Source organism: Wolbachia endosymbiont (group A) of Andrena hattorfiana, assembly GCF_947179565.1.
Taxonomy (GTDB): domain Bacteria; phylum Pseudomonadota; class Alphaproteobacteria; order Rickettsiales; family Anaplasmataceae; genus Wolbachia.
In genome coordinates this window covers 576,714-619,208 of sequence record NZ_CAMXBT010000002.1, presented here as the reverse complement: position 1 = coordinate 619,208, position 42,495 = coordinate 576,714, and the positions used below count along the sequence as shown (strand labels likewise).

The window sequence follows — 42,495 nt, the reverse complement described above, 5'->3', positions numbered from 1 at the left end:
AGAAGGTAAAAGAGTAAATGTAGATTACGGTCTGTTTGCAGAAGAATTATTCTCTGAGTTAGAGAAAACAATTTTACCACCTGGTCCTGTAGGTGATGGCCCTAGGTATGATTTACGGACGCAATCTCAAGCTCATGGTAGTAAGAAAACATCTTTGCCACTTGATGGTTCTGGTGATGGTCCGCAGTCCAAGTTTGAAGCTCCTAGTATGAGTGGTGTCTCTAGCCGTAGAAAATAGAAGGGTATCTTATATGAATAATGGTGATGGACTTATTAGGAGTTTAGTGGATGGAGATCTTGAAGGCTTCAGACAAAGGTTTGAATCTTTTTTAGATCAATGTCCATCTTTCTTGTATCATGTAAGTGCAGGTTGTTTCCTTCCTGTATTCTTTTTAGTATGTTTGCTACTGCGCATGATGAAGGTATTTTAGATCCAAGTGAAAAAGTCTATTTTCGTTTTGATAACCATGGTGTTAATCCACGTAATGGTGAAAATCGAGATACGGGAAACCTAAAAGTTGCTGTTTATCGTGACGGACAGCAAGTTGTCAGATGCTACAGTATTTCTGATCGTCCTAATAGTGATGGGTTAAGGTTCAGTACAAGGGAAAGAAATGCTCTAGTGCGAGAGATTAGAGGGCAAAATCCAAATTTAAGGGAAGAAGACCTAAATTTTGAGCAATACAAAGTATGCATGCATGGAAAGGGCAAGAGTCAGGGAGAAGCAATTGCAACAGTATTCGAGGTGATTCGTGAAAAAGATCTTAGAGGTAGAGATAAATTTGGCAAATATTCAGCATCTGAAATTAATCTTATTAGACAGCTCTTAGAAGATCACAGATTAACAATTAAGTAAATAGAAAGGAGACAACTCAATCGAAATCAGTGTGAACAGCTTGATAGGTTGATCAATTTTGCACGAGTCGAACCTAGTCAACAAAGAATTGGCGATTTTATAGAAATGCTAGCAAGCAACCAAAGACAAGATGTAAGAGATTCTCTCCGAGAAGATATTTTAGAATATATAACTGATACCTATAATAATTATAGAGCGCAGATAGAAAATAATATTGAAAATCGCAGTCAAAAGTTTGAGAGTCACGGGTTTTTATTAGGTTTCTTAGCAAATTTTAGTCATCACTACGCAATAGGCATTGACCTTGACTTATCTCCTAGAAACTCACATGTTGCATTTCTTGTACGTCATCAAGCAGAAAGAGAAAATATTCCTATTGTTATTAATCTTGCTATATTTGATACACCGTCAGATGTTGCATTAAACTGTGCCATAGGCTACGCTGGAAGGTTACACACTTCTTCATTTATACCTATTCATACTGAATCAAGAAATACTGTCTGTGTTGGATTAAATTTTAATTTAAATCTAGATCCCTTTAGTGTTGATATAGTAGAACTTCAACAGGATAGATTTCCTTTAGTACAAAGATTATTTGAGTGTTTGGAGAATGAAGGAATTAGAGAAAATATTAGAGATTTCTTGCTTCAACACCTTCCTAATGAAATACCAAGGAATGCAGAGAATTATAACAGAATATTTGATTGTATAACTGGTTTTGCTTTTGGGAGTAGTGCTTTTGATATACATCATTTACAACTAGAAGGTGAAGAAGAAGTAGAGGTACCTATAGCAAAGTATATACTTAGATATGATGATGGGGATCATGCTTTAACCATGGTCTTTCATGCTCAAGGTTCTGATATAGTTATATTTAATATCAGAATTAATGATGATGTACAACAAGAAGCTATCAATTTACAAACTCTCAATATTGATGGGAATGATGTTCATGTATGGAAAGTTTCATTCACACTTAATGACCAATTTGAGCTAGATATTGATCAACCAAATGACCTTGGTTTGTATCACGATTACCAAAATAATAATGCAAATAATTTTCTTGCTGGTGATCTTGTACAAGTGCCTAATGCTGAAAATGTACATAACACTTTGAATCAAGTTATGAATGATGGCTGGCAAAATGTAGGTCAGCATAGAGAACTATTTCAAGAGATCTCTGGAGCATTGATGCCACTTATGGATGCAATAAATGTTAATAGTGAGGATAAATTTCGTTCTATACTACATGGTACATTTTATGCTAGTGATAATCCTTATAAAGTGATTACTATGTATAAAATTGGTCAAACATATAGTTTGAAAAGGGGTCAGGAAGAAGAAGGAGAAAGGGTAATACTCACAAGAATTACAGAACAGAGATTAGACCTTTTATTATTAAGACAACCTACAGAGAATGATCTAGATACTCATCCAATTGGATATATATTAAGATTTGCTGGTAATGCAGAAGAAGTAGCACAAAAGGAGAATAACGCAAAAGATCGAATAAAAGAACTTATGAACAAGCAAAGAGGATATTTGCTTATTACTTCTGGAAATGAGGTGGTTTTGTCTTATGCTCTATTTAATAGAGATGCACGAAGAGAGGAAGAACTTATAACTATTCCACAAGAACTGTATGTACATATAATTGATCGTCATAGTCGTGTTTTAGGGGCAGAACAGACTGGAAGACCTGAAATAGTGGAGGGAATAGGGAATCTAGATGAAAGATTTAGAAATTTTCAGGAAAATGTTAATGAAGGTGAAAGACAGCCATCAACTTTCTTATATAGTCGAGGTAATGATGAATGGGTTGAGGTACATGTTATACGTCACTTCAAGGGTACAAGAGAAGAGGTTTTAAGGAGAATAGGGTCAGGTACAGATAATATTGCACATAATGGATCACAAGGAACTACAACTACTCATTTATCACAAGAACAAATATTACGACAAATAAACAATCTTCTTGGAGATGGTAATCAAATACAAAATGTCAACGATCTGCTTACACTAGAATTTGCGACGAGAAATGGACATTATGATTACTGGCTTCAACAAATTGATATAGCTCACGCTGGAAGATTGCGATATCAGCTTCGTACTGAAGGTAATCACACTTTTGAAGTAGCTAATTTGGCAAGGAATGACGGTAACGAGCACATTGTTAGAGTATTAAATCAATTTAGGGAAAATGAAGAACAACAGCGTTTAACTTTAATAATTACTTTAAATAATACTCATTGGGTTACACTAGTGATTGAACGTCAAAATGGGAACTATGTTGGGTACTATGCTGATTCAACTGCTACTGCTGTTCCAGGTGGTATTACCGATATCATTCAAAATAACTTAGGAAATAATATCAGGATTAATAATGTTTCTGTTCGTCAGCAAACAGATGGTTGGAATTGTGGTTTATGGACATTAGAAAATGCTAGTGATATTAATCGAGTTCTAAACGAAAATCATATTGGGCAAGTGCAGAATATCATAAATATAATACGCGATTTTCTTGGAAGAGGCCTCCCAAACAGAGATAGAAATTACTTTCAGAACATAAGAGTGGGCATTTCACAATTATTCAGGAATGATCCGGGATTTCAAGATGTGCAATTGCAAGCATACATTCAAAATAGAGAACAAATTGATCCATTACTGCGTACTTATCTAGAATTAGGATATCACAGAGTAGGAGGAGGGTATGGATTAGTAGAAGCACCTATATCGCTTGGTGTTAGTGATTCCAGTAATTTTGGTGACCTGCCACAGTCGAGCTTAGAAAGTCCTGAAGCTAGTCGTGTTTCTGACCTTAGCAAAGGTAAAGGCGGTAGGTAGAGGTAATCGGTAGATGAAAGGAGTGTAACAAAAACCTTATGCATCAAGTAGAGATTGTGAGCAAATTTAAAGAAGTTAAGGTGGGTAACCTGTTTTTTTCTACTTGCAGCAATGTTTCAAAAAGTATATGTGTCGAGTTGGGTAAAGTTGAAGGAGGTTCTTAAATGAGCAACTATTAATTTGGTAGTATATAACATTAATAAATTTAAACGATGCAACCATTTCCAGCAACAAAAACCAGCTAGCGTGAGAAGATTTTTTCTTGGAATCTCGTGGTCTACCAAGCTTTCATCTGTTAATAATTGAACAATCATAGCAAATTATTCAACAATAGACCACTGTATTTATTCACAACTTGCTGCTGCAGTATATCCATTGACTGCAACTTTATCGATGCTAATCTTTTCAAGTGAACTTGAAAGTTTATTACAATAACATACAATTGCAGCAGCAACCAGACAACAAGCTCCAACACCTGATATTACTCCTGTTACCAGCAAACTAGCACTGAAAGTAAAATATGCAACTGATGCAGCAATTCCTGCAAGCACTCCAGCTATCGCTAATTTCCATGTAGCTGTGGTAGGCCACTTATTTTTTTGTACGCTTTGTGTTACAAGAATACTTCCATTGCTTGAATTATTAGGCTGCATGCCATTGGTTTGAGAACTATTCACTTGTCCAGAGCTTTCGTTAGCTACCGAAGACATTTCTTGTTGAACAGAAACAAGTTTTTGACTTCCGCTTTTATCAGATGGAGTTTCCAGCATAACAGGAACTTTTACTATATTTTTTACATTCGTTGAAGTTACCGTTTCAGCAGGTGTAGCAGAAGCTTGTACATGTGTGTTATTTCCTTCAAATTCTGTCAACCGAGTAGAATTAAGTTCACTTTCTGCACTATTTTCAGGTACTGTAGTTTCAATTTTATTCCGCCCTGATATGTTCTGCAACTGCTCTAGATTTCTGACAGACTTCGGTTCTTCCTTTTCCTTAAACTGTTGTTTAAGCTGCTCAATCTGCTGATTGCTTTTACTGACCTGATCATTAAACCTACCAATTTCACTTTCCTTTCGTGCTAACTCATTTTGTATCTTTGTAATCTGATCTTTTAGGGTGTTTCTTTCTGCCTCGATTGAGAAAACTTTTTCATTAAGCTCCTTAACTTTATCACTCTTTTTCTTCAACTTTTCCACTTTATTAATCAACTCTATAGCAGCATTGCTACTTCCCTCCAATTCTCGCTCTAGCTGATCTCGTTTATCTGAAATCTCTTCAATTTTATTATTCAATCTCATAGCAGGATTTCTACTTCCTTGCAGCAGTTTTTTTTCAGCATTTGCATTGATTCTAGCAACACTAATTGCTGCTGATTCACTATTTTCCTTACCTATTCTGTTTAAATCTAGATTATGTATACCATTTCTTTTGGGTGAAAGATTTTTAATTCGAGTTTTAGTCTTCCTTGCGTAAGGATAACTTCTTGCAGCAATTTTTTTTTCAACACTTGCACCGATTCTAGCAACACTAATTGCTGCTGATTCACTATTTTCCTTACCTATTTTTTTTAGATTACGTATACTATTTTCTTTGAGTGAAAGATTTTTAACATTTTGACATGTTAAAGGATCTTCACCAATACCCCCTGAATTAAATTCCATTATAAGCCCTCCTACATTGTCATATCGCTTAAGCCAGTGAAACACCACTGTATATATAACTACTTGAATATTTCCACAAAGCAACATTTTTTTATAAAAAACCAATCATAAAAATTGCCTTAACTTTTTTGCGAAATCACTATTAATTTACCAGTAATTTTCAATAAAAACTTAATTGATACAACCATTTCTAGCAACAAAAAGCAGCTAGCGCGAGAAGATTTTTTCTTGGAATCGCGTGGTCTGGTAAAGTCACTATGAAAAAATCCTGAGAATATTTCTGATCTTATTATAAGCTTCTTCAAGCTCAAAAGTGCTTATTGAATAAGGCGGTAGTAAGTAAACTGAATTACCAAGTGGCCTTATTAAAAGTCCTTGCTCTAAAAATTTTATCTTTAGTGTTTGTGCATCATGAACATCAAAAGCTGCTATTGTACCAGTCACACGTGCACGCTCGACGTTCTTACAAGCTTCAGACAAATTTGCTAATTCCTTTTTATGTATACTATGAATCCTCTTAATTGACTCCATGGTATCGTGTTTAACTAACAAGTCTAAAGAAGCAATTGCGGCTGCACAACCCAGGGGATTGGCAGTGTAGGAGTGACCATGAGCGAACGCTTTAGTAAAATGTTCACTTAAAAATGCTGAGTAAACTTCTTCGGTAGTAATTGTGAGAGCAAGTGGAAGAAAACCTCCTGTTAATCCTTTAGAAATACATAAAAAATCTGGTATAATTTGAGTTTGTTCAAGAGCAAAATAAGTACCAGTACGGCCAAAGCCGGTCATAACTTCATCACAAATTATCAAAATTCCATGCTGGCGTACTAAATTGACAACTTTTCTAACAAACTCTGGACAGCACATCCTCATGCCACTTGCTCCTTGCACCAAAGGCTCTAGAATTAATGCAGCAATTTTACGAGAACCAGCACGTAAGTGACCCTCTAGTACTTTAAGAGAATGTTCCTCTTTATTTTCTATTTTTTCATCTTCGTCCCAGGTTTCTGGAAAAGGTACTGTTAAGACAGAAAATAACAGATTTGAAAATGCGTCATGGAAGCCGGACTTAACGCCTACACTCATCGCGCCAAATGTATCTCCATGATACCCTCCTTCAAAACTCAGAAAAGTAGTTCTTTCACGGTTACCCTGATTCCACCAGTACTGATAGGCCATTTTTAGTGCTACCTCAACAGTAGTTGAACCATTGTCTGAAAAGAAAAATCTGGATAATTTATCTGGTAGTAGAGTTTTTAACTTTTCACAAAGCGTTACTGCAGGCTCATGAGTAAATCCTGCAAAAATTACATGTTCTAAAGTCATGCTTTGCTCATATATAGCCTGAGCAATCTTGGGATGAGCGTGACCGTGCAGATTTACCCACCAACTGGAAATCAGATCGAGGTATGGTTTATTATTCTCATCATAAAGATATGACCCATGAGCTTTCTTAATTGCAATTGGAAATTTGGCTACTTTCTCTTGCGTAAAAGGATGCCATATGATTTTTCTGTCACGTTCGCTTAAATTCATTGTTCCAAGATAGCTTTTAATCGATTTGAGAGTGGTATTTGCATCAGATGTTCTCTATCAACTTGTTGCAGTTTGGGTACTGATGCTAACACCTGTGCTCTACCATAAAATTCTATTGCTTCAAGATTATCTTGATTGGGTAGTCCATTTAAGATTATCCCCAAAATAGGAATATTTCTAGCACGTAGCGCTTCTAAGCTGAGCAATGTGTGATTAATTGTGCTAAGTGTAGACCTTGCAACTAGAATTGTTGGAATGGCGAGTTTTTTGATTAAATCGACCATTAGTGTGGTTTTATTGATTGGAACTAAAACTCCTCCAGCACCCTCTACGATTAAGTTATGTGTTTTGGGCAAGCTAATCCTATCGATATTAATGCTATCATTCTCCAGCGAAGCTGCCAAGTGGGGAGATAGGGGTCTTTTATAAACAAAATTTTCTTTATAAACGTTGGCGTTAGTCAAATTGCTCATTTGATGACTATCTGTACCTAGAGTACTTCCAGTCTGGATGGGTTTGAAATACGAATACCCAGTGTGTAGGCAGAGCCAACTGCTTATAGTAGTCTTACCAACGTCGGTATCTGTTCCTGTTACAAAGATCTGCATCTACTTAAAATTCCAAAAAATACTTTATAGGTAACATTAATCTTGCCAGTATAGGTTTTTACGATCTTCCTTAGATCAGGAAAAAAAATTGCTTGGCTACTTTGATTTGCTCCTAGATTCCTAAGGTATCTAATAAATTCACTTGCGCTTGGAAAACACAATGTGAATTCTTGTGAGTCGAAAAAATATTTTTTTGGTTTCAGGTGAAGTAAATAGCTTTCTAATTCTTGTTTAGATGGATACTGATGAGTTGGTGCAGGTAATAAGGATTTTGTAAAGACTCTAGACCATTCATTAAATGTACCATCCAGTAAACACGAAAAAACAAAGACATTTGAACTATTGTATGATTTCTTTATCATCTTTTTTAAATTGCGCACCCATTGAAGTGCTAGGTTTGAAATGGTAAGATCGTGAAAGCCAAAGTCTAGTGTTTCCATATCGCCTAAGATGAATGCAACTTCCTTATATACTGCTAATTTTTCTTTTGTTTTTGCCAACATACTAGGTGATATGTCATTTAAAGTGAACTTGCTTTGCAGAAAGAAACTAAACAAAATTTCTGGAATGTAGCCTGTACCTGTACCCAAATCTAAAATAGATCGTGGATGAAATTCAGGAAAACAACTTTTTAACAAATTGATTAGCTTTGCAGCACATTCTTTTTGAACAAAAGCTACATTATCATAAGACGAGCTTGCTCTGCTAAAATTGTCCTGTATGTATCTCTTTTGTAATTCCATTACAAAAACTTATAATTTGCTCGTACACAAAATGATATTCGCATAACCCTAGACTATGGTAACCTCTGCTATGCATAACAACTTTAACATCTTTATTGAAGTTATCATAGATAAGTTCCTGGGGTACGATTGTATCATTTGTTGCACCTAATATTAATAGTGATGTGCGTGGTAGCTGATGTACTGTGGTGAGTAGCTCTAAATCCTGCATTAGTTTTGCTTTATTTAACCGATTAAAAGAGTTGTAGTTTAAGCCGCATTTTTTATGGAAGGACATCAGGGTATCTACTGGATCCATTCGAAAGTGCTGTATCATCGTTTTCAACTCTAACTTGCGTTTTTTGTGTAATCGTAAATCAAATCCTAAAAAATTGATAAAAGCTTGTACACCGATAAGTCCATTAAACTTTACATTTAAGGAAGCTAGTTTTATTAGTCCAAGAGAATGTCCAATACCAATAAGTGCACCATCTTCTGGTAAGTTTAGGTTTTCTTCTCCAAAATAACCAAGATCTAAACAATAGTAAGGAATTTTAGAAAAATATTTATTTATAAGAGGTTGAAAGAACTTATAATCAAATCCCCAACCGTGACAAAATACAAAGTAATAGTTCATATTTGCTGAAGAACATGCACTAAATAGTCTAGGTTGCTTTCAGTATGATTCACATTGAGTGCAATACGTAATCTTGATGTTCCAGAAGGAACAGTAGGTGGACGTATAGCAGAAACAACCAACCCTTGTTTCAAAAGCTTTTCTTTTGCACTCATTACAGTATCCTCATCACCTAGAACTATTGGTATAATGTGTGTAACTGAATTACCTGTGTTAAATCCAAGATTTTGCAGGTTGTTTCTCAAATTTGCAGCCTTAAAGGATAAAGTCTGGCGTTGATTAGTAAAATGTTTTACTAAATCCCAACTTTTGGCTGCTGCACCAATTATCATTGGAGAAAGAGAGGTTGAATAAATAAACCCTGGACATTTATTGATTAGGTAATTCTTTATAACATTAGAACAAGCAACATACGCACCAAAGCACCCTAAAGCTTTACTAAAAGTACCCAAGACTAGATGTGGAACTTTCTGAAGGTTAATGTAGGTAGATAAGCCATATCCATTACGACCAATAATGCCTGTTGCATGTGCTTCATCTAAATACAGAAAAGCTTCATATTCCTTACTAAGAGCAAAGATTTCCTCTATTGATACAATATCTCCATCCATACCGAAAATTGTTTCAGTAACAATGAACTTCGATCTTAAGTCATTTTTAAATTTTATAAGTAAATTACTCAAGTGATTCATATCGTTATGTTGATACCGTACAAACTCAGCATCACTTAAAAATACAGCTTGATATAAACTTGCATGATTTAATTTATCAAAAAAGACAATAGGCTTGTTACCCAACACTGATTGATCTAACAAGCTTGCAAGAACCGTTATATTGGCCTGAAAACCTGAATTAAAGATAAGAGCTGACTCAGTTCCTTTGTCTTGGGCAATCCTCTTCTCAAGGTCTTCAAATATTTTTTTATTACCTGAAAGCAACCGAGAACCAGTGGATCCTACTCCAAACTGTACTCCAGAGAGCTTTGCTGCATCAAATAGTACTTCTGACTGACTTAGGCCAAGGTAATCGTTGGTAGAAAAGTTGATAAAACTCTCCAGGATAGCTTTTGGCAATTGGCGATATTTTCCTTTACTCTTTAGTATATTATGATATTTTTCATATGGTTTATACATAACCTATCTATTAAGAGGTGTTAAATTATGACAGAAGAATGGGCTTTTGCCAAGGCAGAACAAATCTTTAATCTTCCATTTCCTGAGCTAATTTATACAGCACAAACAGAACATAGGAAGCAATTTAATCCTAGTGGAGTGCAAATTAGTACACTTTTAAGTATTAAAACAGGTAGCTGCCCAGAAAATTGTTCTTACTGTCCCCAATCAGCACACTATAACACCGAGTTACAAAAAGAGCCTTTGTTAGAAATTGCTGAGGTAATTGAAGCAGCAAAATGTGCAAAAGAGGCTGGAAGTAGTCGTTTCTGTATGGGAGCAGCTTGGCGTGGTCCACGTGATCAAGATTTAAAAATTGTTTGCGAAATGGTCAAAGAGGTGAAAAAATTGGGCCTTGAAACGTGTGTGACTCTTGGGTTGTTAAAAGATTACCAAGCAAATATGCTAAAGGAAGCTGGCTTAGATTTTTACAACCATAATATTGATACATCTGAAGAATATTATCATAAAGTCATAACTACACGTATTCTCCAAGATCGCTTAAAAACGTTAGAACACGTACGCGCATCTGGGATTAAGGTCTGTTGTGGTGGTATTCTTGGTATGGGTGAGACTAATGAGGATCGAATAAAAATGCTAGTTCTCATTGCTAATTTGGATAATCCTCCAGAATCAGTACCAATTAATATGCTGATAAAAATTCCTGGAACTCCACTTGAGAATGTGGCCGACGTTGATCCGTTTGATTTTGTTCGTACTATCGCAATAGCCAGAATTATGATGCCAAAATCTTATGTACGTTTATCAGCTGGGCGAGAAAAAATGTCAGATGAATTGCAAGCATTGTGTTTCCTTGCAGGTGCTAATTCAATTTTTTACGGTGAAAAGCTACTTACAGCTCAAAATCCACTACCTGAGCAAGACAATCACCTATTTCAAAGATTGGGGTTACGAAAACTTCATATAGGAAATTAAAGGAATTTCTGCATTGACAGAAAAAAAGATCTATTTCTTATTATAATTTTGCCTAAAATTTTTTTCATTCTTGGGTATATTACCATTAATTTAGCATTATATATTATTAAAATCTCAAGCAAATCAACCATTTCCAGTGGTCAAAACCAAGAGCGGTGAGAGCTTTTTGTTTTGGGATGGATTGGACTACCAAGTGTACCGTTCGAACTTTTCTTTATAATAATTCTACTATACCACAAAACTAGCTATATTAGCCTATTTTTGCCGCATTTAGATATGAATTAATTTACTTAGTTTTGTTACAACAATTTCAAGCTTTTATTTTCACAACGCTGCTTTTATTTAAATCGCTCTCACGAAGGTAGGTACTTTTTTGTGGTTTTTGTAAAAAGTAAATAACTAAATTTGTCATGGCACTAATAGGCTGATGTTTTTATAAAATCTTTTCTATATTAGTTCAAGCCTTTCAAAAATTTTAAATCTCTCATATCTGCCAAGAAGGACCTGCAACTGGTTCATTAGTTACGTTGTTAAATGCAGGGCTTGCTGTTTGTGCTAAATCTGACATTTGTAATTGCATCATTATCTTCTCGGCTACTTTCTGTTCCTCTTTTAATATTTTTCTTTCCTCCTCAGCAGCAGCTCTTGCCTGTTTTATTTCTGCAATTACATGAGACCTCAATTCGTTGATAGCCACATCATCAAATTTTAAGTCATCTTTTGCAGATTCATTTTCTTTTTGTTCACGCTTAATAAAGTTTTTGTTTAATCTATTAAATTCATCATTTAACTTCGACAACTTATCAAATTCTTCCTTACCAATAGATTGCTTACTCTTTAACTCTTCTTTGAGGCTTCTGTATTCATTGCAAATACCCTTAATTTTTTCTTTATAGTCTGTATTTAAAACTAGAAAAGTATATTGTTGCTCTAAAGATTCTTCCGCAGCCTGATTACATCTGATCTTCCTAGATATATTGAATAAATCTTCTGCTTCATCATACAATAAACTAATAGCTTTTACTCTTGCCTGCACTTCCTCTCCAGCTTGTATCGCTTTTTCAAGGCGTATTTTGGCTTCTTTTACCTCTCTCTTAAAAAAAATACTCCATTTTTGTTTTGCGGCAGGTCTTTCATTCATCCTGAAATTAGTACATACAATTTCGCAGCAGGTCTTTTTTCATCACGCTTCCGATAATTTTTATTTTGTCCTACTTTACTCTGATTAGATTTAAGTAAATGATACAAGAAGTACCACTTACCTAAAACTTTTGAGACTTGCAGCATCTTTCGTTTGCAGGACTAGCAGAAGGCTCTACTTACATGATATTGCATCCGGTTTTATTGCACTTACAACTGTAGGAGCGCCGAAAAACACAGCAGTAAACGTACCCAATGCAAAAAGCGCAGGCCACGGCATTCTGCCGAATATTGCAAGCAAAGCCGCACCTATTATCACTATCGTGATCATCGGTCCACCTAGTTTGCGAGCGTACTCCATTATTTTACATATTACGTCTGCTGTTGTGTCCAGTCTAGCTCCAGTTCCATCTACAGCTACAGCTTCAAACGCAAAAGAGAGAACTAATACATACGCTCAACTTGTCCATTTGTCCAAGGATGGCTAACTTTTGTTAGACGATGCTCAATATTATTTTCTTCACAAACACTATCGAATATGTGTTGAAAAGCGTTCTTAAGGTGCTTCTGATTGGTAAACTGTATACCGTTATCTGTCAAAATAGTGTGGATTTTATATGGTAAAATTTTAATCAAATTACGTAAAAACTCAGTAGCTATGAGTTTTGTAGCACTTTTATGCAGCTCAACATAGGTGAATTTGGATGTTCTATCTATTGCAACAAACAAATATAACTTTCCTTCTTCTGTTCTTAGAACCTGTTTAAAATCTCCTCAATAGAAGAGAGATGAAGGAAAGAACAACCATTTGTAGGCTAGTGTTAAGTTTTCGCTCGCAATTTTTCCATAACCGTCTACATTTTTCTAACCAAGCAAAAGATCTCTCAACAACCCATCTTTTTGGTAATACAGCAAAAGAGTGTAATTCACTTCGCTTTATTACTTCAACAGTTGCACCAATAATGGCTTTTATTTGTCTTGCAAAATTTTCTCCTGTATAGCCTGCATCAACTAGTATATTTTGAACTTCAGAGAGGTTTTCTCTTGCATTCTCAACCATTCTCACAGCACTGCTACGATCGGTTGTTTCTGCCGTTGTCACATAAATTGCATGTGGTAACCCTTGAATATCAACTGCTATATGACGTTTTATGCCTGAAATCTTTTTGCCTGCATCATAGCCCTTTTTTTCAGCAGTATCTGTGTTTTTTACACTTTGAGCATCAATTATGCAGAAACTGGTTTTCTCTTTCCGACCACTGTTTTGTCGGACCTCTCCAACTAATTTTTTTTAAGACCAATTCCAGCAAACTTGGTTCTTCTCCATTTTTTTTATTCCACATTTGAAAATAGTAATATATGTTTTCCCACCTTGGAAACTCTTTTGGTAACATTCTCCACTGACAACCACTTTTTAGCACGTCCACAAAATACTTCGTATATATCAATTAATCTTGGTCTCGTTTTCTTTTTCCTACTTTCTAAAATTGGTTTGATTTTTTCAAATTGCTCTCGACTTATGTCGCTTGGATACCTTTGACTCATTTATATACCTCATTATTTACCTGTTCCTACTTTAGCTCATCTCTTTGGGATTTTAAACAGGTTCTTACAGAAGGCAGCGATGTAATATTAACTTTCTATACTAGTTTGGGAGAATTAAAAGTTAGATTATGCCCTCATGAAGAAAATAAAAATTCGATAAAAGTAGAAGTGAGTAAAGAAGGTGCACTTCTACTGAAGGAAATAGAAAGTTACAATAAAGGAATAGAAGATTGTGAAGAAATAGGACAAAATTGCTTATTGTGAGGTTTATCGTTTATTGAAGCTATAGACCGAGGAGTTTTTCCTAGATCTGGTGGATTAATGCGTCCTGAAGTAATAAGCGAATCCAATAAGCAGAAGGGTTCATGGGTAAAACGTAAGATGAAGATTCAAGAAGAGTTTCTGATTCTAGGAGAGGAATTGCTAGGTAAATTATGCAGCTAACCACTTTTGCATCTGGAGTGATTTTGCTTTAGTATATAATCAAGTGTCAGTTTCTGTAACACTGTTCTCATCCCAACTGTGAATTAGATTTTAGGTAAATTATTGAAAATCATTGCTTTTTTAATTAAGTTTGATCAAATTTAAAAGTAGCGTATGCATCATGCGGCTAATATCAACATTCGTTATTGGGAACACAAATGATAAATTTGTTTAACTTCTCAATTATAGGCAAAAACAGCTCTTTTTCATGTGTTTTATAACTAACGGAAATTGGTATTAGAAAAATTATACTTGCATTAGCTTTCATTTGTGCTAATTGTTGTAGATAATGTATTCATAGGTTAAGGGAGTATGGTGTTAGAATGTATTTCAAAGAATGAGCAGGTTTATGCAAATGGTGGGTTAGCTAATGAAGAACAGCATACGGAACGTTTTGGTCGGCAAACCATTGAAGGCAATGCATCATTGTTAAGTCAAGAACAAAGTGATGATGACTGGAATGAGTCCGTTATTGAAGACAAAAATACTGTTGTTGAAAGTTCTTTTGTTCCAGAGAACTCAATTTTAATGAATTTAACAAATCTGTTGACTGAGAGCGAAAAAGTTTTGATTAATGAGTTTCGTGAAAAGATGGAAAATATAATGAAAAAGTTTCATGAAAATAGATACGAAAATTCTGCAGAGGTCACTCTAGAAAAGATAGAACATTTAATAGATGAGTATTTGAAAAGGAAAATAAGACTAAATTTATGCTGTGATCAATATGAATGCACTGTGTCAAATTTTGTATTCAGCAAAATAATTGATATTGCTAATAGTGTTATTCGTATAACTCCTACTACTAGATCACGGTATAAAGAAAACGGGGAAGAGGCAATAGATGAGTGGGAGGAGAGTGAAAAACCTTTATTCAGTATTGTCAGTAAGCTATTATTAGCAGGTGCGAAAATAAACTCTGATTTTTACGATCATAGAATGATAGATGAAATTATGTACGGAAATGATGAGCCTATTTTTGCAGAATGCGAAAAAATTAAGAAAGAACTAAAAAGTATAGCATATGAAGGTTTAGTAAACAAGAATGAACAAGCTCAAGATGATGATCTAACAGTAGAAGTGGATAACAATCTTGCTTTTTTTAGGTGGCCACAAAACAGTATTGTTGAAGTTGTGAAGGTTATAAATAGTAAGGTGAATGAAAATTTCAATATAGAAAGTGGCATTTTGCAGATTGGAGAAAGTATAGTAAGAGTTGAAAGTGTAGGAGGAAAAAGGAACTACACAGATGTCTTAGAAGGTAGCATCGAGATGTCTTTTTCTACTGAGGTAGGAAAGATTAGTATTTATCTAGGTCCTAGGGATGAAGGTAGTAATAGAATAAAGGTAGAGCTTGATGAAAAGAGCAAGGAGAAGTTTGACAAGTTAAAAGATCAATCAAGTCTAGGGGAAAGCTGTCTTTTAGGGGGAAAAAGTGTTTTACAAGCTGTAAAAGGTGGAGATTTTGAAAGAAACTGCGGAATACTTATAGAGTTAGCTGAAACTATTAAACAATCAGATTTTGTAGTGAAAGAATCAGGTGTTCCTTCTACTCTTATGAGGTCAATTGATAGTTTAGACCAACTGCAAAAGATGGAAGCTTCGAAAGGAATATTAGTATGTTCATAAGGTAGCTAAAATTATTAAATAAAAGAATAGTAGGTAAATAAGTATTGAGTTAATAATTTAGAGATTGTTCTAGAAAAGTTTACCATTTACCTGAAGCTTTGAGCATAACATTTTGTCCTCGGTTTGAAGGAGATTGTGTAATAACATACAGGTCTATGTCTTCCACTTTCTCGAGCTTGGTTATACAGCGCAAAACCCATACACGTCATTCCCACATCTGCTGCCACTGCAAAATGAATGGAAATGTTCAAAACATAAAGTGCAACACAGCTTACCAATAACGCTGATACCAGTTACAATTGGTTGATTTGATGTTTTTCGTATATAGGATTTCCTTTACTATAAAAACATGGTTCTATTTCAGCAGAAAAGGGGTTGTTATGTGAGTTTGACTCTTGCTCAATAGTTTGCTCTGGTTTCATATATAAATTAAAAATCTTTACTATTCATACTAATATCCTCATATAATTTAATGTCAGTTTTTGTAACACTGGTTCACGTCAAGACTATTCATTTCCTTTTGTTAAACGGTGCAATTAAAACCATAAAATCTCTTCATTTGTTCACTCCACAGTACCGGCATTTCCCTCAAATCAGCTAGCTTTAAACTTCTTGGCTGTCTTCCATTTACTATGTCTTCTTTAATTTTTGGTGCTAAATAATTCAACCTCAAAATTTGCTGTATACGTCTTGTACCTATATTAATTTTAACGCTCAGCTCTTTCAGACTTGCATATTTTCCTTCCTCTAGCTGACGTTTCCACAGATGGGCTCTCACCACTGCTTTGAGTAACGCATTATTTGTTTTTCCTTCTGGTTCTACTACTGTGCATTTATTTCCTTTCTTCTTTATTGGTATAAATTTTTCCTCTGATTCAGAATGCACTTCTATTCCATCTTCTTTCACCAATACTGTTTTTATTAACTTTTTCACTACTTCCTTCTGTTTTCCAAAACTTAAATTTTCCCATTTTTCTTTTCTTGCTCCTTTTTCCCAATTTTCATATAAACCTTCTGTTCTCTTCATTATTTCCTTTTCTACTTCTCCGGCTACTATTGTTCGATTTACTGATTCACAATTCTTTCCTCTTAAATGGTTATTACATATATAATATCGGTACCTTTTATTTTCTTTTTTTGAGTATGTCAGCGTCATATTTACACTGCAGCTCTTGCACTTAATTATTCCCCTAAGCAATGCTTCCTCATATTTTACTTTTCTATATGGTTGATTCTTTATCAATTCCTGCGCTTTTTGCCATTTTTCTTCTTCTATTATCGCCTCATGCTTTCCTTTATACTGTTTCTCATAATGTCTTATCTTTCCCATGTATATTGGATTTGTTATTATTCTCCTTACCGTTGCCTTTTTAAAGATATCTGATTTTGCTTTCGTTCGATATCCTTCTCTGTTTAACTCTCTTGCCAATGCTGCCATTGACTTCAGCTCTACATACCTTGCAAATATATGCTTCACCGTCTTTGCTTCTTTTTCATTTATTATTAATTCCTTATCTTTTACATCATACCCTAGCGGCAAAGTTCCTCCCATCCATAAACCTTGTTCTTTTGATGTTGCTATTTTATTTTTTACTCTCTCTACTATCATTTCTCTTTCTAGTTGCGCTGCTCCTGATAACACTGTTTGTACAAACTTTCCCATTGGCGTATTATTGTCAAATATTTGTGTTACTGCTATAAAATTTACTCTATGCCTTCTAAAAAATGACGTTACTTCTATGCTGTCTTTTGTTTCCCTTGATAACCTGTCCAGCGTATATACTACTACACAATCTACTTCTCCTGCCTTTACATCTTCAAACAATTCCTTTATCGCTGGTCTATTTAAATTACTCCCTGAAAAGCCTCCATTGTCATACTTTCTTGCCAATGCTACCCAGCCCTCTTTGCTCTTTATATATTTTTCACATGCTACTCGCTGCGCGTCAAGACTATTAAACTTTTGTTCTAGACCGTCTTCATTCGATTTTCTTGTATAAATTGCGCACCTTACTTCTTTTAGCATCTTTTCTCCTTGTCTCTCATTCCAAATAGGAGAGGCCGATTATAGCTCATTCCCGTTATTCTGCCTGCTACTGCTGATAATGACGTATAAAATTCTTCTCGGTAGATTAAACCCTTATCTGTTACCATCACTGCATGCGTCTCTTCACCCCTTTCTAATATCAGCTCCGTTCCTGCTACTGGCAATTTGTCACTACTTATTCTTTTTCCCTTCTCTAGCCGATCTGCTAGATACTCTAGTCTTTTTGCTACTTTTCTTGACATTTCTCCATACGCTTCCTCCTGCATTCTATAAGCTAATCTTGGTATCAGATATTTCTTTGAGTATCTAGGCGTTTCTTCCCCAAATATCAACTATGTTTTTTTAAAAATTTTTTATTTGTAATTTTGCAACTTCATATGGGCAATAAAAACCCATTTGTTATAGAAACAGAATTTTGTATCAAACAGCCACCACAGCAATAACTGAAATTGGTTAATGAATATGCGCGTCCACACACATTAAAAGCGCATATTCATTAACCAATTTCAGTTATTGCTATGTAAATTTTTAAATATGCAAATTAACTGCTTCTTTAAGCCTTGCATTAGCAATCACTATTATTTTACGCATTAGAGCTGTTATAGCCACCATCTTCTTCTTACCACTTTCAATAAGCTTAGAATAAAAGGCACTAAGTGCAGATTTGGACCTTGTAGCAGCCATGGCAGCTGTAAAAAGCTTTGAACGAACGTTACTTCTTCCACCTATAATCCTTCGGTAGCCAATAGCTTTACCACTTTCCTTAGGATGAGGCGCAACACCTGCAAGGCTTGCAATTTGCCTTTTATTTAAAGAACCAAGTTCCGGTATGAGACACAATAAACATTGAGAGGTTTTTCTACCTATTCCAGGGACTGTTTCAAGAATTTTTTGGCATCGTTGCAATTCAGGATTTTCATTGACTATTTTTTGTATAGCTTGATCAAGCTTTTCTACCTGGTTGTTGAGGAATTCAATAGCTTGTTGACAACTTTCCTTAATGTAATCATTTCCAGGAGTTTTTAGCCTATTCTTCTCTTGAACAAGCATTTTCGTAATATCGTCACGACGCTGACAAAGTGCAAACAAGGTGGTTTGTTCTTTTGAGATAGGTGTAAATAGCTGCAAATGTCCACAACGCTCAGAACCATATTGGGCAAGCGCTTTTGCATCAAGACTGTCGGTCTTTGCCAAAGTTCCATGAGATAGAATGAAGTTTTTAACTTGACGAGTATTAGCACGATGCACAGCAATGTTTCTATCAATAAGAAAATACAATAAGCCAAGCTCATAACCTCCTGTAGCTTCTAAAATTACCATGGAGTTGGGCAAGATATTTGAAAATTTTTGGTAGAGTTGTTTCCAACCAACACAACTATTGTCAAATTTGATGACACCTTTTTGTTCATTAACTGCAGTAAAAAATTCAAGTTTTCCGATATCAATGCCAATAAAATTTTGATAAGATGTAACCATAAAGAACCTCGAGAGTTTAAGTTAAAATTTAAGATTGTAAACGGGTGCATATATATGTCCCAAACAACTATTCAAACGTCTCGAAGGATAGGCTTGAGTACCTTGATATCTACGTATGTTATAATACTACCGTCTTACGGTTGCTCAAGCCTGGCGATAACCACATTTTTATAGAGTTATCTTTCTTCTTGCTTCTTTTTATATCACATTTCCAACTTACAACAACCTCAGATAGCTTGTTTAGTCTATCTATTATTAGGCCTTCATCCTTTATCAATGAGCGATCTGCTCCATATTTTATCAAAAGTTTTGCTAATTCTTCATTGTCATTTGCAACAGCATAATATAAGGGAGTATGCCCAGCGCTATCTTGTGCATTAACATTTGCTCTATTATCTATTAGATACTTTGCAATCTCTACACAAACATATGCAGCAGCATAATGTAAAGGGGTCAGTCCATCTTTATCCTGTACATCAACTTTTGCTCCATATTCTACCAAAAGTTTCACTGATTCTTCATTATTGTTTGCAGCAGCACGATGTAAAGGGGTCATGCTATCTTTATCTTGTGCATTAACATCTGCTCCCTTATCTATTAGAGACTTTGCAGTCTTTATATCACCATTTGCAGCAGCATGGTGTAAAGGAGTCATTCCATTTTCATCTCGTGTATTGTGTTTTTCTAACTCTTTACCGATGTCTTCTGTGGAAGTATTTATTCCACTGTTGTTACTACTTTCATCAGTAGTCAAATCTAAAGAGGTCTGTTCCCCATTATATGTAGCACCGTATTGTTCCGAATGTTGATTATGACCGGTTTGTTCTATGCGCTTCTGATTATTGACAAGTCCTTGTTCTATCTCTTGCAACTTTTGCGCCACAGCATCTCTTTTAGCCTGTTCTCTTCCTAATGTATCACCTACTTTGTCTGTATTGTTTTCATTAATGATTGAGTTTGAAGAAGTCTGTTCATTCTCATTTTGTACATAGATTTTTCTGTTGTTTGGTGTAGTTCCATTGTTCTCTCCCTGACCTTTTGCATTCCATGCTTGCACTGCAGCAGTTATTTTATTTCCGCCCACAGCTAAATTTCCTGGAGTTTTATTATTAGGCTGCGGTAAAGTGCCTTGTCCATAAGTTAGTCTTTTCTTTCTTGCCTCAGCATAACGTTGTTCTCCTTCCTCTAACATTTTTATTATAGCATTTTTACCTTTTACATCGCCGACAATATCCCTTGGAGTTCGGCCTTGACTATCTTTTAGTGAAGGATTTGCGTTAGCATCTAATAAAAGCTGAACTATCTCTTGATGACCATGCAAAGCAGCAATGTGCAAAGCAGTGAATTTAGAATTAACATCACCCGATATTTGTTCATCAACTTTTACTTTCTTTTCTAGTAGGAGTTTTACTATTGGTACACTGTTACATTCCACAGCAAGATGTAACAATGTGTAACTTGCAATTTTATCTAAATCTTGTACCATGAATAGCTTATCTATCTTCAAATTGTTATAAGTGCTATATGCTTCTGGGTTTACACCTTTTAGCTCACTCCCTATTCTTTCAAGCAAATTATCCTTATTCAAACCTTCACTCTCACTCACATTGCGTATTATTTCAAAAAACTTTTCCTTTTCTATTACCATAACCTTTCCTTTCAATTTATTTATTATTGCTGAACAGTCTCACAAAAAAGTTAAGTTTATCGAAATTCCGTGTTTGATCTAAAAATTAGTCATAAACATTTTCTTGTCTGTCATCCAAGTAGCTGACACTGGTTTGCTCTATAGTGGTATCATCCCAGTACCTTCTCCTGTCATCCCAGTGTCTGGGCACTGGAATGACACCATTTCCATGAATATTGCTCTTAATTTGTAACTAACCTAAGCCATGAATATTAAGAAATTTACTAAACGAAAAAAAGACAAAAGAAGCCCCATGGTTGGCTAGTTATTTATATGTACTTCAAAATATTGGCGTTTTTTATTCTAAACGCTGCAATTTAGCTGCTTTTAAATGCGACTAACCTAAATTATAAACGTTAAGAAATTTACTGAGCGGAAAAAAAGGCAAAGAAACCCCAGGGTAGCTAGTATTCAAATTCTCCCTTGTCTATTTGACGTCTTTTACTGTCTTAAACGCTTTATAAGCGCGTTTCGTCTTGTATAGGTAGAAACCTAAAAGTTTTATAAAGACATGAGGTGCACATAGTGCAAAAAATTAAGCATGATTTACGCCAAATACATTAAGTTTTTTTGTCATTAATCCACTGCAGAGATTGCGAAGATAAATAATCAGCTTCAGTACCATGATAAGGGGGCTGGCAAAATGTGTCAAGTAAGTTTTTCGTTTCTATGTTATCCGCTACTTGGATGACAGGAGGCAATATAACCTCATTAAAAACTTAATTTCAGTCCAGTCAAGAGCACATAACCAGAGTTGCTATTTTCTACTTCAGGCTCTTTGGTACTAAATTTTACAATATCGAAATAGTATGAAGTGCCCGTAAAAAATGGATATTCAAGGCTTAAAGCATATGATGTTAACTCGTTTGCTGCAATATCCCTACCACTATTGAAATATGTTAAGCTCAATTTACGAGAATCAGAATGGTAAGCAATACCTGCATTCATATAATACGTATTATTTATTTCAGGATTACGCTTCTCACCAGATTTACCGCCATTACCATACGAAAAAATGCAATCAAGATCGAACAATTTTAGCTCCAAACCAAAATTCCAGTGCAGTAATTGATTACGACATTCATAATTTTTAGAAGTTCCATCTGAGCAATCAGTTAAATTTTCTCTTGCAAATTCACCAGTTAAGGCAGTAGTAAAATTTATATCATCTGATAGGCCATTTTTACAGGAAAGGCCAGCAGCAATTAAATTGCTGTACTGTAAGTTATTTTTTCCTGGGACATAACTGAACCCGAGTTGAAAGTTATAGATTTCAGGGGAGATGTAGTTAATTGATGATTGTTTTAACCCTAGTTCGAGTCCATTATAATTACTGTAAATGTTGGGTTTTACCCAAAATACCTTGTCTTTATCATATCCAGGGCCATTATCTCTGTTTTCGTTACCACGCAAATTTGCATAGTTTGTCCAATGACCATTTACTCCTCCAGCAGCTGTATAAATTTTTGAAGTGTTAATTAACATGCCCTGACTAACTAAACTTCTTTTACCATATTCAATTGATCCAAGCACCTGATTTTTAATGATGAAATACCATTCCTCCATGTCTAACTTTTCTATGTCTAACGCTTTTAGGTTTGCAATACCAGAAACTCCTGCCTTAACATTAAACCCCATTTGAGTATTTGGATAAACTTGCTGTAAATAAAGAAAGCGCAAGTATGAATAACTTGAAGTTTTAGCCTTAGCATTGAAAGAACCTCTGTTGAAGGCGTAGCCGAATCTCAAATCTATTTTTCCGTCTAGTTCTACATAAAATATTTCCTTATCCAAAATTGCTCTAGAGCTAGCACTACTCTGCAAAAATAATGATGAAAGCAGTGCTACCAGGTAGTACCTTAACTTCATAAATAAACTTAAATTTTTATAAAAATTTAAGTTTAAACTCAATATAAATAAAAAACAACTTTTCAGAAGGCGCCGCTGGTAGATTTTGCTGCCCGTTTTTGAGCTATATTCCCATAAATTATTGATACACTTGGTAATTTTCGCTTTAATAACTGCTTATTAATGGCAGAATGTATACGATTAATTATTTTAGACGTACTTTTTACATCGCAGTTAATCAAAACAAAAAGCACTTTATTCTCATCAATATACCCTAGAAAATCATCACTACGGCAATTTTTACAAAAATGTTCTATGATAACTTTCAGTGCATCATTTGTCTCACTACAGCTACTATTTAAGCCAATCACTCCTATAGCTGCATTAATTTGATGTTGAAAGGCAAAATTTAATATAACATATAACTCTAGAATAGTAGACTCATTGTTTGGTATATCGAATAAGTCATGGTTTTTATATTTTTTACCCATTAGATATTCATCTCTAAAGATTCCTAATTTATGAGACAAGCTGATATCACGTATCAATAGCTCATAATTTATTTTATTACTAGCAAATTGTGCAGTGCGGAAAACTTTTACTTTTGTCTTTATATCTTCTCCTTTAGCATCAGTTAAGAAAAAACCTATCACTTTAGGTAATACATCAAGTAAATCGTGTCCATTTTCGGTGTACTCTAAATAATTCTTCATGTCGTCAGCTGCTCTTGCACTTAAAATATTGATTAACGGCTTATTAAGTAAATTCCCTTCCTCGTATTTTAACAAATTCCTTGCGGCTTGATTGAGCCCTAAAATTAATACGTTTTTTTTCTTATTATCCTGACAAACAGATACCACAGCATCATCTTTCCTTCTTGCAGTTATGAAATCATCCATACTTTCATTCTATACAGCATATTTATAAGTATAATAAGATTATATTAAAATTTACTTACTTATTAATATGCTTGATTAGATATAGATAAAATGTCATACGGGATGGCTTTGTTAGCTATTTTAGGTGGTAATAAATGGATAGTCAAGCAAAATTACATTTGTAACTTTGCTTGACTTATCCGTTTTTTTTATATCTTTATTACAATCATAACCTCTAGCTCTGAGTTATACCCCTTTGTTACATTGTATTAGATGGAAGTAGAACAAGTCACGTTTAATTGTTCTGAAAGATCTACTATAGCTAACTGAAAAAAGATTACCCCAAAGGGATAAAAAGGTATAAAATGGCTTTAGATAAGGTAGAATGATGCCAAAGTGAGAATCTGAGGGGACGTGTTTTGAAAGTAGGTAGCTTGTGCTATTTACCCAGTCTTACCAGTGTGGGGTTTAGCTATCCTTGGCGTTAATTCTCTCGTATATTTTGCTGGTGGTTTAGCTTTTCATATGAAGCATGAAAAAGAATCAGACAATATTGAGGAGGCTGAAGAAGCAGTTAGGAATTATGGACCACCTCCTCCTTACTCTCCTCCTTATAGTGAATTTAATAATTCTAATGCGGAACAGCAGTTTGGGAATTGTGAGGGGTTCTAAACCCACAACTGTACAAACATTGCAATTTTAGATCCAGTGCCTTGACTACAAATGTTCGTATAGTTGTGAGCTTGACCATAAAATGATTCTTAAGAAAACAAATGCAATTTTTTGCAGGTTTCACGTATGATAAAAATTAACAGTTTTATTTTTAGCCAAATTAATTGAATCAAGCTACAAAACCTGCTAAAGTTAACTTTATGAAAGCACCCTTAGCTCAGTTGGATTAGAGCATTTGACTACGGATCAAAAGGTCGGGCGTTCAAGTCGCTCAGGGTGCACCACATTTTATAGGAAATAGAAGTCACACTTGAAATTAATATATGCAATACCTACCTTTAAACGTTAAACACTAAACTATTATATATGAGCAAAAAAGACTACTATGATCTGCTGGAAACAGGAAGAAATGCCAGTATTGATGAGATAAAAAAAGCGTATAAAAAATTAGCGTTAAAATATCATCCTGATAGAAATCCTGGCAATCAAGAAGCAGAGGAAAAATTTAAAGAAGTAACAGCTGCATATGAAGTTCTATCTGACTCTGAGAAAAGGGCAAGCTATGACCGTTATGGCCACGAAGGTGCTTCTGGTGGGTTTCAAGGCTTTAGCTCTGCAGGAGATTTTAGCAACATATTCAATGACTTCTTTGGTGGAGGATTCGGTGGTGGTGCAAGTAGATCAAGAGCAAAGAGGAGCACAACAGGAGTGTCTGGAGCAGACCTACGTTATGATCTTGAAATTACCTTAGAAGATGCATTTAAAGGAATACAAGCGCCTATACATTATGTGACAAATGTAAAATGTGACACATGCCAAGGCACAGGTAGCGAAGGAGCAATTAAACCAGTTCAGTGCCCCACATGCCAGGGAAGCGGTAGGATTAGAACTCAACAAGGCTTTTTTACCATCGAAAGAACATGTACTACATGCTATGGGGAAGGAGAAATAATACAAAATAAATGTAAGAAATGTGGTGGAAGTGGACGTAGAAGAGATGAAGTAAATATATCCGTTTCAATTCCAAAAGGCATAGAAGAAGGAGCTAAGGTAAGGATAAGTGGTAAAGGAGAAGCTGGAACAAGAGGTGGAAAAAGTGGAGATTTATACGTATACGTGAAAATAATTTCCCATAAAATCTTTGCTAGAAATAAAGCAGATTTACACTGTAAAGTGCCTATAAGAATGACACTAGCAGTGCTTGGTGGCGAAATCGATGTCCAATCAATTGATGGAGCTAAAATAAAAGTAAAGGTCCCTGAAGGCACTCAAACTGGTACCCAACTACGTTGTAGGGAAAAGGGTATGCCATATATGAACTCACATGTTCGTGGTGATTTATATATACAGGTAATAGTTGAGACTTTAAATTTAAAAAATTTAACTAAAAAGCAAATTGAACTATTAAAAGCACTTGAAGAAGAGGAAAATGCAAGTGTACAACAGCAATCTGAAGGGTTTTTTAGTAAAGTAAAAAAAAAATAAGAAATCTGCTAAATGACATGAAGGAGTAACTGTTTACGGGTTTTCATTTAATCCTGCAATTCTTTGACCTTATTAATGGAAAACTTAACAATAGTGTTGATATCAACATTATTAGCCAACAGAAACTTCTTAGTTCCTTAAAATTATGTAAAAGCAAGAAATTTCTTTATTTAAGGTCGAAGTTTTGCTATTCTCAGGTTTTAATAATTTAAATTTAATGAATATAAACAAAAATGAGTTTTTATTTCTTCCGCTTGGGGGAGTAGGAAGAATCGGGATGAATGTTAGCCTATATCATTATCAAGGTAAGTGGATTATGATCGACCTTGGTGTTGGTTTTGCAGATGAAACTATGCCAGGTGTTGAGCTGCTCATTGCTGATGTAGATTTTATTGCTCAAAGAAAAAAAGATTTGCTTGGAATAATAATTACACATGCACATGAGGACCACTGCGGTGCAGTGCCCCACTTGTGGGAAGAGTTGCAGTGCCCCATATATACAACAAAGTTTACGGTTAATTTTCTTAAGGAGAAACTAAAGGAGTTTCGATTAGAAGATACAGTACCTGTGAAAGAGGTGGACATAAATGGCAGCACAAATTTGGGTCCTTTTACCGTCGAGTTTATAAATATAACTCATTCAATTCCTGAGGCAAATTCAATATTAATTAGCACTGAAATGGGTAGTGCACTCCATACCGGAGACTGGAAATTTGATCCAAAACCTGTTGTTGGATTAACTTCTAATATAGAGCGTCTAAAAGAAATTGGCGATAAAGGTGACCTGCTTGCAGCAATTTGCGATTCAACCAATATATTAAGCAAGCATCATCCTGAGTCAGAAGGTGAAATTTATAATAACATTTATAACATAATAAAGCGGTCTAAAAAATTAGTTGCTGTTTCGCTATTTGCTTCAAATGTGGCACGAATTGAAACGATAAGCCAAGCTGCAAAAGCACTAAATAGAAAAGTAGTTTTACTTGGTAGATCTTTATGGAGAATAGTGAAAGTTGCGCAAGATAGTGGTTATTTAACTGATTCTCCTCAGTTTCTTGAAGCAAAGGAAGCAGTAAATTTTCCAAGGGAAAAACTGGTGCTACTTTGCACAGGTTGTCAAGGTGAGCCACTGGCAGCAACTTCAAGGCTTGCTAATAAGAGTCATCAAGCATTTAAAATGCAGCAAGGTGATACCATGATCTTTTCGTCAAAAGTCATTCCTGGAAATGAAACTCGTGCGCACAACATGCTCAATGCCTTTATTGAGATGGAGGTAGAAGTTGTTACTGAAAAAACAGAGCATGTTCATGCTTCTGGGCATCCAACAAGAGAAGAGTTAAAGGAAATGTATTCTTTAATAAAACCGAAGATGTCTATTCCAGTTCACGGCGAATATATTCACACGCATGCACATGTAAAATTTGCTAAAGAGTGCGGTGTGGCAAAAGCAATAATGATTGCACCAGGTGATATTGTTAATTTGGAGAACGGAGAAAAAGTTGATTCAATCAGTGTTGACTACTTTGGTATTGATGGTATGCTGCTACGTCATCCGGAGAGCAGTGTTATAAAAATGCGTAAAAGAATGAGAGATGCCGGAGTTATTGTGGTAATAGCAGTTGTAAACAAGAAAAATAAATTGCTTACTAAACCGAAAGTATTTGTACCTGGTGTTTTTGAAGTGCTAGAAGATGCAGCTATTATACAGAAAATTGTCAAGAAAGTTGAGTCGTTGTTTAGTTTGCAGCCAACAAAAAAAATTAAAAATAAGATTGAAAGTTCAATATTGAGTATCTTAAAGGAATATTTACTAAAAAGACCTATAATTGAAGTCCAGATAGAACAGGTATGAAATGAAAGAATGAAGTTATTCGTTCAATTAATATTGCTTGTTTCGTTATTTATTCCTTATTTTACAAAAGCTGCTTTATATGTTGATATAAAAAAAAGTAGTGTTGGTAACATTGGTCTTGTTGTATCTAAATGTACATGTAAAACAGCGCTGGAAAGCGAATTAAGCGAAAATATTGCAAAGGTAATAGGAACAAATTTATCTAATTGTGGCTTATTTAATGTAAAACATGGCGCGGAAGCTGAATTTAAACCTTGGAAAAGCGATACTGTAGTCACAGTAAGTTTAAGCGAAGTATCTGGTAGTGCATTAGAGCTATCATTTCGTTTATTTGACACTTTTACAAAAAGAGAATTACTTACTCAGTCAGTTGTTTTTCCAGCAAAAGACTGGAGAAAAATTGGTCACCTCGTTTCGGATGTGATACATGATAGATTGATTGGTGAGAAAGGGCACTTCAACACAAAAATCACGTATATTGCTGAAGAAAAAGATAGCAATTATAAATCCGTACGTAAAATTGCTGTGATGAATCAAGATGGAAGTAATATAAAATACTTAACAAATGGCGATAGATTTGTGTCAACACCGAGATTCTCACAAAATGGAAAGGGTATTGTTTATATCTCATACGCAAATGGTAAAAGTTATGTAGTATTAAAAAATTTAAAAGACCACACTGAATCAATAATCAGCGCATTTGAAGGAGTTATTTCTGCACCAAGATTTTCTCCTGATGGTAAATCTCTTTTAATTTCCCACTCATTGGGTGGTGAAACGAATATATTATCTTTGGATTTAAGTAGTAAACGGACAAAAAAAATTACTAAAGGTTCAGCTATAAGCACTTCTCCCTCTTTTTCTCCAGATCAAAAGTATATGGTTTTTAGTTCCGATATGAGTGGGAGTCAGCAGCTGTATGTTATCGATTTTACTAACAAAAGTAAAAAACCTAAAAGAATTAGTTTTGGAAGTGGAAGATATGCTACGCCTGTTTGGTCGCCAAAAGGAGATCTGATAGCTTTCACAAAGATTCAGTCAGGAAAATTTTACATAGGAGTTATGAAGCCAGATGGCAAAGAAGAACATCTACTTTCAGAAGGGCATAAAATTGAATCTCCGGCATGGCTACCAAATGGTAGAGAAATCATTTTCACAAGAACAGAATCACCAAGCAACTCTAAACTATATTTAGTAGACTTAGTAAAGAAAAATCAAAAAATGGTTTCCACTCCCACAAATGCTTCTTTACCGGATTGGTCTTATTCTTGAACTACTGAGCTGCATGCTCCACAGCATTGATTTATTGCTACATTAACAAGATATCCCGCTACACCACCTACTATAGTACCAGCGATTCCTGACAACACAACAGTTGCAATTACTCCAATAGCAGCAATTTCAGGTATAATTCCCATTGTAGCCATTGTGGCTCCTATAGCGCCAAACAATAATGCTGAGCTTATAATTATCCAGCTCCTCCCTGAAGATTGTTTTTGTGGAGAATTATGTATTAAGATGTATATGAACAAGTAGAGAGAGCAAGCAAAGTTTTGCATATTGATGAAACTAGCCATTATTCTAAAGGTAAACTTGGCTGGTGCTGGGTGTTTGCTAATAATGAAGCAAGCCTTATTAAATTAGCAGACACAAGAGGAGTTAAGTTTCTAGAGAGTAGTACATTTTCTAGTTATAAGAATTTGGTTGTTACCGATAGGTATGCGGTTTACAACTACTTCAGTGACGAAAAAAGACAGATTTGTTGGGCACCTTGTTAAGGGATTTCGAAAGGCTATCTACCCACTTTAAATGGTGCTATATTGGGCCTTAACTTGACGCGTATGGTTTATTTAACACTCCCGGTTAAAATAATTACTTAGCAAACAATAGGTTTCATGTAATGGTAACCCTATAACGGAAGAGTAGGAGCCGCGTAAGAACAATACGAACATCCCAGCTAGGCCTTGTATATTGCATCCCCCTGCCCTATTTTTCCACTCTTCTGATGCTAAATAATACTTAATTTCTTGTTCACTGAGACGTTTAAATTTCACTATTGTAACCACAGTTCTAATATGTTGTTTAGATTGATCGGGAGTTAATAGACACACACTGGTATATACTCTATGCCTTCTTCCTGATAACAAGCGGATACATTTTTCTGCTTGCTCAACGTTTTCAGCTTTAAGCAATATCCTTCTACCACAAGCAACAACTGTATCAACACCAAGCACAAAGTAATTTGGATTTGAACTTTGTATTTTCTCAGCTTTACTTTTTGCCATACGGATTGAGTAATCCTTCGGAAGTTCCTTTTTTAAAGGGGCTTCATCTATGTCTGCTGGCAAAATTAAACCTGGCTCAATATTTATTTGTTTTAGTAAAGCTATACGCCTTTTCGATGATGAAGCAAGAATAAGATTATTTAGAGATCGTTCTGTCACTTGTACCTTTAAGCCTTCTAATGATCCGACCTTTTTTCGCATTCCTATCATAAATGCTCATCTCAACTAACACCCTATCCCCGATAATGATGCGTATTTTACTTCTTCTCACTTTCCCTGATACATGACAGATAATCTCATGTTCATTGTCCAGTTTCACTCTAAATTCTGCTGCAGGTAGTAAAGCAGTTACTACCCCTTCCACTTCAAAAATTGTTTTCGATTTCTTGTCTTTTATCATATGTTATATTATAATTTAATAATCTTTTTCAGTCTACTATAGATTTTAAATTATTATCAACACAAAAGACTTTTTGCACCCCACTTAAGTATTTCTCTTGCAACTTAACCCCAACCATCTTCACAATAATGCGAGAGGAAGGTGAGCTACCTACCTACGTTTCTACTCCTTGCCTGTGCTCTGATAGGACTTACGGACCCTAGGACTAGAACTGAACTACAAGGATGATTATCACAATTCTCCTCATTGCTATCATATGCGCTATCATTGTCCCTTTTCTGTGGAACATAAGACTTATTATCAGATTCACTATCAAAGCTTAAAGATCTGGATAACTCTATCTTCTTTCGTGGAACATTACCAGGCTCACTAGAAATGTCTCCTGTTAGAGTATAAAATTGATTGTTGAAGTCTTTTTGTTCATCAGCAAACGTTTCTTCACTTAACTCTTCTACTTGACCACGGGAAAACTCTTTTTCACTGTTTTGTAAATTTTTCATCAGACCTTCAATATCCAAAACTTTACCTGCAATGATGTCGCTCAATGAATCACGGTTCTCTTCCAATTCCTTAATCTCATCTTCATGCTCTCTATCCATGGATTCCAATATTGATGCTACATACTCTTTAAACTCATCATGCATGTTTTCTAACTTTCCTATCTCTTGTTCATAAGATTCCAGTTGTGCTTTATACTCATTTTCCAACCCTAGCATTTGATATTTTAAATTGCTTATAAACTGCTCCTTTTCCTTCATTATGTGTGCTGCTTGGTCTATCTCTTTTTCAAATTCTTTTAATTTGTCTTCTAATTCCTTCTTTTCTGTATTAACACCTTTCAGCTTGTCCTCTAGCTTTCTTTTTTCTTCATACACACTTTTAAGTTCTTCCTCATTCCTCTCCAGGTTTTCTTTAAGCTGCGTTAACTCCTTGCGTATTTCATTTATTTCTATCTTGGATCCTCGCTCCTTTTTTTCAAGTTTATCTTTTAAATCACTAGTCTGTTTTTTTAATGCTTCAATTCTTTGCCCAGCTTCCACAAGTTTCTGATTCACTTCTTTTTTTTCTGCTCCAGCACTTTTTAACTTATTGATTAATTCTTGGGTTACCTTTTCCGAGCATGATAATTCTTTTTGCAGATCTAATACTTGTTTTGAAAACCGTTCTTTATCTTCCTCTATATCCTTATTAGAGCGTTCTAACTTATCAAACTTGTCCTCTAAATCAGACTTTCCTTCCTGCACATGATATAGTTCTTCTTGCGATTTCTTTAATTCACTTTTTAACTCCTCCTTTTTTGCATTAGCAACTCCCAGCTCTTGCCTTAGCTTTCCTTTTTCTTCATATACACTTTTAAGTTCTTGTGCTTTCCCTTATAGCTCTGCTAATGCGCTTGCTAACTCTTCATCTTTTTGTGCCAGTTCAGTTTGCAATTTTGTGTTTTTTTTGCTCTTCTTTTCCAAACCTATTTTGTAAATCAGTTATTTGTTGTGAAGCAACTTCTGGTTGAGTTTCAGTGTGCTGTAAATTGACTTCTGTTTGAATTAATGCATTGCTATTAATAGAAGGAGAAGAAGGAAGGCTATTGTCATCATCAACTTTAGGGTCTAATTTCCCCTCTGGTTCTTTGTCTTGATAGGCCACTATAGATTCATTTTGCAAATTATTATTAGCAGTAGATATAGCCTTACCCTTTTCTAGTGATTTCATTACAGCATCATGTAAGGAGAGACCTTGAATATATAATTCATCGTTTTGCTTTATTAATTCTAGGATCTCCTACGATGACACAAAATCTTCACCATCAAATTTTACTACTTCAGTTATGCCGCTACTACTCACATTCATAATCATGGTAAACATTCTGGATCCATTCTCTACAGGCCAAGTGCTTGTCATTTCATAATATCTTTTCTTATCTTCTTGATGAGCGTATATTTCATGTTTTTTATTGCAATAGATATTCAATTCTTTAATATCTTTCTCTTGCTATAAAATGTCACTAATTCTTGTTGGCTCACTTCTATTGTAATTAATAAGGTTAACATTCAAAACTCTATCAGCATTATCAGTTTCTGTGTAATAAGCTCGAAGCTCTACGCCTTTTCTTCCAAAACATTTACTTACAGCTTTTTTTCCCTGCTCTGCTAACTCTATGCATTTATCTATATCTTCCTTAAAGCTCTTATTAGCAGACTCTGTTACTACTTTATCTATGTACGTTTGTTTAAAATCTCTATCGTTTATTAGGTCATAAAAACTCCACTCATCCCTATAAGCCTTTTGTATAGCAGTGAAGTCACTTTCTTCTTTCAAAAGTACTAAGAAGCCTACCTTGTCTTCTAGATCTTTTAGTTTAAAACCTGTTATTATCTTCTCTAATTGAGAATCAAATTCTTTATTGGCAAAATTTTCAGCAAGATTATTTAAATTTCTTAATTCTTTGCATAATTTATCATTTTCTGCAATTGAGCGGCAGAACTTTATTGTAGCAGAGTCCTTAGTGGAAGGATTTTCTTTTTCCACTTCATCGATACGGTCCTTGAGGGATGCAAAACGTAGTGTAAGCCGTGACGAATATAGATCGCGTTCATAAGATGTCAACAAGCGATTTATTGCACTCCAAGCACATGATGCGATTGATCTAATACCAGAATCCTCTCCTGCCTCTGCTGCTTTGTCTCCCTTAGTCAAACCTCCAATCATAACACACCTCCTTTGACTATATTTATATTATACCAATTAACATATATTCAAAAAAATCAAACTGTATAGCCACGTTCTACACTAACTTTTATTATTAACTTAATTGTGTTGAAAATAACTGCAAGTGTTAAACTTAAGCTTTTGTCTTTCATTGTACACTACTCACTATAAGTTTATAATAATATCTTATATAATAGACTTAGTATTTTGAGTTATGCAAGTATTTTTTTTATTGGATAAAAGTTAAAAGACGTTTTCAGAAATCTTTAAGCTTAATAACATCCTCTCTCTTTGGACTAGTTGAAATTAGATGAATTGGTACGCCTATTAATTTTTCTAACTTGTCTATATATTTTATTAAATTGATAGGCAATGCTTCAATTGACCTTTTACCTTGAGTGTTTTCTTTCCAGCCAGGAAACTCTTCATACATTGGCTCTAATTCCTCCTGTATTGAATGCGATGCGGGTAAATAGTCATACATTTTCCCGCTATACTTGTAACCAGTGCATATTTTAATTGTATCAAAAGAATCAAGCACATCTAATTTGGTTAATACAATGCTTGACACTCCAGAAAGTTGCACAGCCTGGCGCACTAAAACTGCGTCAAACCATCCGCAGCGCCTTCTTCTATTGCTCACTGTTCCAAGCTCCTTGCCTATAGTAAATAAGCTATCTCCAATCTCGTTCTTTTGCTCAGTAGGGAATGGACCATTGCCCACTCTTGTTGTATAAGCTTTTACCAAACCAATAATGTAAGCATTGGAGGCTAATCCTGAGCCTGTTATTGTTTGCGACGCTACAGTATTACTTGAAGTAACAAAAGGGTAAGTTCCGTGGTCGATATCTAAAAATGTGCCTTGGGCGCCTTCAAATATTATTTTCTTACCTTCTTTCACAAAGTCATTTAATATCCTCCACACAGGTTTTTTATATGAAAGAATTTTTTTTGAAATCCCTTGAATTTCTTTTAATATTTCTTCTTTTTTAACCACCTGGTAGTTAAGGCCTTTTCTGATAGCATTGTGGTAATTCAGAAGAGTATCCACTCTTTTATTGAGCTCATCTGCGTTTTCTAAATTACAAAGGCGTATAGCTCTCCTTCCAACTTTATCTTCATAACATGGCCCTATCCCTTTGTTTGTTGTACCAATTTTGTGATTTCCGTTTAAATCTTCAAATAGCTTTTCCTTGTCCTTATGTACGCTAAGTATTAATGGACAGCTCTCGGATACCATCAAGTTGTTATAGTTTACGTCCACTCCTTTAACTTTCAATGACTCTATTTCTGAGATTAGAGCATGTGGATCAAGAGCAACACCGTTTCCTATGATGGATATTTTGCCCGTTCTCAAAACAGCAGAGGGCAGTAAATTTAATTTATAAACCTCATCATCTATTACTATAGTGTGCCCTGCATTATTTCCTCCCTGAAATCTCACAACTACATCTGCATTCCCAGAAAGATAATCTACTATTTTACCCTTGCCTTCGTCACCCCATTGCAGACCAACAATTACAATGTTATTCATCATTATTTTCTAAATTAATAAATAAATATTAATGCAGTACGCTACAAATGGAAAGAGAAATCTGCGCCTTTCCTGCACCTCTTAAATAAAGAAAATATACTGTCGATTTTCTTAATATATTACCAAATTATTCATCATTATATGATATAACTTACAGCATATTTACAGTAAGGTGTTATTTATGAAAGAGGCAAAAGGAAAAAATAATAAGAGTCCAGTAGTTAGATTAAAGGCCACAACTAAAGAGTTCAATTTTAGTAAATTAAGAGCAGGTCAAGATAATAAATTAGCAAATTCTGGTGAAACAATGTTCTTAGATTTTCAAAGGATGAATTTTATTATTAACGGAAAAGAAATAGATAAAAATCTTATTATTGCATTTAAGGAAGGAGCTAAGCACTGCAAAAGCGAACTTTTTAATAGTGATGATATATATAATGACGAAATATTTAACAAAAAAGGAACAAGAGAAATAGATACGGATCGTGGCAAAGCTTTTGTTGCTTCAGTACTCGAAGATATTGAAAAAGAGCTTGTAAGTAATGCATTGGGTGAGCTATGGAAAAATCACTGTGAAAATCCCAAAATTGCTGATCATCAAAAAACCGATTCATATAAGAAAGAATTTGAAGAGTTTTACAATGCTGGCCAACATCTATTACTAACAGAGAAAGATGAAAACAAAGACTACCGTTCCTTTGCAAAAGAAGTTTTCAAGAAAATGTTCAGATACGCTGGGGCAGAAGTTCCAAGTAATGCTATTTTAGAAGAGCTAGTCACCGATTGTAATCAAGCAGGGTATGAGGCTGCTCCATTTATACAAACCCAACTTGCACTTGGACAGTCGTTCATAGTAGAAAATCCTAAAAAAGTAATAAACATTGATTGTGCTAACCAAAATAATGTGAGAATTAGATCTGATATGAGGCTACCAATACTTTCTGTTAAAAATCAAGTTATGCATGGTGATAAGATATGTGATCTGTCTAACTCATTAGAATTTACACTTGAGTCTCAAGATGGTAAAGACTTTGTAACATACAGAGATGGTAAATTGTCACTTACTATTCCTAAAGAGTTAAAAAATTATAAAGATAATGGCAAGAGCTTGTTTGACATTATTAAAGAATATTTTCAGAAATTCTGTGCAAAATTAGGATTTAAACCTGAGACAAAAAATACAAATAGAGCATAGCTTAGGTACTCAAAGTAACTATTTAGATGGTAACAATATCTACTACAGGATCGGATGCAAATGAAGAGTTTATCAATCTTTTAAGCGAAAATCTCAGAGATAGGTTGTTGAGATCAGGCTCTGCTCTAGAAGATGTTAATGATTTTGTTGCAATCAAGGTGTCTACCGCTATGGATCTATTGAGTGATTATACTAAATTGGAAGATAATAAAGAAAACAGAGAGTTATTAATAAGTGAAGTAGCAGATAATTTAGGGCTTTCCTTTCAAGGTAAAATAGCATCAGAAGTATTGAAAGAGTTTTGATGATGAAATGTTAATGCATACAGAAGGTATAGATAATAACATTAGGTCAACATATAATGGAATTAGGCTCTTTTACCTTCTTTGATAAGAGGGCCATATTAATCATAATCAAGTGCAGTCTGTTGTAAATACTTTTATTAAGTTAATTATTGAAGGGAAAAGCGAAGTTATACAAAGAAAAAAATGCAATTGATGCAATTCATCAGAAGATAGATAAGGCAATTGTTGAGCAAGAAAAAAGAGCAACCAACAAACAAGATATAGAAAATGATAAATGGACAGATAGAATCAAAAAACAGAAATTATCTGTGGAATCACATGAACATTTACTTTAAAGATACTGGTAGGCTCCCTTGAATATTTTAGAGTTCATGGTTGCAACGGTTGCTATTTTACAATGCACCTAATCGTAAAATACTACGTGCCGTTGCATCATATGTTTCAAGAACGTTGGTTAAAATGTTCAAGTTGATCTCGATTCAATACCTGATATATTCTAGTTAGTTGGTCATTGCTTGCTTTTAAAATTAGTTAGATCACATAACGTAGCACGTTTCTTCAGTTTCAGCAGGCAAGTATTTAAAGTGACCAAAGATATTTTACCCTAATTTTCTCTAGCATATTTACCTGTATACTTACAAAGCTACCTAATACCGCATACTGATTTCTCTCTTTATTTTGTACAAATTAATTAAGTGAAGTGAGTATAGTATCCACACTACTAAAAAAAAATGTGGCACAAAACATAAACATTACAATGAGTGGCAACAGCAAAGAACTTTCTATTGCTACTCCACCTCTTCTCAAAATGCTTGCTGGCTGATGGAGAGTAGACCATAAATTCACAGGAAAATTTTACTACGGGAATATTTATAGCACTAAAAATGGCAAATACTGCTGCTGATTTTTCTGCCCTCGCTTCATTATCAAAAGCGCTCCACAATGAAAGGTAGCCAACATATAGGAAAAATAAAATTAGCATTGAAGTAAGCCTTGCATCCCATACCCACCAAGTGCCCCAGGTTCCTTTTCCCCAGATGCTACCTGTGATTAAGCATATTGCAGAAAGAAAGACTGTCCCTGCAGGAGCAGCAGCATGTGCCAAAGACACTAGCAATGCTATTGTTCCACACCAATGAAATGAAACTAAGTGATGCAATTAATCCATATATTCCAAGAGCAAAGCCATGCAGAAGGCACATGAATGTACATAATTCGTACAATTTCTCCTTGTTTTATAATCTTCTGGGGAGAAGAATAACGCCAAAGACATTCCAATTAAAAAACATGCGAAACAAATAATCCCAATCCAAGGTAGTGCTTTTTTAGAAAAAGAAGTAAAATTTGTAGGCTTTAATAAAAACATTCATTTTGAGAATAATTGTGTTAAGAATTTACCAATTAGTTTGAGTTTTATCAACAAGATAGTTTTTCTATATTTACGTAGTATAATAAATTAGCACAATTTCAGTAGCAGATTGCTTGCTATTATTTTTAGTATAACGTTGATGACCCTTAAAAAACTTAATCTACACTTAGTATCAGATTCAAGTGGTTTGAAACTGTTATATCAGTTGCAAAATCAGCTCTGAAACACTTTCGTTCTGTAGAAACAATCGAATATGTTTGGTCTTTTGTGAAAGGAGAAGAGCAGGGTTGACAAAATTTTGGAGGAAATTAATAAGAAAAGTGATGAGCATAACTTTGTTATATGCACTATTACTGATGATGAGCTAAGAAAATATCTAAAAGATAACTGTATAAAGTTGAAAATTCCCTACAGAGCAATATTATCACATATTATTAGAGAAATTTCGTCCTATCTTGAAATTGAAAAAGACGAAAAGCTTGACTTGCATACTGAGATAAATAACGAATATTTCCAGCGCATTGAGGCAATAAACTACACCTATTAATCATGATGATGGACAAAGTATTCAAGATATTAATAAAGCAGATATAATTTTGGTTGGAGTTTCACGTACATCAAAATCTCCCACCAGTACGTATTTAGCTTATCGAGGCTATAAGGTTGCAAATATTCCTTTTGTTAGTGGAGTACCCTTTTATGTCGACTTGGCAAAATTAAAAAATAAACTAACGATAGGGGTAACAATAGACGTAAGTAGAGCTAATAGAAATACGCAAAAATAGACTTACTTCAATTAACAACGAAGATAATAATATATATGCTAACCCTGAGAAAGTAGAAAAGGAAATTAAAGAAGCAGAGGAACTATTTAAGCAGAATAACTGGCCAATTATTGATGTCACGCAAAAGTCAATCGAAGAAGTATCAGCAACAATTATACAGTATTTTAATAAAATGTGAAAAATTTATCAATTGACTAACTCTCTGTAAGTGATCACAATGTAAGGTAATTTAATTTCTTACTATAGATATGAAAGTCAAAGGGTCGCTGAAATCTCATCGTAACAGAGATAAAAATTGTAAAGTTGTGAAAAGGGGGGGTGGTAAGATTTACATTATACAACAAGGTAAAGCCAAGGAGTAAAGCGCGTCAAGGTTCTTAGCTTTTTTGTTCACCTTTTCATGTTATACCATTTCTTGTATGTGAAAGTACGGTGCTTATAACTAAAAAGAAGACAAAAGTTACTGTGTTTAAGCGCTAGCCTTATTCATTTCTTCTCTTACATTATATTTTAGCATTAGCACAATTACAGGTAAACGTGGCTTATTGACGTTAATCGACTTAAAAAAAGAGATTGAGTACAATAAGCTTTTGCTAAAGGATGTCTCTTCTGAAAAGGAAAAGTTGGACAATAAAGTATTTGGCTTATATGAAAAAAAGCTTAGATTTAGATCTGCTTGATGAGCAAGCAAAAAATGCTTTAGGTTATGTGAACCCTAATGAACTTATGGTTGTTCTTGACGTGGAATAGCAGTAGACTTCTTGCGTTACCTCCTGTCATTCAAGCCCCTTTCTTGTCATCCCAGTGCCCCTATGATGTCATTCCAGTGCTTGACACTGGAATGACATCATTATAGAGTGAACCAGTGTCAGCTACTTTCATGACACCATCATAAAGTGAAACTAGATTCCAGCGTCACGCGCTGGAATGATAAAAAAGAGTAGGTTTTTTATGTGATTATGCAAGAAGCTAGTGTAATTTAAGTTTTATCTACCGCTTGATCACAAAAGAATAAGTTTAGTAAAAAATAATGATATTATTAGTGGAACATAAAATAGTCCCACTGCAGTACTAATTAGAAGCAACAGAGTAGCTTTATCTGGTTGATAATTCAAAATATTAGCAAGTATTATACTGGACCCAGAAACTGGAATAATAGCCAGCAACATCAGTGCTTTATATATACTCTCGTCGTATACACCTATAACATGTTTGTCTAGAAGGACAATTCCTAAAACAAACAGTGGCCAGAATACGTACTTTGCTGTAATAGTGATCAAAGCAAGCTTCCAATCTACTTTAAAGCTTGTAATATTTGCAATGCTCACTCCAAGTAGCATCATCCCTAATGTGACAAATGTACTTCTAATATTCATCATAACATCTGTTAAAAAAGTAGGTATTTGTATATCATATATACTTAAAAAGAAGCCCAGAACCATCGCATAAAGCGAAGGAAGTTTGAACAACTTTAATATGCATTCTTTTGCGGTATAAATACCATTTGCAGCTATGTAAAATCCTAAGCTATTTTCAAACAACGCCATTCCTATATAACAAACAACATATACAGATACTGAATCTTCATCAAACAAAGCCATGGCAATCGGCAGGCCAAAATAACCCATACTTGTGCTGCCCGAGCTAAATGCTAATATGTTTCTCGTGTTATCCTTAAATAAAAAAGAAGAAAGATAATACACTGATAAGGACATAGTGCTACCTATAAACCATATCAAAATCGGCAGAGAAATTACTTTTAAATTAACTTCTGTATGAGAGACTCCATATAAAATCACTATTGGATTAGCTATATAAAAGAGTATTTGAGATATAGTGTTTCTGTCAATTTTAAGACATTTTCCTGCTAAATAACCAATAAATATTGTAATATAAATAGGTAATATTTTTAGGAAAAGAGTAAGGAACATACTAGCCTATTGTGATACTTTTGACTGATAAAGTGATATTAGATCTTAAGGTATTATAAAAGTAAACAAAATTTATTTTCCAATTTATCCAGCTCATAGTTAATTAAAAAAGATTCACTTAGTGTCAAAATTTGTTTTTACATAAGACTTAAGAATGACATTTTTATGATAAAATTATGTTAAGTTTCTATAAAGCTCCTTGCATATTTTTGAATAATGATGAAAAATTAAACTGCTTGTGGTAATTTAGACGGACTGTTGAAAAAGTAAGAGGAAATAAGTAAAGTTAGGACAGAGAGTAAGGGCTTTAACATAGTTGTCATATTTTTCTTTAATTAACCCTAGTGTCCAATTTACCCACCATAGCTTCACATGAGGTGTTTCTAACCATTTTAATAACAGTGAAAAATATTCTCCTTTCAACGCTTTAAATGTGATATTTTTATTCATTAATTAAAAATTTCAAATGTTACTACCCTTTCTATTAATCCTGTCTCTAATTGCTAAGTTCATTGAAATTGACATTTCCGTACCTAGTTTTCCTGATATGGTGCACTATTTTAACGTATCAGAAGGCACAATTCAATTAACTATTGCTTATAATTTCCCAGGCTTTTGCATAGGAGGGTTGTTTTTTGGTCCATTGTCTGAATGCTATGGCAGAAGAAGGATTATGATCATAGGTAACACTTTGTTATTAATCGGCGCTGTTGGTTGTGTTTTTGCACCGTCGATTTTTTGGTTTTCAATCTCTCGCTTTGTTCAGGGCATTGGTGTCAGCACATCTGTAGTTGTGTTTGCAATCGTTGCAGACAGCTACAAAGGCGACGAAGCGGTGAAGTTTATTGGAATCATGAATTCTGTTCTTACAGTTGTCATGGCAATTGCGCCAGTGTTAGGCAGTTTCATCAATGAAATTGTAGGATGGCGTGGTAATGATGCAACTGTTGCAATACTTTGTTTGATCTCTTGGGTTTTGCTGCTTTTTCTGTTACGAGAAACAAAAAAGGATCGCGATGCTTTCAGTTTGAAAAAAATAATGAAAGATTACAGAAAACTACTATCTAGTCCGAGGTTTGTTACGTTGTCTTTAATGTCAAGCCTCTTTTCTGCTGCGTATATGTCATTCATTACTTGTGGACCTTTTTTGTATATGGAGACTTTTGGTTTATCTAGCACTATTTATGCACTACATCAAGGTGCAATAGTTGGGTGCTTCTCACTCATTAGTCTATTTGCTGGCAAAATCTTACAGAAACTTGGAGCAATATGGTGTGTAATTTCTGGTACGAGCGTGGGTGCTATTGGGTCTCTATTGCTTGTAATATTCAGTATAATTGTACCCCACTCTTTCTACTTAGTAACACTGTCTATGATTATTTTTTCTATCAGTTGTGCAATTTGCCAGCCAGTGATTTTTAATGCATCAATAAATGTTTTCCCTAAAATTAAAGGCACAGCTTCTTCTGCAGTCTCGTTCATTAGAGCTTTTATCATGGCTATTTTTATCGGCTTAACAAACTACGTTTACAACGGTCAAGCAATTAGTGTAGCTGTTCTTGTTCTATCCGCGATAGTACTAGAACTTGTTTTTACTGCCTGTTTATTGTTTTTAAAAGATCCGGTATAATTAATGATCTTTTTACAGATGTGAGCGATTAACTTTCCCCGGCCAATCTTTCTGCTTCATTACGTGAAATTAATGCCTCAATAAATTCATCTAGTTCACCTTCTTTTATAATCTGCTCTAGCCGATGTGAAGTTAGATTAATTCTGTGGTCTGTTATTCTTGATTGTGGAAAATTATATGTTCTTATGCGCTCGGAACGATCACCAGAGCCAATCTGACTTTTTCTCATTGTTGACCTTTCCATTTCTTTTTTTTGTCTTTCAATTTCGTATAGCCTTGCCCTCAATACTTTAAGCGCTTTAGCTTTATTTTTGTGCTGCGATTTTTCATCTTGCTGTATTACAATTATCCCTGTTGGCAAGTGGGTGACCCTTACTGCGCTGTCAGTTGTATTCACTGATTGCCCTCCAGGACCACTGGATCTATAAACATCTATTCGTAAGTCTTTTTCTTCTATTTTAAAGTCAACTTCTTCTACTTCAGGTAATATCGCAACAGTAGCGGCAGAGGTATGTAACCTTCCTGAGGATTCAGTTTCTGGCACTCTCTGTACTCTGTGTGCTCCTGATTCAAATTTCAACCTTGCAAAAACTTCTGTTCCATTAATGAGTGCAGAAGCTTCCTTATAGCCACCTATACCTGTA

The 42,495-nt window shown here is 34.7% G+C and carries 37 protein-coding genes, 1 tRNA gene and 10 pseudogenes (1 of these 48 cut by a window edge); 19 read left to right on the top strand and 29 right to left on the bottom strand.

All coding sequences use genetic code 11. From position 1 onward, the window contains the following. From OM966_RS04860 to OM966_RS04855, 3 genes and pseudogenes are all read left to right on the top strand, one after another. Positions 1–238: pseudogene (locus OM966_RS04860) on the top strand (cytoplasmic incompatibility factor CifA); the annotation flags it as partial. A gap of 159 nt (positions 239–397) precedes the next feature. Continuing rightward, complete coding sequence (locus OM966_RS07250) at positions 398–856, top strand: hypothetical protein (RefSeq protein ID WP_319604185.1); 459 nt, start codon at positions 398–400, stop codon at positions 854–856. A gap of 48 nt (positions 857–904) precedes the next feature. Beyond that, positions 905–3,700, top strand: coding sequence for a cytoplasmic incompatibility factor CifB (locus tag OM966_RS04855; RefSeq protein ID WP_319604187.1), 2,796 nt, complete (start codon positions 905–907; stop codon positions 3,698–3,700). A 344-nt stretch (positions 3,701–4,044) separates the two neighbouring features. Here the strand turns inward: OM966_RS04855 and OM966_RS04850 are convergent, their stop codons facing one another. The 6 genes from OM966_RS04850 to OM966_RS04825 form a co-directional block, all read right to left on the bottom strand. Continuing rightward, positions 4,045–5,448, bottom strand: coding sequence for a TomO hydrophobic C-terminal domain-containing protein (locus OM966_RS04850; RefSeq protein WP_264329014.1), 1,404 nt, complete (start codon positions 5,446–5,448; stop codon positions 4,045–4,047). 168 nt (positions 5,449–5,616) lie between these two features. Beyond that, positions 5,617–6,897, bottom strand: coding sequence for an adenosylmethionine--8-amino-7-oxononanoate transaminase (bioA, locus tag OM966_RS04845; RefSeq protein WP_264329013.1), 1,281 nt, complete (start codon positions 6,895–6,897; stop codon positions 5,617–5,619). Next, positions 6,894–7,505, bottom strand: coding sequence for a dethiobiotin synthase (gene bioD, locus OM966_RS04840; RefSeq protein WP_065095357.1), 612 nt, complete (start codon positions 7,503–7,505; stop codon positions 6,894–6,896). Before bioD ends, bioA begins: the two co-directional genes overlap by 4 nt. Then, positions 7,490–8,248: a methyltransferase domain-containing protein gene (locus OM966_RS04835; protein WP_264328346.1), complete on the bottom strand. Its 759-nt coding sequence runs from the start codon at positions 8,246–8,248 to the stop codon at positions 7,490–7,492. The genes bioD and OM966_RS04835 overlap by 16 nt, the downstream gene beginning before the upstream one ends. Continuing rightward, entirely contained in the window at positions 8,211–8,864 is a 654-nt protein-coding gene (locus OM966_RS04830) for an alpha/beta fold hydrolase (RefSeq protein WP_065095355.1), read from the bottom strand. The genes OM966_RS04835 and OM966_RS04830 overlap by 38 nt, the downstream gene beginning before the upstream one ends. Beyond that, positions 8,861–9,997 carry an aminotransferase class I/II-fold pyridoxal phosphate-dependent enzyme gene (locus OM966_RS04825; protein ID WP_264328347.1) on the bottom strand — a complete coding sequence of 379 codons (1,137 nt, stop codon included), beginning with the start codon at positions 9,995–9,997 and terminating at the stop codon, positions 8,861–8,863. The genes OM966_RS04830 and OM966_RS04825 overlap by 4 nt, the downstream gene beginning before the upstream one ends. Positions 9,998–10,021: 24 nt before the next feature. Here OM966_RS04825 and bioB point away from each other — a divergent pair, with 24 nt between their 5' ends. Then, positions 10,022–10,972: a biotin synthase BioB gene (bioB, locus tag OM966_RS04820; RefSeq protein ID WP_405197130.1), complete on the top strand. Its 951-nt coding sequence runs from the start codon at positions 10,022–10,024 to the stop codon at positions 10,970–10,972. A 484-nt stretch (positions 10,973–11,456) separates the two neighbouring features. Here the strand turns inward: bioB and OM966_RS04815 are convergent, their stop codons facing one another. The 4 genes and pseudogenes from OM966_RS04815 to OM966_RS04800 all read right to left on the bottom strand — a co-directional run bounded on the left by OM966_RS04815 (position 11,457) and on the right by OM966_RS04800 (position 13,657). After that, entirely contained in the window at positions 11,457–12,113 is a 657-nt protein-coding gene (locus tag OM966_RS04815; RefSeq protein ID WP_264328349.1) for a hypothetical protein, read from the bottom strand. Positions 12,114–12,287: 174 nt separating this feature from the next. Continuing rightward, positions 12,288–12,560 (bottom strand): annotated as a pseudogene (locus tag OM966_RS04810) (TrbC/VirB2 family protein); the annotation flags it as partial. Between the two features lie 2 nt (positions 12,561–12,562). Next, positions 12,563–12,868, bottom strand: a pseudogene (locus tag OM966_RS04805) (DDE-type integrase/transposase/recombinase); the annotation flags it as partial. 7 nt (positions 12,869–12,875) lie between these two features. Then, a pseudogene (locus OM966_RS04800) lies at positions 12,876–13,657 on the bottom strand (IS5 family transposase). On the opposite strand from OM966_RS04800, the gene OM966_RS04795 reads away from it, so the two are divergent. From OM966_RS04795 to OM966_RS04785, 3 genes are all read left to right on the top strand, one after another. Continuing rightward, the gene (locus OM966_RS04795; RefSeq protein ID WP_065095500.1) at positions 13,649–13,921 is read left to right on the top strand and encodes a hypothetical protein; all 273 of its coding nucleotides are present in this window, start codon (positions 13,649–13,651) and stop codon (positions 13,919–13,921) included. The pseudogene OM966_RS04800 and the gene OM966_RS04795 sit on opposite strands and share 9 nt — an antisense overlap. Before the next feature lie 57 nt (positions 13,922–13,978). Then, complete coding sequence (locus OM966_RS04790) at positions 13,979–14,101, top strand: hypothetical protein (protein ID WP_264328351.1); 123 nt, start codon at positions 13,979–13,981, stop codon at positions 14,099–14,101. Between the two features lie 351 nt (positions 14,102–14,452). After that, the gene (locus OM966_RS04785; RefSeq protein ID WP_264328352.1) at positions 14,453–15,766 is read left to right on the top strand and encodes a hypothetical protein; all 1,314 of its coding nucleotides are present in this window, start codon (positions 14,453–14,455) and stop codon (positions 15,764–15,766) included. Between the two features lie 293 nt (positions 15,767–16,059). Here OM966_RS04785 and OM966_RS04780 read toward each other — a convergent pair whose 3' ends face one another. The 7 genes and pseudogenes from OM966_RS04780 to OM966_RS04750 form a co-directional block, all read right to left on the bottom strand. Beyond that, positions 16,060–16,188 (bottom strand): hypothetical protein, encoded by a 129-nt coding sequence (locus tag OM966_RS04780; RefSeq protein WP_264328353.1) that lies wholly within the window; start codon positions 16,186–16,188, stop codon positions 16,060–16,062. A gap of 101 nt (positions 16,189–16,289) precedes the next feature. Then, a complete protein-coding gene (locus OM966_RS04775; RefSeq protein ID WP_264328354.1) occupies positions 16,290–17,792 on the bottom strand; it encodes a recombinase family protein in 1,503 nt (500 codons plus the stop codon). Next, positions 17,786–18,142: pseudogene (locus OM966_RS04770) on the bottom strand (DUF2924 domain-containing protein); the annotation flags it as partial. The gene OM966_RS04775 and the pseudogene OM966_RS04770, both read right to left, overlap by 7 nt. Before the next feature lie 199 nt (positions 18,143–18,341). Beyond that, complete coding sequence (locus tag OM966_RS04765) at positions 18,342–19,289, bottom strand: IS110 family transposase (RefSeq protein ID WP_264328356.1); 948 nt, start codon at positions 19,287–19,289, stop codon at positions 18,342–18,344. A gap of 118 nt (positions 19,290–19,407) precedes the next feature. Continuing rightward, positions 19,408–20,937, bottom strand: a complete 1,530-nt coding sequence (locus OM966_RS04760; protein WP_264329012.1) for an ankyrin repeat domain-containing protein — start codon at positions 20,935–20,937, stop codon at positions 19,408–19,410. Between the two features lie 750 nt (positions 20,938–21,687). Further along, positions 21,688–22,845 carry a porin gene (locus OM966_RS04755; RefSeq protein ID WP_264329011.1) on the bottom strand — a complete coding sequence of 386 codons (1,158 nt, stop codon included), beginning with the start codon at positions 22,843–22,845 and terminating at the stop codon, positions 21,688–21,690. 62 nt (positions 22,846–22,907) lie between these two features. After that, positions 22,908–23,723 (bottom strand): hypothetical protein, encoded by an 816-nt coding sequence (locus OM966_RS04750; RefSeq protein WP_264329010.1) that lies wholly within the window; start codon positions 23,721–23,723, stop codon positions 22,908–22,910. A 504-nt stretch (positions 23,724–24,227) separates the two neighbouring features. On the opposite strand from OM966_RS04750, the gene OM966_RS04745 reads away from it, so the two are divergent. From OM966_RS04745 to OM966_RS04725, 5 genes are all read left to right on the top strand, one after another. Further along, complete coding sequence (locus OM966_RS04745; RefSeq protein ID WP_264329009.1) at positions 24,228–24,374, top strand: hypothetical protein; 147 nt, start codon at positions 24,228–24,230, stop codon at positions 24,372–24,374. A 206-nt stretch (positions 24,375–24,580) separates the two neighbouring features. Beyond that, a tRNA-Arg gene (locus OM966_RS04740) sits at positions 24,581–24,658 on the top strand. Between the two features lie 82 nt (positions 24,659–24,740). After that, a complete protein-coding gene (gene dnaJ, locus OM966_RS04735; RefSeq protein ID WP_264329008.1) occupies positions 24,741–25,859 on the top strand; it encodes a molecular chaperone DnaJ in 1,119 nt (372 codons plus the stop codon). Positions 25,860–26,076: 217 nt separating this feature from the next. Further along, complete coding sequence (locus OM966_RS04730; RefSeq protein WP_264329007.1) at positions 26,077–27,711, top strand: ribonuclease J; 1,635 nt, start codon at positions 26,077–26,079, stop codon at positions 27,709–27,711. Between the two features lie 9 nt (positions 27,712–27,720). After that, positions 27,721–28,983, top strand: coding sequence for a Tol-Pal system protein TolB (locus OM966_RS04725; RefSeq protein ID WP_264329006.1), 1,263 nt, complete (start codon positions 27,721–27,723; stop codon positions 28,981–28,983). On the opposite strand, the gene OM966_RS04720 is transcribed toward OM966_RS04725, so the two are convergent. Continuing rightward, a complete protein-coding gene (locus tag OM966_RS04720) occupies positions 28,974–29,138 on the bottom strand; it encodes a hypothetical protein (protein ID WP_253309122.1) in 165 nt (54 codons plus the stop codon). The two genes, OM966_RS04725 and OM966_RS04720, sit on opposite strands and share 10 nt — an antisense overlap. A 93-nt stretch (positions 29,139–29,231) precedes the next feature. Between OM966_RS04720 and OM966_RS04715 the strand changes: the two are divergent. Then, positions 29,232–29,509 (top strand): annotated as a pseudogene (locus OM966_RS04715) (IS66 family transposase); the annotation flags it as partial. Between the two features lie 52 nt (positions 29,510–29,561). On the opposite strand, the gene OM966_RS04710 reads toward OM966_RS04715, so the two are convergent. The 7 genes from OM966_RS04710 to OM966_RS04680 all read right to left on the bottom strand — a co-directional run bounded on the left by OM966_RS04710 (position 29,562) and on the right by OM966_RS04680 (position 34,636). Beyond that, the gene (locus OM966_RS04710; protein WP_064125248.1) at positions 29,562–30,155 is read right to left on the bottom strand and encodes a Maf family nucleotide pyrophosphatase; all 594 of its coding nucleotides are present in this window, start codon (positions 30,153–30,155) and stop codon (positions 29,562–29,564) included. Beyond that, positions 30,133–30,396, bottom strand: coding sequence for a translation initiation factor IF-1 (gene infA, locus OM966_RS04705; RefSeq protein ID WP_264329005.1), 264 nt, complete (start codon positions 30,394–30,396; stop codon positions 30,133–30,135). Before infA ends, OM966_RS04710 begins: the two co-directional genes overlap by 23 nt. Before the next feature lie 146 nt (positions 30,397–30,542). Next, a complete protein-coding gene (locus OM966_RS04700; protein ID WP_264329004.1) occupies positions 30,543–31,640 on the bottom strand; it encodes a coiled-coil domain-containing protein in 1,098 nt (365 codons plus the stop codon). Between the two features lie 178 nt (positions 31,641–31,818). Beyond that, positions 31,819–32,106, bottom strand: coding sequence for a hypothetical protein (locus OM966_RS04695; protein WP_264329003.1), 288 nt, complete (start codon positions 32,104–32,106; stop codon positions 31,819–31,821). A gap of 69 nt (positions 32,107–32,175) precedes the next feature. Further along, positions 32,176–32,364, bottom strand: a complete 189-nt coding sequence (locus OM966_RS04690; RefSeq protein WP_264329002.1) for a hypothetical protein — start codon at positions 32,362–32,364, stop codon at positions 32,176–32,178. A 21-nt stretch (positions 32,365–32,385) separates the two neighbouring features. Then, positions 32,386–33,102, bottom strand: coding sequence for a hypothetical protein (locus OM966_RS04685; RefSeq protein ID WP_264329001.1), 717 nt, complete (start codon positions 33,100–33,102; stop codon positions 32,386–32,388). A 256-nt stretch (positions 33,103–33,358) separates the two neighbouring features. Beyond that, a complete protein-coding gene (locus tag OM966_RS04680) occupies positions 33,359–34,636 on the bottom strand; it encodes an adenylosuccinate synthase (RefSeq protein WP_264329051.1) in 1,278 nt (425 codons plus the stop codon). Between the two features lie 181 nt (positions 34,637–34,817). Here OM966_RS04680 and OM966_RS04675 point away from each other — a divergent pair, with 181 nt between their 5' ends. The 3 genes from OM966_RS04675 (at position 34,818) to OM966_RS04665 (ending at position 36,471) form a co-directional block, all read left to right on the top strand. Beyond that, positions 34,818–35,831: a hypothetical protein gene (locus OM966_RS04675; protein WP_264329000.1), complete on the top strand. Its 1,014-nt coding sequence runs from the start codon at positions 34,818–34,820 to the stop codon at positions 35,829–35,831. 26 nt (positions 35,832–35,857) lie between these two features. Continuing rightward, positions 35,858–36,136, top strand: coding sequence for a hypothetical protein (locus OM966_RS04670; RefSeq protein ID WP_264328999.1), 279 nt, complete (start codon positions 35,858–35,860; stop codon positions 36,134–36,136). Positions 36,137–36,285: 149 nt separating this feature from the next. Next, positions 36,286–36,471: a hypothetical protein gene (locus OM966_RS04665; RefSeq protein ID WP_264328998.1), complete on the top strand. Its 186-nt coding sequence runs from the start codon at positions 36,286–36,288 to the stop codon at positions 36,469–36,471. Positions 36,472–36,783: 312 nt separating this feature from the next. Here OM966_RS04665 and ccmC read toward each other — a convergent pair. Further along, positions 36,784–37,502, bottom strand: a pseudogene (ccmC, locus tag OM966_RS04660) (heme ABC transporter permease CcmC). A 142-nt stretch (positions 37,503–37,644) separates the two neighbouring features. Here ccmC and OM966_RS04655 point away from each other — a divergent pair. Together OM966_RS04655 and OM966_RS04650 are read left to right on the top strand one after the other, a co-directional pair. Next, a pseudogene (locus tag OM966_RS04655) lies at positions 37,645–38,468 on the top strand (pyruvate, water dikinase regulatory protein). A 70-nt stretch (positions 38,469–38,538) separates the two neighbouring features. After that, positions 38,539–38,671, top strand: a pseudogene (locus OM966_RS04650) (ribosomal protein bL36). A 620-nt stretch (positions 38,672–39,291) separates the two neighbouring features. Here OM966_RS04650 and OM966_RS04645 read toward each other — a convergent pair. Beyond that, the gene (locus tag OM966_RS04645) at positions 39,292–40,221 is read right to left on the bottom strand and encodes an AEC family transporter (protein WP_264328997.1); all 930 of its coding nucleotides are present in this window, start codon (positions 40,219–40,221) and stop codon (positions 39,292–39,294) included. A gap of 306 nt (positions 40,222–40,527) precedes the next feature. After that, positions 40,528–40,671, bottom strand: a pseudogene (locus OM966_RS07570) (N-acetyltransferase); the annotation flags it as partial. A gap of 16 nt (positions 40,672–40,687) precedes the next feature. Between OM966_RS07570 and OM966_RS04640 the strand changes: the two are divergent. After that, the gene (locus OM966_RS04640; protein WP_264328996.1) at positions 40,688–41,851 is read left to right on the top strand and encodes a multidrug effflux MFS transporter; all 1,164 of its coding nucleotides are present in this window, start codon (positions 40,688–40,690) and stop codon (positions 41,849–41,851) included. A gap of 28 nt (positions 41,852–41,879) precedes the next feature. Here the strand turns inward: OM966_RS04640 and prfA are convergent, their stop codons facing one another. Continuing rightward, positions 41,880–42,495: the 3' portion of a peptide chain release factor 1 gene (prfA, locus tag OM966_RS04635; RefSeq protein ID WP_264328995.1), read on the bottom strand. The gene runs 464 nt beyond the window's last position; only the last 616 of its 1,080 coding nucleotides appear in the window; its start codon lies off the right edge, out of view — the gene reads right to left on this strand; the stop codon is at positions 41,880–41,882.

Coding starts and splice junctions, on each gene's coding strand:
- OM966_RS07250 (WP_319604185.1), top strand. CDS start 398: ATGTTTGCTACTGCGCATGATGAAGGTATTTTAGATCCAAGTGAAAAA.
- OM966_RS04850 (WP_264329014.1), bottom strand. CDS start 5,448: ATGTTGCTTTGTGGAAATATTCAAGTAGTTATATATACAGTGGTGTTT.
- bioA (WP_264329013.1), bottom strand. CDS start 6,897: ATGAATTTAAGCGAACGTGACAGAAAAATCATATGGCATCCTTTTACG.
- bioD (WP_065095357.1), bottom strand. CDS start 7,505: ATGCAGATCTTTGTAACAGGAACAGATACCGACGTTGGTAAGACTACT.
- OM966_RS04835 (WP_264328346.1), bottom strand. CDS start 8,248: ATGGAATTACAAAAGAGATACATACAGGACAATTTTAGCAGAGCAAGC.
- OM966_RS04830 (WP_065095355.1), bottom strand. CDS start 8,864: ATGAACTATTACTTTGTATTTTGTCACGGTTGGGGATTTGATTATAAG.
- OM966_RS04825 (WP_264328347.1), bottom strand. CDS start 9,997: ATGTATAAACCATATGAAAAATATCATAATATACTAAAGAGTAAAGGA.
- OM966_RS04815 (WP_264328349.1), bottom strand. CDS start 12,113: ATGAATGAAAGACCTGCCGCAAAACAAAAATGGAGTATTTTTTTTAAG.
- OM966_RS04790 (WP_264328351.1), top strand. CDS start 13,979: ATGCGTCCTGAAGTAATAAGCGAATCCAATAAGCAGAAGGGTTCATGG.
- OM966_RS04785 (WP_264328352.1), top strand. CDS start 14,453: ATGGTGTTAGAATGTATTTCAAAGAATGAGCAGGTTTATGCAAATGGT.
- OM966_RS04780 (WP_264328353.1), bottom strand. CDS start 16,188: ATGAAACCAGAGCAAACTATTGAGCAAGAGTCAAACTCACATAACAAC.
- OM966_RS04775 (WP_264328354.1), bottom strand. CDS start 17,792: ATGCTAAAAGAAGTAAGGTGCGCAATTTATACAAGAAAATCGAATGAA.
- OM966_RS04765 (WP_264328356.1), bottom strand. CDS start 19,289: ATGGTTACATCTTATCAAAATTTTATTGGCATTGATATCGGAAAACTT.
- OM966_RS04760 (WP_264329012.1), bottom strand. CDS start 20,937: ATGGTAATAGAAAAGGAAAAGTTTTTTGAAATAATACGCAATGTGAGT.
- OM966_RS04755 (WP_264329011.1), bottom strand. CDS start 22,845: ATGAAGTTAAGGTACTACCTGGTAGCACTGCTTTCATCATTATTTTTG.
- OM966_RS04750 (WP_264329010.1), bottom strand. CDS start 23,723: ATGGATGATTTCATAACTGCAAGAAGGAAAGATGATGCTGTGGTATCT.
- OM966_RS04745 (WP_264329009.1), top strand. CDS start 24,228: ATGAAGCATGAAAAAGAATCAGACAATATTGAGGAGGCTGAAGAAGCA.
- dnaJ (WP_264329008.1), top strand. CDS start 24,741: ATGAGCAAAAAAGACTACTATGATCTGCTGGAAACAGGAAGAAATGCC.
- OM966_RS04730 (WP_264329007.1), top strand. CDS start 26,077: ATGAATATAAACAAAAATGAGTTTTTATTTCTTCCGCTTGGGGGAGTA.
- OM966_RS04725 (WP_264329006.1), top strand. CDS start 27,721: ATGAAGTTATTCGTTCAATTAATATTGCTTGTTTCGTTATTTATTCCT.
- OM966_RS04720 (WP_253309122.1), bottom strand. CDS start 29,138: ATGGCTACAATGGGAATTATACCTGAAATTGCTGCTATTGGAGTAATT.
- infA (WP_264329005.1), bottom strand. CDS start 30,396: ATGATAAAAGACAAGAAATCGAAAACAATTTTTGAAGTGGAAGGGGTA.
- OM966_RS04695 (WP_264329003.1), bottom strand. CDS start 32,106: ATGAAATCACTAGAAAAGGGTAAGGCTATATCTACTGCTAATAATAAT.
- OM966_RS04685 (WP_264329001.1), bottom strand. CDS start 33,102: ATGATTGGAGGTTTGACTAAGGGAGACAAAGCAGCAGAGGCAGGAGAG.
- OM966_RS04680 (WP_264329051.1), bottom strand. CDS start 34,636: ATGAATAACATTGTAATTGTTGGTCTGCAATGGGGTGACGAAGGCAAG.
- OM966_RS04675 (WP_264329000.1), top strand. CDS start 34,818: ATGAAAGAGGCAAAAGGAAAAAATAATAAGAGTCCAGTAGTTAGATTA.
- OM966_RS04670 (WP_264328999.1), top strand. CDS start 35,858: ATGGTAACAATATCTACTACAGGATCGGATGCAAATGAAGAGTTTATC.
- OM966_RS04645 (WP_264328997.1), bottom strand. CDS start 40,221: ATGTTCCTTACTCTTTTCCTAAAAATATTACCTATTTATATTACAATA.
- OM966_RS04640 (WP_264328996.1), top strand. CDS start 40,688: ATGTTACTACCCTTTCTATTAATCCTGTCTCTAATTGCTAAGTTCATT.